The following is a 54,548-nucleotide window of genomic DNA, read 5'->3' as shown; positions in this document are numbered from 1 at the left end:
AATCCGTCACGGAAAGCCCCGCGCGACGCAGGCCAGGATGGCCGGCATAGCGCAAGGCCGTGGTCTGAATCCCGGAGAGAACATCGGCGCGGGGCAGGGGAGTCATGCGGGCAAGGGCCGCGACTTGGACGCCCTCTTGCTCGGCCTCTACCTCGCCGAAGATCGCGATCCCATCGGAAGCCGAACTCTGACCAATCCCGTCATAGTAGTTTCGAGCAAAGCTGCTTTGGGAGCGGGACGGGATCAGGGAGCCGTCGCTCTCCATGACCAGGACCATTTGCGCTGAGGCAGGTGCTGCGACCAGCCAGAGGCAGACGAGGTTAGTTGTCAGCGGCCTTGTCTGACGAGGCTTTGTCTGACGGGGCGAGTTTATGCGTGCGGCTTGTGCCCGCCTCAAGCGGCAGGTCGACATGCGCAAAGCCAAGGCCAATGAAGAAAGACACCACGCCGGAGATCGTCTTGAACTCGCGGATCTTGATATCGTTGTAGGTCGTCCGTGTGCGGGCGGTGACGAGGAGCTTTTCCACCCCATCATCAGAGACAACGCGCATGATCCAGACCCCGTAATAGCTGGGGCCTTTCTTATGTGCCGACTCCTGGCACAGGATTTCTGCGCTATAGCCGCTTTCCACGAGCTCGCGGAACCTGGCTTCCGTAACCACATTTGGTGCTTCGATGTCCCAGTTCATGGCCCGGCTCACGCTTTCTCCAATGGCGCGACCCCAGGCATTCCTACTTGAAGCCCAGAGTTACGATAGTATATTATCAACCGCAAGATGTAATATCGTGCTTTGGCTGTAGTTTGGTTACGCAAACACTAGTCACGGCCAGTGTCCGCGATCAAGGAGATAACAGGTTTGAGAAACCCAAGGTTGACATGCCTGCTCCCATTGCAAGCTATGGCCCTTCTGATCTGCGTTCCTGGGCCGGTTTTGGCGGAATCCTGCTTTGCGCCATCCCGTCCTTTCCTGCCAAGCGATTCGCAGGCCGCGCGGGACTATGCGGATATCATCCGCGGCGACTTCGAAGATTACATTCAGGATATCCAGAGCTACTTCCGTTGCCTCGACGGTGAACGGGCCCGCGCCTTCGAGGAAGCGCGCGAAGTCAGCGAGGAATATGGCCGGTTCCTGCAATTGGTAGGGGATTGATGGGCAACCTCGGGAGCATCAGACTTGCAGCCCATGGAAACCAGACGCCGATAACACCCTCATATATCTACTTTTTAGATAACAGATTTCATCCGCTAGCGACGTCACAAAAGGTATGTGACGCGTGGCAAAGACAATCAGAAGCAAGGGACAAGTGGCACTCTGTCAGGCGTTGGTCGACGCCCGTGTCAAAGCGGGCCTTGGTCAGAAAGACCTGGCAGACAGGCTCAGATGCCACCAGTCCCTTATTGCCCGCCTTGAGAGCGGCCAGCGCCGGGTCGACGTTGTCGAGCTGGTCGTCTTGGCGCGCGCCATCGGCTTTGACCCGTTCGAGGTTCTGGCGATCGTTGAAGCCGCCACGGAGCCCGACCACAGGATTTGAAGCCAATGAATTGTTGAGAACACGGGAACCCACTTTCCCGGTCTGATGATCATTTCCTCATCGAGGACCAGTTAGCCAACATCAAAGAAGCCCGGCGCGCGGTCGTAGTGAACGCTCTGCAACCCCACGCCGCAATTCGCAGCGCCGCAGTGCAGGAAGCCAGTAAACAGTGAACGAAGATAAGGGTGAGGGCGTCGCGATCGCCAATCTGATCGGGACCGATGGGTGCAGTGTTGTTGGTTGGGTTTATCGCTGGAGGACAGGCTCACATGCGGTGATGTGGGACGTCCAAGGGCCCCAGCCGGTATCGGAAACCCGGCCGGATATAAGTGACGAACAGAAGCAAGAAATCGACTTCGATGCGCTGACGAGGATCGGAAGAAGCGACGACGGGTGAACAGAGCGAACCCGCGGTGTTTGCCTAAACGCCAAACAGCATGTGGACCGCGAAGCGTATGCGGTGCGGTCGTGCAAGCCAAAGAAGCCGTCTTCCATGACAAATCTACGTAGCGGCAGGTCAGTAGTTCACCTGCTCGAACCCGTAGTTGCCGTCATAGTCACGCCAATCGACGAAGACGGATCGGTGATAAATGCCAGGGCAATGCTCGCCCCAACGTTCAAGTCCCACATGGGCCTCGGGCAGGGCAGTTATCGAAGATCGCTGCCATGAGAAATCGCCTTGGGTCCCGTAGGTGCCGAGGACCACGGTCGCGCTTCGGTTACAATCCCCATCGCGCCCGGACTCGTGCTGTCGTGCATACCGTACATCGAAGACGCGGATGGACCGCACGAAATTGAACTCTGGCCCGCTGATATCGATGTCCGCGCGGTCCTGAACGAGCCGCAGGGCGAGGTCGGTGGGAACGAGATTATCTACTGGCAAGGATTGAAGCGGTCGACGGCTGTCGGTTCGGTACAAGGCTTCAAAGATGCCGCCAGCGTTGTTTTGTAACCGATCGTTCTCGTAGGAGGCGCCCATGGGACAGCGCCAGATTTGCAGCGGTGGTTCGACCGGCCAAGGTGTAATCCGCCGGATAAATTCGGCGCGGGCTCGGGCGCAAGGGACGGAAGCAGGCCAGCCGCCAGACAGGCACAAGAGGATCGCGCAATCGATCGGGTATGTCTGCGCGCGGGCGGGTATTGGCAGCGAAGAACCTGTCACGGTCAAAGCGACTGCGACCGAGGGGAGGAGCTTCTTGAGTAAATGGCGCATGCTGTGGAGCCTCCGTGATAGGAGTTCAGCATACATACAATAATATACTATCGCAACGCTAAGTATAAAGTCGCATAATGAAGTTTATGTTATTTCTTCTCCGGCTAATGCCGACCTTCGCTTATGCTTGGTAAAGGTGCACATCGCGGGACAATGCCGTCATTCGTTTTTCATATTTCGCTGACGCAGCACGGCTTCGCGCATGCGGCAGGTTTGTCGCTGCGTTGCAGCTCAAGTTGCCAATGCGGTCATTCAATCTGGCTAAATGTCACAAAGTCCAAACTCCACCTTCGCTGTCTCTTCGCAGCATGTTTTCGAAAACAGTAAGGCGCACAACAACTTGAAGCACCTACAACAATCACACCAGTCCCGTAAATAATGACGGGATCTTTATCCATGGTTTACCGACGATCTTGAAGCGATTCCTCGACGGTCCAATTGTTGCGCTCTTGATCTAAAGATTTCACGATTTCGAAGCTCTAGTGACCAGATTGTTTGGCTACGAGATCCTCGCGCAGCGATAAACCTCCAAGGCTAGAATAATCCGTTTGCGGGGTTCTAAGAGTAGGACGGAATATTGACTTTCACCGCCATGGAACAGCCTTGAACCGACTTGTCGCTTTGGTCCTGAAGATTACCTTGCGGGAGACGGTATCGCTACTTCGACACCAACCACGGTTGTCCCCGCCAAGTTGCCCTGTGCAGACCCGGTCCACGCAACGACAACGCCAGCTGCTGATCGCGTAATCCTTGGAAATCCTACCGACTCTCGCCCACGATTGATGTGGAGTGCTTGTGGCGAAGTACACCCGCTCTCCGGCGACACCTGACACACGACTATTGCTTCACCGCCATTCGCATACTCCAACCAAAGAGCAAGTGCTTTGCCGTCACCCATCTGCAAGACATCTACGCGACCTGCGGGTGTGCCGAGATCGAGTTGCAACGGGTCTTCAAAGGATGCGCCCCCATCCCTGGAAAACGCAATTCGAGCCTTTGCCTCGCCATTGGCACCGGTGAACCACACGACTACCGCGTACGTTCCCAACGCATCGATGGCAGGTCCGTTGACAGGGCATCCTGCGATTTCCCAGCCGTCGCCGTAGATTGTTTCGGGGTCGGTCCATTCTTCTTCGACCAACCTGACAACCGAAATATCGCGGATTTCTTCGGCTGTTCGGTCCCTGTAAACCGCTATGATGTTACCTGCTTCCTTGCGGACGGCCGATGTTTGACAGCACGTACAAGCGCGTGGGTCGAGCAGGCTTTCCGGTCCCATTGAACCGTCCGGCGCAATGCGACGTGCGCGGACCTGCATGGCATTCTCATAGCTGTCGTCTGCGGCTTGATTATCGTATGCACGACCATCTAGCCAAAGAGCTGTCAAACCAGCGCTATCATCAGGGATTAGCGACACGAAACCATGTTCACGCTTTGATCGGTCATCGTGGGGTATGATTGGCGTTGTCCAGTTCAAACCCTCATCGAAGGAGAAAGCGATCTTTACGTCGTATTGATAGCTGCCCGGCCCATTCAATTCCAACCAATGCGCTGCAAGCGTCCCATCGCTAAGCCCAACGACTGACGGAAAGTCGGCCCAGTTCACAAACAGTGTCTCAGATTGATGAATTGTACGCGCCTCCGTCCAATAGGTGCCATCGAACAGGGCCATCCGAACGGCGTTGTTACCTTCGGTCCAACTCATCACGATCCGACCATCGGGCAGTGTTGAAAGCGAGGGTTCACGTGCGTGATCCCCAACCGGTGCAACCAGTGGTCTGACTGGAAACAGAGGGGCATCTTCAGCCGCTACAAAGGGCGCACCGAGCATAAAAAGAGCCGTGCAAACGAATAAAAATCTAATCGGCCTCAACCTCCGGTCCAACCGAAACGAGATAAGCCCAGACTGCCTTGGCATCCGTTTCTTTCTTCAATTTGAATGACATGCCAGATTTCGCCTTGCTGTCGTTCAGAAAAGTCGCGAGGAACTTCTTCGGATCTGCAATATAGGCTACGAAATCGCTCTCGTTCCAGACCAAGCCATTCTCGCCCGCTTCACGAATAGAGTCCCGAAATTTATTCCCAAACATTTCTTCGGTCCCTGCTGTTCGGTTGTACACACCATAAAGATTTGGCCCAACCGCGCCACCCTTTCGGATAACGTCACCATCCGTCCTGACGATTGAGTGGCAGGCCTTGCACTTGTTAAATACCTTGTCTCCGGCCGATGCGTCGCCGGTTGCATGTCCATCGGCGAGAACACCTGTTCCGGACAATGCCAATGCTAGCGTTGCGATAAATTTAGGTTTCATTCGTTTCTCTCCCCGTTGATGACAGTTATTATCTACTGGATGGCTGTTATGCTTTTGCCTCAGGTCGACAGGTCACTCAGTTAATTCCGTTTTCCCTTTGAAGAGCCCGTATATATGCCACGATATTCAATACTTCTGCTCGTGTTACGCCCTCGACAGCTGGCATGTTGCCAAACTTCCAATGGTGCGCCCGAACACCATTCTGTGCTGCGAGGACAAACGCCATGTCACCGTGGTGGCCCGGCTCATAAATCTTGTGCACCAGCGGTGGAGCAACGCCGTCCTGACCCTGCCCATTGACGCCGTGGCAGGTCGCGCAGGCCGCACCATAGGCACGCTTGCCGATTTGCTCTTGCTCGGTGAAACTTGGGGGCAGCCTGACAGTTGCAAGCGCACCTGCGGGAAGTGCCATTCTTTCGTCCGTCTGAGTACTCGTCTGGGAGTGGGTCGGCTGCAGGATGTACCATCCTGCCGCAGAAACGGCGATCAGAGCAAAAAATATTGCTGCCCATTTCATGCTATCAAACTCCTTCATTGTGAAGCGAGGTCTCCATGCCCCTCGAAAGGCAAAGTCGTTTTTCTGAGCGGCGATTGCTCGAATTGGCTGACCTTTTCCAGCGTACTGTCATCAGCCTGGGCCACTTCGGACGAGTGGCCTGACCCGGCAAAAAAAGCCGTGATTTCGTGATACCGGATTCGGGTGTCTTCCAAGGTCTGATAGTAGCGGAAAAGTTCCTTCAGCGGTGCCGAGAAGTCCTTGTGCGCTGCCAGGACGGCCACCAGCGCGCCGAGTGTGATCCGCCCTTCGATGACGAAATATCCACCCAGAGAGTAGAACAGGAATGGCGTCAGCGCGGTCAGAAAATTGTTGAGGGCCTTGATGAAGAACTTCAGACGGAAAATCTTCCTGCGCACGTGCTCAAGCTCTCTAAAACTTGCGCTTACTGGCAGCAGCCCGGCCGGATTGACCTGCCGTTCGCGCAATTGATCGCTGAGCTGCCTGCCAAGCTGTCGGACCTCCTTGATCCTGGTGCGTGAAAGCGCGTTGACCCGCCGTTGCAGCTTGGGCAGCAGCACGAGCTGAATTGGCAGTACCGTCAGTGCGGCGGCACCCAAGACAGGGTCCTGAACGAACATGAAAAACAGGATCGTCAGAAGCGTACCGCCTTGCAGGATTGGCAGCGTAAGGACATCTGCCGCGAAGCCACCGATGGGCTCGACTTCCTGTGCGAGAATAGGGACGATCTCGCTTTGGTTTCCGGAGTCTGGATCGCTGCGCCATTGCCGATAGACCAGCAGGCGGAAGCGCCGCAGAAAACGCTCGGCGACATACCCTTTGAAGACGTTAAGGCTATATTTGTTTAGCCCATTCAGGATAATAGCCAAAAGGTAGAGACCGCAAAGAAGCATGAGGAAAACGACCTGGTCGACGTCTCGTCCCAAAACGGCAACTGGGAAACGGCCAGAATCCAGAGCGTTGTTTACGATCTGTTTTGGCAGTTCCAAAGTCAGATAGAGTATAGGCATCGCGATGAGGCTAACCACGATCATCAACGCTTGCTGCCTTCTTGAATAGCGCAAGACGGTGCTGAAAAGACTTCCTTCGAGCCCTCGTATGGGCTCTGGGTGGATCGCAGGCGTGCTGCGGTACTTCCAAAGCTTCAGAATGCCGCGAATAGCAAGATATGAGCCAACACTGATCAGCAGCGCGGGGGCCAAGACCAGTATGAGATGAATGAACGGATGAACCCAGTCCGGCGTGGCATCGCTGTAGTCGTACCCAAGGGCGGCAGCTACGTCGTGTACAAGCAGGTGATACCTATCCAAGAGTGACATTGAAAATGTCTAATCCTTGGACTTCGGCGCAAGGTGATCGTGCACGATGATGACGCCCCACATGCCCGCTTCCCGGTGGCCGGGAATCAAGCATACGAACTCCAGGTTGGTCATATCGGAGAAATCCCAGATCAACTCGGCATTTTGCCCACTAGGGATCGAAACCGAGTTGGCGCTGTCATGCTGCATATCGGGATGTTCGCGCATCCATTGCTGATGTTTTGCGACCTCGTCAAAGGAACCGAGAAAGAACTCGTGATCCAATGCGCCGGTATTTCTGATTGAAAACTGGACAACCGAGCCGCTTTCAATCTGGATCGCGTCCGGCTCGAAAAGCATGTAGCCGCTTTCCGTCTCCCGTATGGATATTTCAATCGTCCTGTCGATCGAGGAGCCATCACCGGGTTTCCCGATCGGATCATGGCCAGGCACTTCGAAGGCTCGCGCGTGAGGCTGCTGGCCCTTGCCACTGGAAGCGCCCACTGAAAAAGCCGGAAGGACAAGCGCAAGGGCGATGGTGCAGGTTCTCAGGAAATTCTTCATGCTCGGCTACCTCCGTAGCGCTTGATTTTATGGGATCTTCTTGCTTGCTTGGGCTAAGCGATCAAGGCGATGGGGCCGGAGTGTTTACCCCCGGCCCCATTGTTAGTAGTTACTTCATCTGCGTGACGGTCAGTTTACCCTTGACCCGGTCGGCAACGAACTCGATGTCCTGACCTTCCGCCATCTTGGCCACCATCGCCTCGTCGGCGCGGAACACCATGGTCATTGCCGGCATATCCAGGTTGACGAGAGGGCCGTGGATAATTGTGACCTTGCCGGCCTTTGCGTCGATTTTCTTGATGGTGCCGCTTGTGTATTCCACGTCAGCCTGAGCCATCTGGTCACCGACTGCGACCTCACGGTGCATTCCCGATTCGTAGTGGCCCGGGATCAGGCACGCTGCTTCGAATGTGCCAGAATTTGCGAAAGTCCAGACAACTTCGCCCGAGGCGCCCGCATCGAGACGGATACGGTTCGGATCGTCATGTTCCATGTCCATCTTGGCCATTTCGATCTTGTGCTCGGCATTACGCTCTACCGTGTCGAGGACGAATTCATGCTCCAGCTCACCCTTGTTGGTGATGTTGAAGCGGATGGTTTCGCCCTCCTTGATATCCATCGGCTCACTCTCGATCAGCATCTGGCCCTCATCGTTTTCGAGCAAAGTGACGTCGATTGTGCGGTCAACCTTGGCGGCGTCACCCGGCATGCCGACCATCATTGCGGCTGGCTTGGTCTCCCCATGTCCGCCGTCGTGTGTACCTGCAGCAAAGGCCGGTGCTGATAGCGCGATCGCGAAGCTTGTCGTCAAAAGAAGATTTCTCATTTTATTGTCCTGTAGGTTGGTTCGGTTGGAGATGACGAAGGGCCGCTCAGCCCTTCGAGGTTGGTTTCGGTGTGAGAATGGTTTTGGGGCTGTTGTTGGAGGCAAAGTCGGGTAATTCGCCAGTCCATTCGTAGGCCATCTCGCCCGGAGGGTTCTCGTACCAGCCGGGATCGGAGTAATCGTCCGCGTCGATGCCGTCCCGCACCTTCACGACCGAAAACATGCCGCCCATCTCGATGGGTCCGTACGGGCCCCAACCCGTCATCATCGGGATGGTATTGTCGGGTAGCGGCATTTCCATTTTTGCCATGTCCCCCATGCCGGACATGCCCATCGGCATGTATTCCGGCTGGAATTGACGGATCTTCTGGGTCAGCGGCTTCTTGTTCACCCCGATGAACGTCGGCACGTCATGGCCCATGGCGTTCATCGTATGGTGCGATTTGTGGCAATGGATCGCCCAATCTCCCAGATGATCGGCGACGAATTCGTAGGCGCGCATCGCACCTACGGGAATGTCGATGCTGACCTCCGGCCACTGTGCTTCAGGCGGCACCCAGCCGCCATCCGTGCAGGTGACCTTGAAGTCATAGCCGTGCATATGGATCGGGTGGTTCGTCATCGTAAGGTTCCCAACCCGTACTCGCACCCGGTCGCCCTTGTTCACGACCAGCGGATCGATGTCGGGGAAGATCCGGCTGTTCCAGGTCCAAAGGTTGAAATCCGTCATCGTCATGATGCGGGGTACATAGGTACCCGGATCGATGTCGAAAGCATTCAGCATGATCAGGAAATCACGATCCACCGGCATGAATGTGGGATCCTTGGGGTGGACCACGAACATGCCCATCATCCCCATCGCCATCTGGGTCATTTCATCGCCGTGGGGGTGGTACATGAACGTTCCGGACTTCACCAAGTCGAATTCGTAGACGAAGGTTTTGCCCGGCGGGATGCTTGGATGGCTCAATCCGGAGACCCCATCCATGCCTGAAGGAAGAATGAGCCCGTGCCAGTGCACCGTTGTGCCTTCCGGCAGCTTATTGGTGACGTAGATGCGCACCCGGTCGCCTTCGACTGCTTCGATCGTCGGGCCGGTGGATTGGCCGTTGTAGCCCCACAAATGCGCGATCATGCCGTCGGCAAGCTCGCGTTCTACCGGTTCGGCCACGAGGTGAAATTCTTTCACCCCGTTGTTCATCCGGTGCGGCAGGGTCCACCCGTTCAATGTGACCACAGGTGTGTAGTCCGGCCCGGTACTAGGACGCGCCGTGATCGCCGTTGCTGCGCTATCCATTTGGGCAGCTTCGGGCAGGCCCATGTTCAGGGTTTGACCCCAGGCTTTCGAAGAGACCAGCGTTGCACCTGCCGCGCCGGCTCCGAGTAATTGACGTCTATTTAGCATGTCAGTTCCTTTCAGTGTCCTGCGCCGCCACCGGCGGCAAGTGTCGCGCCTTCTCCACCAGCACCGCCACCGCCTTCGCCGCCGCCATAGATCGCAGCGGTCAGATCAGCCTGTGCCATGTAGAATTCGCGTTTTGCGTTTGCCGCTTCCAGTGATGCGCCCAGTTTCTCGCGCACGTCTGTCAGCAGCTCGAAAGTGTTGGTGATCATGCCGTTATAAGACAGCAGCCCCTCTTCTTCGACGGTCGTGCGTAGCGGCACCAGAACGTCGCGATAGTGGCGGGCGATCTTATACGCGGCGTGATAGGAGGCTTCAGCACCACGCGCTTCGGACCGGACGTTGACGGCTCTTTCTGCCAGCACGTTGGCTGCTTGCAGGTACGACAATTCCGCCTTGCGCATCCGTGCCTTCCCGGTGTCGTAGATCGGGATTGCGAACTCCACCTCCACCTGAGGGGTGGTCACGGTCTCCGTTTCTCCGTCCTCAATTTCCCGCTCCGCTTCGAACCCGGCAATGAATTCGAGATCGCTGATAATGCGAGTCTGATCAGTCAGACCAAACGCCTTGGCCTGTGCTTCCAGGCCAAGTTTGGCAACGCGCAGATCAACCCGATTTCGCAATGCTTTCGCTTCGATGTCAGTCACACGGCCGACGGAACGCGGCAGCGCGGGAAGAGCATCGGGCACATAATAGTCGACTTCGGTGCCCCACAGCCCCATGAGCCTGGTCAGCTGCTCTTTGGACCGGGTAGCATTCAAGCGTGCCTGGGCAAGTTGTCCGGCGAGTTCGGCATTGAATGCCTGTTCACGGGCCTGCCCGGCTGTGTTAAGCGCGCCGGTCTCGCCCAGTCTCATCGCTAATTCCGATCCGGCGTCAGACGTCGCTTTCGCACGGCGGAGATAACTCACAGCCTCGAAGGCGGCTACGGCATCGACCCATGCCTTCCGCGTCTGATTGGCCAGTGCGAGTGTGTCGTTCACGGCGCTCAGTTGAGCCTGCCGGAAGTTTGCGTCTGCAATGGCCGTACGCTGCTTGCGAGTGGTGGCATCGAGCACGTTCGACCGGATCAGTCCCTCGATCGCCCTGTAGGCACCCAGTTCGGGCGCACCGATGCCCAGTATACCAATCGACACGATTGGGTTTTCCGGCATCGATTGCTGCCAGGCCTCTGCGGCAGACAGGCCGACGTTTGCATAGGACGCCTGCAACCCTTTGTTGTTCAGAAGCGCGACCTGAACGGCGGTGTCCGCCGAAATGGTCTTGCGGTGCACCATTGCGTGCACCTGCTTCTTCAAGGCCTCGTTTTCGGCCTGGGTTTCGGCGAAGGCTGTCCGTTTGCCGAGGGCTGGTGTGACCTGGCTGGAAATATTGGCGAAGCCAGCTTTTGGTTCCGTGTAGATGCCCGGCACAGCGGTAGCACAGGCACCCAGGATTAGCGGAAAGCCGAAAACCAGCGGAAACTTCGATACCCGCATCAGTTGCCCTCCGTCTGTTCTTGATTGACGGAACGCCAGTCGCGGGGACCTGTAGGGCCGCGATAGGTGTAGCCCGCCAAGGGGTCCTGATAGCTGATCGGCGATGAAACTGCCGTGTTGACGACGGCCTGTTGGGTCGCGACGGACGGCAACGGGGTGGGCTCATAGGCGCATGCGCCAAGCCCGAGGGCCGAAGCCCCCATAAGTAGATGAATTTTCATGAAAGTAACCTGATTGGTGAACGTTGTCTCACGCAGACTCTGCGCAAGGCTCACACCCGTTTTGGGCGTCGGTTCAGATCAGGAATCGAGGGGGCCGCAGGAACCCTGCTGTTTCCACCGAATACGTTTGACCGTCGAGAATGACATATTCACTTGTACCAACCGGCTCTGCTTCGATCTTGGTGTCTTCGAGGAAGACGACAGAAATACAGATACCGTTGCAACACTCTTGGGATTGTTGCTCTTTGCCATCCTTGTCGGACGCTGCGATGTCGCTTGCGACCCTAAGCTTCTCATGCGCGTGATGCGCATCGCTTCCGGTGTCATGAGTCATGGCGGCACCAACGACAACAATAGACTTGGCTTGATGTCCGTCATGCATGCCGGACGCCGCGTGAGCGGCAGAAGGTGGTGAAAATACCAAGGCTAACGCAAACGCAATGCATGTAAACGTCTTGAACCAGCATGATATGAAAACTCGAAAGCTCATGCTCTAGATATCGGATACCGAAGCAATCCAGTCAATCCGTCCTGCGCAGGAAGGTTTGTCGCTTTTTTGTGAAAAAGGCGAGATTCGGCCGCTGCCGTCAGAAAATGTTGCATATCAGAAACATATAAAGAGCCAATATTCCCCTCCGGTCAGCGGAGCGATGCTGACGCGTCTTGTGCTACCGAACTTCAGCCAGCTTCTCAGACCTGTAGCCCGCGTCGCTGATCGCTACCGCCAATGCAGTTTCATCCAGAGTGCTGTCGACGCCGACGATAGGTGCAGTCAGATCGCACGAAACTTTTGCATCTGGGTCGGCAGCCATGATGGGCTTTTGCATGGAAGCGGCACGATGGCCGCGATCTCCGCGCAGATTGCAATAGACCCTGAAAGGAGTCCGCCCACTCGGATAGGAATATTCCGTTCTGAAAATTACCGCCAGCGTAAGACATGCAGAAAAGCTACTTTCCAATGCTATCAACATTTCCGCAACTAGGTCCGGCAGTAACCTACCATTTGTTATGTCGCTCGGCCTGCAGTCGAGACATGGAACGCGGTTCAGGAGATTTCGAAACTTAAATTTCATTCGTCCCAAAGACCTGGAGCGAATGCTTGGTTCCCAAACGCAGGTTCAACATCCTCGATCTCAAGCCGTATATGTGCCAACGTTCTAACATGCAGAGGTTTTTCTCCGTCGACATGCCCGGTGTTCAATTTGTGAGCATTGTCTTGGCATTCAGCCTCGCAGCGTTACTGGCGGTCCTCTGCCTTTATATCTTGCTTTCGCCGGGCTTTGCAGCGGCTCTTGCCGCCGGCGGGCCATCGCTGGCCCGCTTTCTGAGGCAAGTTACGACCAACGGTCTGCCCGTAGTTTTTGCCATAAACTATGTCAGTTTTTTTCTTTTCGCGGTGATACAGAAACCAAAGGTCGCCCGCCGAGATACGGCGTTTTTCGTGCTGGTGGATATCTTGCTCAGAGCCATTCTCTTTCCAAGCCTCCACGCACTGATCTACGTTTTGTCTGCCGACTGGTTCGAGTCATTCGGGGGCAGTCGTGCAACCGCGTTGTCGGTCGTTGCCCCAACCCTTGCGCGTTCGGCGTTTTTTGAGAACATCTCCGGAGTTTATCTTTATGCGACAATGATCAGCGCGCTGCCGCTATATGTTTCAGCTTTCGGGCAGTCGGAATTTCTTGGACCGACCGTTCGTCGCTTGCCAATAAAAGCGGGCTTGATGCTGCTCGCCTTGTTTGCGTTTGCCCTGTCGGTCGGATTGATCGCAATCGGTGCACAAGGCATCGCATTCCTTCAGGGCTAAATGATGGCTGGCTATTCACCGTGGGAATGCGCGGCCTGAGGTGCCAACCATCGCGACAAGTAAACGCGCTCGAAAGCGAAGACAGCGATCATTCCGACAGCCGCATACAGAACGATCATCGGGTCGCTTTGAAGCTTCATCACGGTGAAAGCTGCCAGTACAACTACATCGAGCGCCAGGGCAGTCAAAAGCACGATACCTGAGGCGCCGACGTCTGCTCGACGATAGTGGAACACGCCCCAATGTATGATCATGTCCATGACGAGGTAAAAGAAGGCACCGAGGGATGCGATCCGGCCTAAATCAAAGAGCACGGCCAACGTCGCTGCGATGACGACAGTATAGACCAGGGTGTGGCGTTGGATGGGACCTGGCATACCGAAGTGGCTGTGCGGGATCATTTCCATGTCGGTCAGCATCGCCAGCATACGCGACACCGCGAAGACGCTGGCCAGAACGCCGGACGCCGTTGCGACAGCGGCCAGGATCACCGTGAGTATGAAGCCGGTTTGTCCAAGGGCGGGCTGCGCCGCCTGTGCCAGCGAATAGTCACGCGCTGAGATGATCTCCTCGATCGTGAGACTCGAACCGACCCCGTAGGCGACCAACAGGTAGACGACGACGCAGATTCCGATCGAGAACATGATCGCTCGGCCAACATTGCGATTTGGTTCAGTGATCTCGGCCCCGCTGTTGGTGATCGTGGTGAACCCCTTGAACGCGAGGATGGCCAGCGCCGTAGAGGCGATGAACCCCGTGAGCCCGTAGGATTGAGAGGTCTCGGACGCAGCGGCGAACGCAAAACCACTAGACCACAGGGCCGCGATGCCAAACAGAGCTATGCCTCCAATCTTGATCGCTGCCATGATCAGCGAGAACAGCCCGACCGAGCGATTTCCGGCGATGTTCACCAGAAAGGCGAAAACGATCACGGCCACGGCCAGGGCGGGGACCAGTGGGCCGCCTTCGATATCGAAAGGGCGCAAGACATAGGTGGCGAAGGTTCGCGCGACGAGGCTTTCCGCGATCACCATGCTGAGCGCCATCAGCAGCGCGGCACCGCCCGCGATGGCTCCGGGGCCATAGCACTTCTGCAGGATCATGGCGATGCCACCCGAGGACGGCCATTTGTTCGACATCCTGATGTAGCTGTAGGCGCTGAAGCTTGTGACGACCGCGCCGGCGATGAATGCAAGCGGGAAAAGCGGGCCGGCGAGCTGCGCGATTTGCCCCGTCAACGCAAAGATTCCGGCGCCGATCATCACGCCTGTTCCCATCGCAATGGCTCCGCCCAGACTGATGGAATCTTCGCGGTACGTTTCTTTTTCGCTCTGCATAAATGGTCCCCTTTTAATTTTGGTTCGTCCGAATGCTGTTGCGCGCTTCTAGATACGAACGCCGCGAAGGCGCAGCGAATTGAGCACCACCGAGATTGACGACGCGCTCATGGCGAAGGCAGCAAACATCGGACTGATGAGGATGCCAAAGAAGGGAAACAGAACTCCCGCCGCGACCGGCACGCCGGAGGCGTTGTAGATCAGCGCGAAGAACAGGTTCTGGCGGATGTTGCGCATAGTGGCCCGGGCGAGCCGCCGCGCACGCACGATACCGTCGAGGTTGCCCTTGACCAGCGTGATGCCCGCGCTTTCGATGGCCACATCGGCGCCAGTGCCCATGGCGATGCCGACATCGGCTTGTGCCAAGGCCGGCGCGTCGTTGACGCCATCCCCGGCCATCGCGACCCTGTGACCCGCCTCTTGCAATTCACGGATGATCCGCGCCTTGTCCTCCGGCAGCACGTCGGCCCGGATCTCATCGATGCCGAGCCGTGCGCCGATGGCGTTGGCAGTGCGTTCGTTGTCTCCGGTCGCCATGATGACGCGGAACCCCAGTTCATGCAGGTCCTTGATGGCCGCAGGTGTGCTCTTCTTCACCGGATCGGCGACAGCGACAAGACCTGCAATGTCGCCATCCAGCACCACGAACATTACCGTCTCACCTTCGTCGCGGCGGGCATTGGCCTTGGCGGTCAACGCGCCTGCCTCGAGCCCTAGTTCGCGGATCATCGCCAGATTGCCGAGCGCCACCGCTTTGCCGCCCACAACACCCTTGACGCCCTTGCCAGTGATCGCCTCGAAGTCCCGAGCATTGTCCATTTTGACATCTCGCTCCTCCGCACCCCTGACGATCGCTTCGGCCAAGGGGTGCTCCGATCCGCGCTCAAGCGATGCGGCGAGACGCAAGACCTCGGCTTCGTCGTGGCCGGGTTGCGGGAGTACGTCGACAAGCCGCGGCTTGCCTTCGGTCAACGTGCCGGTCTTGTCGACGATCAGGGTATCGACTTTCTCGAACCGCTCCAGCGCCTCGGCGTTCTTGATTAGGACCCCTGCCTGAGCGCCCCGTCCTGTCGCCGTCATGATCGACATCGGTGTCGCCAGGCCAAGCGCACAAGGACAAGCGATGATCAGAACCGCCACTGCCGAAATCAATGCGTAGGAAAGCGCAGGCGCGGGCCCCCAGATCGCCCAGGCGATGAAGGACAGGACCGCGATACCGATGACGGCCGGAACGAAATATCCCGCCACCTTGTCGGCATATTTCTGGATCGGGGCGCGCGAGCGCTGCGCGTTCGACACCATCTCGACAATTTGAGCCAGCATCGTGTCGGACCCGACACGCGTCGCCTCCATCACCAGACTGCCAGTGCCGTTGATCGTCGCACCAGTTACCGGGTCGCCTTCGGTCTTCTCGACCGGCACAGGTTCACCGGAGATCATGCTTTCGTCGATCGAGGACCGGCCGTCCAGAACCACGCCATCGACAGGAACCTTGTCACCGGGCCGTACGCGCAGCCGGTCGCCGACCTGTACGTCCTCCAGCGGGATCTCCTCTTCGGAGCCATCGTCCCGCATGACCCGCGCGGTCTTGGCGGCCATATCGAGTAGCGCACGGATCGCCTTGCCGGTTCCTTCACGTGCGCGCAATTCCATCACCTGACCGAGCAGCACGAGCGTCACGATCACCGCCGCCGCCTCGAAGTAGACGCCGACATGGCCTTCGGAGTCTCGGAACCCATCAGGGAATATGTCCGGTGCGAGAACGGCAACGACGCTGAAGAGCCAGGCGGCAAGAACGCCCATGCCGATCAGGGAGAACATGTTGAGGTTCAATGTGCGGAACGAAATCCATCCGCGTTCCAGAAACGGCCAGCCGCACCACAAGACCACTGGCGTTGCCAGGATCAATTCGATCCATTGTGTGGTGCCTTCGCCAAAAAAAGTCCGGACTGCGGGGAAACCGACGAATGGCCCCATCGTGAGGACAAGGAGCGGGATCGTCAGGACTGTGCCGACCCAGAACCGCCGTGTGAAATCCACCAGTTCGGGATTTGGACCTTCATCGCCCGGCACACCGGATTCCAGTTCCAACCCCATGCCACAGATCGGGCACGCGCCCGGATCAGGCTGCCGCACCTGAGGGTGCATCGGGCAAGTGTAAATGGGACCATCATGCCCTTGGGGAACCAGATCATATCGTCCATCCGCCGGCGCGGCACCTGCTTGGTGGTCGTGATGATCATGTGCTGAATGGACCTCGAGCTCCGATTCCGGCACGAGATGCATCCCGCATTTCGGACAATTGCCGGGCTCAACCTGCCGCACCTCAGGGTGCATTGGGCAAACGAATACCGAAGAAGCTGCTGTGGTTTCAGAACTGTCGGGGGTGCTCATTTTGCGGTCCTTTCCGAGAATGCTTCTCTTGCCTAAGGCTTCCATCCACAGGAGGGTCAAGAGAGATCAGTATGGTGATTACATTGCGGATCTGCGGGGTGGCGCTGTCCGGCCCCGTTCCCGTCGGGCGAGCACGATCAACGCCAGCCCGACCAACACCATCGGCATGGAGAGCAACTGGCCCATCGTCAAACCCCACTCACCAAAATGGAGCGCATGGCCAATCGGGTTGTCCGCCGTCACAAACTGTTGGTCCGGTTGCCGGAACATCTCGACGAAACTTCGGGCAAGACCATAGCCGGTCAGAAACACGCCAGCCAAGGCACCGGGCATTTTCAGCCAGCCCCGGCCCCAAGCGAGATAAATGAGCAGCATTCCAAGAATGAGCCCCTCCAATAGCGCCTCGTACAGCTGGGACGGGTGTCGGGCGCAGAGGCCGCTAATCCCTGGGCAGGCCTGCGCGACTTCGCCGGGAAAGATCACCGCCCAGGGAACGTCCGTCGGCCGCCCCCACAGCTCGTTGTTGGTGAAGTTCGCCAGCCTCCCAAGAAACAAGCCTGGTGGTGTTGTCAAAGCCAGCAAGTCGCCAGTGCTGAGCAATGACGCGTTTTGTCGAAGGCAGAACAACAAGGCCGCGATGACAACGCCCGCGAAGCCCCCGTGGAAAGACATGCCGCCTTGCCAGACCATCAGAATCTCCAAGGGATTGGCGAGATAATATGCGGGCTGGTAGAACAGTACAAAGCCCAGGCGACCACCAGCAATCACGCCGATGATGATCCACGTCAGAAGATCTTCGATCTGCGTCCGGTCAAGCGGCGGTCCAACTGATGTCCAGAGCGCGGGACGGCTTATGGCACTCAAACAAATGCGCCAGCCAATCAGGATACCGAAGATATAGGCTAGCGCGTACCAGCGGAGTGCGAATGTGACCCCCCCGATGTCGAAGGAGAAGAGGTCGGTTCCAATATCCGGAAATGGCAATCCCGCTGGCAGCACTGGGTCAGTTCCTCATCAGGAATTTACGTGGGGATTAGATGGCATTAATCGAGCACCGCCAATGGCGCTGGCTCTGCGACAGGGCATCCAACGCCCATCCCGCCATCACGCGGTGTCGAGGGCGTCCCGCAGGAGATCGCGGACTTCGCCGGCGACCGCGTCCAGGTCTTGGTTCTGCACCGCCTGCATCGAAGCGACAGGATCGACCGCGCTGACCTCGGTGTCGCCGTCCACTTGCCGCAGGATAACATTGCAGGGAAGCATCGCACCGATGCGAGGCTCGATCTCGATGGCTTTGTGCGCCATGCCCGGATTACAGGCCCCCAAGATGCGGTAAGGCGGCATGTCCGCATCAAGTTTCTTTTTCATCGTCGCTTTGACGTCAATCTCAGTCAAAACGCCGAAGCCCTTGTCTGCCAAAGCATCCCGAACACGCATCTCTGCGTCATCGATTTTGGTGTCTTTCAGGACGCGATCATAGGTATAGGCCATGGGAATTTTCCTTTCAGTGTCTCTATTTGTTGGCATACCGAGGCTAAACGGTTCAGGTCGCGGTTCGGTTCAATGTCCCGACCGCGAATGGTTTTGGCGTTGTGAGGACGGGTGCCGGAAAATAAACCGGCACCCATTGGCTCAGTTGTCCTGCATCATGGAGCCGTTGCCCATGCCCTGACCGTTGCCGGGCCGCGCAGGCGCATCTGCCATATTCGACCGCATCATCTGCATCCGCTCCATCCTATCGGCAGGAGCGGCCATCTCTTCCGGCGTCACCGCGCCGTCGCCATCGGCATCGAGGTGTTGGAAACGATCCACCATCATTTCGCGGATCATTGCGCTGTGGAGAGCTTCAAACTCGGTAATCGAGAGGTTTCCATCCCCATCGCTGTCAAACTCGGAAAGCTTGGCCTGAAGCCGCGTGCGCATTTCTTCCGGCGTGGTTGTGCCGTCTCCATCAGTGTCGAACATTTGCATCATGCCGGCACCCATGCCTGGGCCCATCATACCACTGCCCATGCCTGCGCCCATCATGCCGCCGCCCATCATGTTCCCGTGCATGCGCTTCATCATGTCCATCATTCCGCCCATGTTCGCCATCATGCCCGGACCACCGTTCTGCATCATGCCTGCCCCACCTTGGGCACCAAGCTGCCCACCGTGCCCATGGTTGGCATCCGCGAAGGCCGCGCCACCAAAGGCGGTTGCAGCCAGGGTCATTGCAGCGAGTAAAGTGTTGCGTTTCATTTCGATCACCTCGTGTCAGTGTTGCGATACCCACTATATGGGATGCACCTGCAGATGCGGAATAACACGCGAGCCGGTGTTTTGTATCGCGAGGTCACAAAGGCGGGGTCTGTTACAAACTGCGACAAATCAATTCGGGGCGAACGCTCCTCTTCATCTAAGACATGCGATATCCAGAGAAAAACCTGTCGAGGAGTCGTGTACCAACTGACACCGAAACCATGTTTCGGTGGAAGTGAAATTCGGAAGAGTTGGTGTCGAGAGTGGCAGAGGCCCTGATGTTCCCGAAAATTCAGTCATTCAACCCATGGCAGGAGGCTGCAAGTTGCTCTTTTTGAACCGCATTTTCTTGGTGCTTGCCTTGGTGATTTTGGCGGGGTGCGGTGCAGGAAACGACATGCGCCCTGATGCTTCAGCCGAAGTCATCAGTAGTGCATCCTACAGTCACGACGGACCGGCCGCGTTGACGCTGTACACTATGATCAATAACAGGTCCGGGGCGGGTGCGCATACCAGCGTCATGATCAATGGGTCGCAGCGCGTTATCTTCGATCCGGCAGGAACGGTCCGGCTGAGCGCGGTACCGGAACGGGGAGATGTGCTTTATGGCATTACTCCACAAGTGGCCGATTTTTACGCACGGGCTCATGCACGGGAGACCTACCATGTCGTCATACAAGAGATCGATGTGTCCCCCGAAGTCGCGGAGCGCGCCTTGCAACTTGCATTGGCAAACGGTCCGGCTGCTTCAGGCTTTTGTAGCGTCAGTACTTCTGCGATCCTAAGGCAATTACCAGGATTTGAATCCATTGGACGCACATTTTTTCCAAAGCGCCTGATGGCGGATTTTGGCAAGTTGCCGGGCGTGCGAACCACAAAGCTGTTCGAGAACGATGAGGACGACAAATCCGTAGCGATCGCACAGTTCGAAAATTCACTTGCGACGCGGCCTTGAGTGTTCGTCCAACAATTCGTTGCAAGTTGTCCCTGCACGACGCGGTACTCGGCGTGTGAGCCAAAGATTCTCTGTCCTACGAATAGGTCAGCTTCGAGCGGTAACGCTGTCTTCGGCCGAGTAAAGGAACGCCGTCGATCCGACAGCGACATTCGGATAGAGATCATTGATATGGGCCATCACCATGCGCACGCATCCCGAACTGGCCCGGCCGCCAATGCTGCGAGGGCTCGGCGTTCCGTGAATTCGAAGGTACGTATCCCGATCTCCGACGAATAGATACAAAGCCCTGCTGCCCAAGGCATTGTTGGGGCCGGGCTCCATACCGTCGGCAAACCGCTCGTAAGCCTCCGGATCGCGTTCGATCATTGACTGTGTTGGCGTCCAGTGCGGCCATTCGACCTTTCGGCGGATCGTATAGGTGCCGGGTTCATAGAGATCGCCCTTGGCAATCGCGACCCCGTAGCGCATCGCGGTGCCATCTTCCTCGATATGGTACAGATAGCGCGCGATCGCATCGACGTGAATGTCACCCGGGCGCAAACCGTCATTCGCCAAAACGCGTTGCGGCAGCAGCCTGGGATGCAGCCCCCATGGGTTGGTTGTTGCCGGGTCATAGTTGGCGGGCGTGACCTGCGCATCCCAAGCTGCTTTTTCGGCTGTTGTCGGCCAGGTCTTAGCGAATGCTGGCGAACTCAGAGAAGCTGAAAACAGCGAGCCGGAAAGTGCAAGGAAGTGTCGTCTTGTAACCATGAAGCGAAGCCCTTTGTTTGTTTTCGATGAATGCGAGACGATTCAAGAAACGTCCGCGACCCCATGCCATCGACCCTTTTGATGTCTTGCGATCGCGACCAACCAGAGGCAAGCAAGGACACCGCTTAGGATCGCGTTCCAACTCGCCATGGACAACGTCAGAAATTCCCAGACAACCTCATTGCACAGAACAAGAGTGGACGCATTTGAACTCGCAGAGGGCAGCAATTCCGATACCGACATTTGGGAAACATCGAGGCCGGATCCCGTGCAAGAAGTCGGTCCCTCCCACCAGCCGCGCTCGACACCGGTATGAAACATTCCCAACGCGGATGTGCTGAGTGCCGACAGGGCACCGATTATCAGGATTGGCAAAATCGGCAGAGCAAAGAGCAACAGAGCGCCCATTCCAATGGCGATTGCGTGTGGGTAGCGTTGCCAGATGCACATTGCGCACGGCGCGTACCCAAGAGCCTGGAAAACGAAGGCCCCTAACAGCAAGGCGGCTGATCCTGCCGCCGCAGTCATGCCGAGAGATTTTGGTGTCAGGGTCAATGAACGCTCCCGTTGGCAATCGATGGACCTGTTTCTCGCTTGTCAGGTTACGTAGACGGCAAAAGGCCTGTTATCATTCAGAGATTTGTAACGGTATGTATCCGTCTCGACCCTCAGCCGACTCTGATCCACGTTGCCATACCGTCGGCTTGGTGGCTCAACATGTGGCAATGCAGCATCCAGGATCCCGGATTGTCCAGGACGACGAGAATATCCCGCGTCTCGCCGATATCCAGGAAGGTCGAGTCCCGGTATGGACCGGCTTCCCCCGCCGCATCGAGTTCCCAGAAATGGTGGCCATGCAGATGCATGACGTGTGGAAACCCGGTTTCGTTGCGGATTGAAATGCGCACGGTCGTCCCCCGCGCGACGGATAGGAAAGGGGTTCGAGGCAGTCCAGATACGTCATTGAGCGCCCATGTTCCAGTGCCGTTATGGGACGCGCTTCCCGCACCTCCCTGGAGCACCAGCTCCGCGGTTTGGCCGGGGTCTTGCGGGGCGGGCATTCGGTTGGCGGGCAACGCGGTGATGGGCACTTTCGCAGGGTCACGAGAGCCGGAAACAGCGATTTCGCCAAGGCTCAACGTCCACTCTCCAAAGCTGTCGTCGAATCTAATAGGCCCGGTCGCATCACCAATCACATCGCATCTTTGCCCCGGAGCTAGGAGGATGGGTTCGAGTGTCTGTGGCTGCGCCAGGGGCATACCATCCAGTGCAACGATCTTGCCTGCCAGACCGTCCAGCCCGACACGGTAAACCCTGTCGATAGAGGGATTTATCAGGCGCAAACGCAGGCGGTCGCCTTGTCTCACATTCTTGCTGGTTCCATTGGAAACAAGCGCCGTGACCGTATTGCCGATACGGCCCTCGGTCGCGAAATGAGCCGGGTTGAACCCTTCGTCGTACTGTCCGGACTGATCCAACAAGACATCGAAGAACTGAACAACAATGTCATGGTCGACAGCCGGCGCATTTTGCTCCTCGACGATGAAGGCGCCGAAAAGGCCGCGGCTGACCTGATCGTAAGACAGGTAATGCGAGTGATACCAATACGTGCCGGCATCCGGGACGCCGAATTGATAACGATACGTGTCGCCCGGAATGACCACATCCTGAGTGAGAACGTTGACACCATCCATCCGATTTGGAACCCGCAACCCATGCCAGTGAACAAGAGCGCCCTCCTCCAATCGGTTATCGAGGGTAATGCGGGCGGTTTGTCCTTGTCGCATTCTGACTTCTGGGCCCGGCAGACCACCGTTGAAGCCCAACATCGACACGTCGTACCCAGCAAGGCGCGCCTTGATCGATTGGGGCGCGAGGATCAACTCGCGTGTCGCTGCTGGCAAGCGGGTACCAGCCAGCGCAACGGTCATCCCGCCAAGGAAAGACCTCCGGCTCAAAGACAATTCCGTCACCTCATGAATGATGGACTGGCTTTCGCCAACTGCCGCACTTGTGCCATTTCCGGAAGAGGAACTTCAAGGCGACAGAACGCTCCTCACGCCGTTGTCACTTTGGGATACAGGAAGACGCGGGCGCCAATTTCTACGCGATCATACAAATCTTTTACGTGTTCATTCGTCAACCGCGCGCATCCATTCGACACGGCCGATCCAATGGTTTCCGGAGCGTTGGTTCCATGAATACGAAGATAGGTATCGCGTCCCTCATCATCATAGAGATACAGCGCGCGGGCCCCGAGCGGGTTGTTTGGCCCGCCTTTCAGCCCATCCTTGTACTTCGCGTATTTGCGTGGCTCGCGCCGGATCATGGCGTTCGTTGGCCGCCACCATGGCCATTTGGCCTTGCGCGCTACCGTGAACTCTCCGGGTTCGTACAAACCTTTGCGCCCTACCCCGACCCCGTAGCGGATCGCCATCCCGTCCTCGAGCATGAAATAAAGGAAAAAATCGTCGGGAACGACGTGGACATCGTCTTTAACCCAGTCACCACGACGGGTGTTTACCAATTGCGGTTCGAACCGTTCGGGCAATTTGACTTTGTGGGCCCAGGCAATTGTGGGCAGAAAGCAACCCATCGCTCCGGCACAAATCAATTCTCGTCTCGTGAAATTCTGCATGGCGCGATCTCCTCGGACCCATGAAAATTCAGTGCGCGTCAGGGGCAAAGAAAAGAAGCCGTGAACCGGGGCAAACGACGCGCCTTTGTTGCCTTGAAACTACGAAAATTCGCGCTTTTGGAACTCTCCAGCGCTGGAATGTTGTTGTTTTACAGAGAACTGCAAGGAGGTGACTGGAAATGCACTACTCACGGTTCTTTATGATGATCGGAACATCGACCGTGGTCATGTTCGTTCTGATGTACCTGAACACCTATCTTTGGGGCCATATCTTCTTTTCGGAGACACGCCTTTACATGGCCATCCTGATGGGGGCGACCATGGCCGTGATCATGTTGGCGTACATGTTGTCCATGTATCAGAACACCAAAGCCAACATCGCGATCTTCGGGGGCGCCATACTTGTCTTTGCGGCAAGCCTCTGGCTGGTACGCGGGCAATTTACGGTGCAGGACAGGTCCTACATGCGCGCCATGATCCCGCACCACTCGATCGCCATCATGACGTCGACTCGTGCCGAGATCACCGACCCGCGCGTCCGGGGGCTCGCAGACGACATTATCTATGCGCAGGACAAGGAAATCGCCGAAATGCGCTACCTCATTGCTGACATTGGCGCAAACGGTGAGGCATCGGCCACGCCGACCGGAACGCCGGTACAGGTCGTGGATGCGCAACAGGCGCTTCAAACGGAGGTCGTGTCAAAAATCGATCCCGAGTTTCTGACGGAAGACGAAATCGCAGCGGTGTTCCCGAATGGTGGAGACTGCCGATTTGCCTACACCTCGGACAGTCCAGCCGTGCTGGTGACCGGTGAGACCGGCGAAGGGACTGGGGCCGCGATGAAGATCAGCGGTGACCTGGTGCGCCTGGATGCGCAGGGCGAAAATGCGTTTTCTCAAGGCCCGCTATCGGCCGAGATCGTAGAGACAGACGGTGACCTGACCGATCTGATCGTCAGCGCGGAACCGACTACGAAGCCGGGTTCCGTGGTCAATTCACCTGCGCCGGATAAGGAGGAAAGCATATGCCCCGGGACACAGACAGTAAATCCGCGCAGCTTTATCGCATGGTCATGCCGGGCCATGTCTGCCCCTACGGTCTGAAATCGAAAGACCTGCTGGAGCGGCAAGGCTTCGAGGTGGAAGACCATCCGCTTGAGACCCGTGAAGACACCGATGCTTTCATGGAGAAGCACGGGGTCGAGACGACGCCGCAGACCTTCATCGGCGGAGAACGGATCGGCGGCTACGATGATCTCAGGGTGTTCTTTGACATCGACCCACCCGAGGAAGAGCAAAGCGACACGACCTACCAGCCGGTCATCGCGATCTTTTCCGTCGCCGCGCTATTGGCACTGGGCCTGTCTTGGCACCAGTACGGGTCGGTCTTTACCTTGCGCGGGTTCGAATGGTTCATTTCGCTGTCCATGACCATTCTCGCGATCCAGAAATTGCAGGATGTCGAAGGGTTTTCGACGATGTTCCTCAACTACGATCTGCTGGCGCGCAAATGGGTACGATACGGCAAGCTTTATCCGTTCGGCGAAGCGTTGGCAGGTGTCCTGATGACTGCCGGCGCGCTGCTGTGGCTCTCGGCGCCTGTCGCCCTGTTTATCGGCACGGTCGGCGCTGTCAGCGTATTCAAGGCTGTCTACATTGACAAGCGGGAGTTGAAATGCGCCTGCGTCGGCGGTGACAGTTCCGTCCCGCTGGGGTTCATTTCGCTGACGGAAAACCTGATGATGATCTTCATGGGTATCTGGATGCCGGTCCGCGCAATTTGGTTCTGAAACGTGCCGAACCGGCATCGATTATTCGGACATTCGTACAGGTGAGAGATCTGCGAGGATCGGGCAATCCGGACGATGATCCCCGGCACATTTCTCCACAAGCTCGGTAAGCGTCGTTCTCATGGATTGCAGTTTCTCTATCTTCTCCTCGATCTGGCGAAGATGGTCTTCCGCAACCGTTTTCACCTGAACGCTTTCGCGGTTTTCATCCTCGTAGAGAGCCAGAAGCGTCCTGCAATCTTCGATGGTGAACCCCAAGGCCCGTGCTCGACCGAGAAACGCCAGCTTGTGAACGTGGTTCTCGGTGAATGCGCGATAGCCGTTCTCACTTCGGTTCGGGCGGATCAGCCCGATTTCCTCGTAGTAGCGGATTGTTTTTGGGGGCACACCCGATTGTCGGGAAACGTCTCCGATGTTCATGTCGAACCTCCGTTATTCTGCTGGAGCAGGAGTGACAGCTGCCAGCTCTGCCGGGATTGCGCGCTGCTCGTCCATCGCCGGCGCGATACCTCGCAGGCGCAGGGCATTGGTTAGAACGAACACCGAGGACAACGCCATCGCGCCCGCCGCGAGAATTGGTGACAGGAGCAGCCCAAAGGCCGGATAAAGCACCCCGGCGGCGACCGGAATCAGCGCGACATTGTAGGCAAAGGCCCAGAACAGGTTCTGCCGGATGTTTCGCATGGTTCGCCGCGACACTTCGAAGGCATTCACCACGCCGCGCAAATCGCCGGACATCAGGACGACATCCGCGGACTCGATGGCCACATCAGTGCCGGTGCCAATGGCGATACCCACATCGGCATGCGCCAGCGCCGGGGCGTCATTGATCCCGTCGCCGACAAAGGCGATGCGCTTGTTCCCTTCGCGCAAACCGTCAAGCGCCGCGACCTTGCCGTCTGGCAGAACGCCGGCAACGACATGGTCGATGCCGGTTTCGCGGGCGATGGCTTCGGCGGTTTCGCGTTTGTCCCCTGTGATCATCGCAACCGCAAGACCCTTCTCGTGCAGCGCTGCGATGGCTGCGCGGCTTGCCGGTTTGACCGGATCGGCGACGCCGATCACGGCGGCGACACGTCCATCTATGGCAGCGTAAAGCGCCGTGCGACCCTTGCTTGCGATCTTCGTTTCCTCTGGAGTCAATGCCGAGACGTCAATGCCTTCGCGCGCCATGTAGCGGTCGGCCCCAACCAACACCTCCACGTCTTCGACCACGGCGCGCACGCCGTAACCTGTGACCGATTGAAAGCCTTCGGCCCCCGCAAGAGGTGCGCCCTCGGCCCGCGCGGCACGGACGATGGCGTCCGCGACAGGATGCTCGGAGAGCGACTCCACGGCGGTGATCTTCGAGAGCGTTGTTGAACGATCGAACCCTTCGGCCAGCACCAGGTCAGTCAGTGCGGGTCGCCCCTCGGTCACCGTGCCTGTTTTGTCGAGGGCGACCACATCAACGGAATCAAGTTGCTGCAAGGCGTCGCCCTTGCGGAACAGGACACCCATTTCCGCAGCACGTCCCGTCCCGACCATGATCGAGGTCGGCGTCGCAAGCCCCATCGCGCAGGGGCACGCGATGATCAGCACCGACACACCGGCGATCAGCGCCATTGTCAGGGCCGGATCAGGCCCGAAAACCAGCCAGACCAGCACGGTCGCCGCCGCGATCGCCATGACGGCAGGTACGAACCAAAGCGTGATCCGGTCGACCAATCCCTGGATCGGCAGCTTGGCGCCCTGGGCCTCTTCGACCATGCGAATAATTTGCGCCAGGGTTGTGTCGGCGCCGACCCGGGTGGCGCGGAATTGCAGACTTCCGGCACCATTGACCGTCCCGCCGGTCACCGGATCTCCGGCACTTTTTTCAGCGGGAATCGGCTCGCCTGTCAGCATGCTTTCGTCGACGCGGCTGGTCCCCTCGATGACCTCGCCATCAACCGCGATGCGTTCACCAGGGCGCACGATGACGATGTCACCCTGAACTAGCGCATCGATCTCGATCTCTATGCTTTCACCGTCCCGCATCACGCGTGCGGTCCGCGCCTGAAGCCCCAGCAGCTTCTGGATGGCCGCGCCCGTTCTCCCCTTAGCGCGCGCTTCAAGAAAACGCCCCAGCAAGATGAGGACGACGATGACCGCTGCCGCCTCGAAGTAGACAGAGCGCAGCGTGTCAGGCAAGGCCGATGGTACGAATGTCGCAACTACGGAATAGAAGTAAGCCGCCCCGGTGCCGACCGCGACGAGGCTGTTCATGTCGGGCGCGCCCCGGAATAGGGCCGGGAAACCCTTGGTGTAAAACGTCCGGCCCGGGCCGAAGAGAACGATTGTCGTGAGAACGAATTGAAGAAGCCAACTCGTCTGCTGACCAATCGTGGTCTCGATAAGCATATGAACGGCCGGAATGACGTGGCCACCCATCTCGATCAAAAAGACCGGCAAGGCGAGGATGGCTGCAAAGGTGACCCGTTTGGCAAGCGCCAGAGCCTCTTCCTCCTTGCGCGCAACCCTGTCGTCACCGGCTTGGGCCGTTGCCACGGTGGCCGGATACCCTGCCGCGCCGCTTGCATCGATCAGATCGGATGTCGTGACAAGACCTTCGACGTAAACCACCGTCGCCGTCTCGGAGGCGAGGTTGACGTTCACCTCGACCACCCCGGGCACCGCGGCAAGCGCCTTGTCGACCCGCCCGACACAAGAGGCACAGGACATGGCCGCAATCGTGAGTTCGGCCCTGACCGTCCGCGCAGGGTAGCCCAGCTCGCGGAGAGTTTCGATGACTTCCGGAACGCGCTTGAGCGCGTCCACGCTCATACGCGCGGTTTCGGATGCAAGATTCACCGACACATCCTCTACGCCGTCGATTGCATTCAATGCGCGATCGACCCTGCCGACACAGGACGCGCATGACATGCCTTCGATCGGCAGGCTGATCTGTTTGGGTTCGGGCATATGTTTCACCTGTTTTTCCATTCGAGGTGGAATGTAGGGCTTCCAGTAACTGGAGGGTCAATGGGAGGGCGCCAAATAAATTTCTTCTCTTGACCTTCCAGCGCGGGGAAGCCCCATGTCACCGGCAGAAATCAGATCAAGGAGTGGTTCCGATGAAGTTCAGCGTTCCGGACATGAGCTGTGGGCATTGCACCGCAGCAATCGAAAGCGCAGTGAAAACCGCAGATCCGAATGCAGGCGTAGAATGTGACCTTTCTGCCCGACAAGTGCGTGTCGACAGCGTGTTACCAGCCGATCAGGTCCAAGCGATCATTCGGGATGCGGGCTATGACGTGGAACCTGCGGCCGCTTGATGCAGTGCCCGGACCACCCAGGGGCGGTCCGGGCAAGAACTTTCAGTCTTCGTCTTTGCGGGCTTCTTCGACCAAGTCGGCAAGCTGCGCCTTTTCGACAAAGCCAGGCACCAGCGCGTCACCGATCACGAAAGACGGCGTGCCGTTGAAGCCCAGAGCTTGGGTCAGTTGCATGGATGTCGCAATGTGCTCTTCGACCTCGGGGGCCTCCATGTCCTTGCGCAACTGCGCGATATCCAGGCCGATCTCCTCGGCAACGCGCAGCACGGAGGCCTCTTCCGCGCGGCCTTCCAGCCCCATCATCGCCCAGTGAAACTCTTCGTATTTGTCCTGCTTGCGCGCTGCCAAGGCCGCTTTCGCGGCGAACACCGATCCGTCTCCGAGAATGGGCCATTCACGATAGACGAGGCGAATGTTTGGATCCTCTTCGATCAAAGCCCGCACCTCGGGTTTGACCCGCCGACAATAGGGACAGTTGTAGTCGAAAAATTCCACAACGGTGACGTCCCCTTCCGGGTTGCCGAGAACCGGCGCATTCGGATCGTTCTCGATCAGATCGCGCTGGTCATTCAGAACTTGGGCCTGACTGAGCTCCTGCGCTTGCGCCTGCCTCTGTTCGAGGATCGCCACGGCCTCCATGACAATCTCCGGGTTCTCGCGGATTGCCTCGAGCACAAGTTCCTTGACCCGGGACTCTGACAGTTCGTCGGCGAGTACCGGTATCGGAAGCAAGGCAGCTATCGCGACAGTCGTGAAGGCTTGTCTGAAACGCATTTTAATTATCTCCCCGTTGTTCGTCGGCTTCTGTCCGCGCGGCCTGGACTTCGCGAACGCGGTCTGGCCAGGTGGACCGGATGAAGGCCAGGATGTTGTGAATTTGCTGGTCGGTCAGCACGTCTGCGAAACCCGGCATTCCGCTGTCGTATTCGACACCCTGACGCGCCAGAAGCGCCGCACCCCCCAGTTTTGTGTAATCGAAGAGCAGGCTGTCAGGATGATGCCAGGTGTGACCCGTCTCATCATGCGGTGGTGCTGGCAGGCGCCCATCCGCGCCGGGCGTTCGCCATTCCGGCTGGCCTTCCAGATTTGCGCCATGACAAGACGCGCAGTTGTCTGCGTAGAGCAACGCGCCTTCTTGGATGTCGGAGCTCTCCGCCTTGGACGCGCTGCCGACATCCGAGGATGCACTGGTCGAGAGCCAATAGGTGAAAGCGGCTGCGACAACAGTGATCGGAACGGACCAAACGAGATACCTCATGTGACCCGCATCCAGGTTGTCATGCCGGACGCGGCGTGGCTGAGCATGTGGCAATGGAACAGCCACTTGCCGGGATTGTCCGCCGTAAAGGCGATCTCGCGGGACTCGTTGCCAGCCAACAGGATCGTGTCGCGCATCGGTCCGAACGCGCCGTCGGGGCGCAGCTCACGGAAATGCATTCCGTGCAGGTGCATCGCATGTGGGAACACGGTCTGGTTCTCGATCTTCAAGCGCACCGGCTCGTTCAGGGATAGATCGGCCAATGGCGTGTCGGTCATTTCGGCGACATCATTCAGGGCCCAGAACTTGCCCGCCTGGGCAAGCTGACGAAACCCAAGGCGTTCCCCTCCGAGCATGGCAGACTGCATCCGCCCCATTGCTCCACCGGACATGACCAGTCGCAAATCACGCGCTTCGGCAAGGTCCGGCGCGTGTGCCGCGGGATTCGGCGGCAGCGGCAGCGGCTTGTCTCTCGGTACTGAACTGGTTGTGCCATCGACGGAAAAAGTCACCAGCGGGGTCAGTTGATCATCATCGCCGATGCGCAGCACCTCTGCGGTTCCGCCTTCGTCTGCGGTCACATCGACGATCAGGTCCACGCGCTGTGCGGGACCGAGGATCAATTCACCGTCAACCGGCTGGGGTTGGCCGATAGGCATCCCATCCAGGGCCATCGTCCAGCCACTCACCCCCGATAGCCTCAGCGGGAAAATCCGCGCGCTAGCTGCGTTGATGATGCGCAAGCGAATGCGTTCGTTACGCTTCGCGGGCAAGGTCAGGTCATAGCGCCCATTGGTCGTGATGAAGTTGCCGGTACGTCCACTATGGCTCATCATCATAGGCTGTTCGAAATTGTCGAACAGCTGCCCGCTCTCAGGGTCGAGCAACCAGTCCTCCAGAACGATGACTTCCTCGCTGTCGATGTCCGGCCCATCGGCCTCTTCGACGATCAAGGCACCGCGCAAACCACGCGCGACTTGCTCGTATGAGCGATTATGCGCGTGATACCAATAGGTGCCCGCGTCTGGTACGACGAAGTCGTAGTCAAAGGTTTCACCCGGTGCCACGGGCTCCTGGGTCAGCCCTGAAACGCCATCCATCGCGTTGTCGATCCGGATTCCGTGCCAGTGAACCGAACTGGGGTCAGGAACCTCGTTGCGGAACCTGCGGCGCACCCGATCGCCTTGAGCGACCCGAATTTCCGGAGCCGGAACGAGGCCGTCATAGCCCCAGATCTCTGTTCCCGGGTAGGTGTCCGGAAGAAGCTGTTGACGCGCAACCTTGGCAACCACGTCCTCGAACGGGGTTGCGGCATAAGCCGACCGCGGGATGGCCGCCGCGCAGGCCGCCAGTGTCGCATGGCGCAAGAAATCCCGACGTGTTTGTTTCATTTCGATCCTCGATAAAGCGAGGGCTTGTTGCCCCCGCGTGATGTTAGTTCGAAGCGGGGTTCTCCGCCTCGACCGTGTCCTTGTTCAGCAGGAAAAGCGCCATCGCTTCGCGATCGGCAGGTGTCAGAAACCGAGTTCCCTCGCGAACCACTTCCGCCATGCTGCCGCCGAAAGCATCGCCCGAAGGGGTGATGCCGGTCTGGAGCGCATAAGCGAGGTTTGAAACCGTCCAGTCGTTTTTGGCCAGGTCTTTTGGCCGTATCGCGGGTGCCTTGCTGCCACCGGGAAGCTGGGCGTTGCCTGCAAAGGAAGCACCGATATCGCGACCTCCTGCAAGATTGCGCGGCGTATGGCAGGCTCCGCAATGTGCCGCACCGCGCACCAATTCCCGTCCGCGGTTCCATGCGCCGCTTCGCCCTTCAACCGGTTCGGTATCCGGATCGTAGAAGAACGCCGCTCGCCAGAGCTTCAGCCCCCATCGTTGATCGAATGGGAAGCTGACATCGTTTTCTGGTGCAGGTTCGTCCACGGGCGGCACGGTTTGAAACGCCGCCCAGAGGTCAGCGATATCCTGGTCAGAAAAATCCGCATAGAACGTATATGGGAAAGATGGATAGTAGGGCGTTCCATCGGGGCCGATCCCCTGCCGCACGGCTTTTGCGAACTGTTCTGCCGTCCATTCGCCCATGCCATGTTTGGGGTCGGTCGTCAGGTTGGGCGGATAGAACGTTCCGAACGGGGTTTCGAGCGGCGCCCCTCCGGCAAGTGGTGCGCCGCCCGCTTCAAAATTGGTATGACAGGCAATGCACCCACTGGCGCGCGCCAAATATGCGCCCCGGTCGACATTGCCCTCTGTTGCAATCGGAGTCACTGCACTGCCGACAGGCCATGCAATAACAGCGCCGAGGCCGGCCGTGCCAAGCACGGCGACCCCGCTGACGAGTGTCAAAAACCGGCGCATGGTTAGTCTTCTTCCGCCCGGAAGCGTTCATGGCATGCGGAACAGACCTGGGTCGTCATCGCGAATGCCGCGTCGGCGGGCATTTCGGAAATGGCGGCGGCATCCATCATGCCGCCTCTGCCCATCATCGCGCTCCCGCCCATCATGGTTGTATCGCTTCCCATCATGGATCCGCCGCCCATCATCGAGGCGCCATCCGTGGAGGTATTGCCACCCATGCCGCCTAACCCATTGTCGGCTGCGCGTTCCAGGCCCTCAGAGTATTCCTCCAGCTGACTTGCCAATGCTGCGAAGCGGTCCCAATCGGTCCACACCTCGTCTTTGGCTTCCGAGGGCATGCCCCCCGTGCCCTCCGGGAACAGCTTTGTCATGCTCTCGCCGGCGTGCTGCTGGAACAGGCGCGCTGCATCGCCCACTGTTTCTGCGTCATAGGCCGTTTCACCCCGCATCATCGGGGCTACGGTTTTGACTGCCTTTCCCATGGCGGCCATGGCATCCATGCGTTCCTTTACGATGCCCGTGGCACCGCTATGCGCAAATGCCGCAACCGCGGTTCCTGCAATCAACACTGCCGCTGTGATAGTTGTCTTCTTCATGTCTTGGATCCTTCTTTGGGTCTGCTTTTCGAGCGATGTGAAATCAGACCCACCGTCGTGGCGGTGGAGGATCGCTGGTGGAGCGCAACTCTGTTAGTTGGGTCGCGGCGTCTTGCATGACAGCCGTCAGCAACTGAGGCTCGTAAACCACGTTTGGCTGGAGAAACACCACAGCCGTGACAGAACAATCGAGTCCCGGATGACAGTGGCCAGAGGCCTCGTTCGTCGATGACCCTACATCTTCGTGAGCGTGAAATTCTTGCGCCAAGGACGCTTCACCATGAAACGCTGGCGCCTCAGGCACTCCGAGAACCACTTGGAAAAGGCCGAAAACGATCGACAGAATCCATCGGTTTGTCTTCGACCAACGCATCAGTCAATCCCGTTGGCCCGCTGTAGTTCGCGGACATAGGCGGCAACCATCTTGACGTCTCCTTGTGTCAGTCCTTCGATCCTTGGCATATTACCGAATTTCCAGTGATGCGCACGCACGCCATTTTGAGCGGCCAGAACAAAGGCCATGTCTGAATGGTGGCTTGGCTCGTAAATCTTGTGCACAAGAGGCGGGGCAATCCCGTTTTGTCCCGCTGCGTTTGCTCCATGGCACTCGGAACACTTAGCCTCGAATATGGTTTTCCCAATCGTGGCTTGCTCCGAGAATTCTGCCGGCAGTTGGACCTGAACGATTGGGTCGCCTGCTTCTATCTTACTCGTGTCAGGAGGCGTCATGGAATGACCCATCGCTGTATCTTCCGCAGAAATGAACTGCCAAGTTGCAACTCCCCCGCCAGCTATAACTACGGCTGCGATAAGTGCGGTCAATTTATCCATGCTTGTGTCTTCCGTCTTGCCCGTTGTGTCAGATGAGTTTGACCTGAGTGCCGACAGGCATGCGCTCATAGACCTCCTCGATTTGTTTGTTGAACAAACCGATGCAGCCGTTTGACGACCGACGGCCGATCTTGCGCGTATCCTGTGTCCCGTGAATACGGTAGTACTGCCACGACAGGTACAGTGCACGAGTGCCCAAGGGGTTGTCCGGATCACCCCCCTCGACACGAGCCGGCCATTCCGGATTGCGTTCCCGCATGGAGGGCGTTGGCGCCCAACTGGGGTTTTTGCGTTTTTCCACCACTTCGGTGTAACCGCGTTTGGTGAGTTCGTCGGTCAGCGGAACGGAAGTTGGGTAGATCCGCATCTCGCCATCTGATGTCCAATGCTGGAGCGACTTCGTCACGGTATCGGAGATGATGATCCCCTTTCCGAGTGCGTCGAAGTGGTCTTGCCAGTCATGAACTCGGAAAGAAGAAATGTTGCGGCGAATGGTTTCGGCTCGAACCACGCTTGGTGCAGCCAAAGCGACAGCCGCATACCCCAATAGGCTTCGTCGATTGATCTTTTTGTTTCGCAATGTCGTCATGACACACTCCTAGCCTCGGGTTTGTTGCATCTCTTTTACGGGAGACCCGGCATCAGGCAACCTGACAAGGCCGCGAGAAGTGTATCCATTTGTATCCTTGACCTTACCCTGCTGGAGGGTCGCAAATGGCGCGAAGAACGAGACAATGAGGGTGTCATGGACCACCAAAACCACAGAAAAAAGCCGATCACGGACAGGCTCATGCATTACGGAATGATGGCGTGTTGCGTCGTCATGCTGCTGCCCATTGCGGGATTTTTTCTTGCCGGCGGCACATTGGCGGGCATGTGGGGCAATGCAGCGGCTTTCGCCCCACTCCTGCTTTGCGTCGGTGCGCATCTCGTGATGCACAAATTTATGGGAAAGTCGTGCCATTCGAACGAAGAGAAAGGCAGTATCGAAGAAACACCCGTGTCCGTGCCTTCTGCGATTCCCGTGGTTGCACGCAACAGGCGATAATTTGCGCGGGAAAATGCGAGCAAGCGCATGGTTGCTGACGATTACAACGCTTGGCGGATGCGCCGCAAGTCTTGAAGACTGTCCCGAGCGGGAGGTCATCGTTTCCACCAAGCAGGCATCGATCATCCTCCCCGACGGGTGTCGGTTGATATCCTCGTCCTCTGTCGACGTAGCGCGTGTTGTTTGTTCTGATGGTCGACAAGGCTTTGCCGTCGGCGGTCTTTGAGACAAAGTTCCGGGTGCAGATTCAACCCGAGCCGGCTTTAAGGGAAGGAAGCGGATCCTTGGCGAAAACCCTGTCGACACTGCGCCGGGTTCTGATTTTGCCCGCACTGATCCTGGCGCTTTCCTCTGGCAGTGGCTCGGCGGAGACATCAGCCGCGTATCAAAGCTCTCCGCTGAAGGCGCATCTCATCACGGCACAGGACGGTGTTTCCAAGAACACGCAGACTCTTTCCGCCGGACTTCATCTCCAACTGAACGAAAACTGGAAGACCTATTGGCGGTCGCCAGGAGAGGTGGGAATACCGCCTTCGGTCGAATGGAGCGGTTCCGAAAACGTCGCAGATGTCGAATTCATGTGGCCTTCCCCGACACGCTTCACCGCCTTCGGCATCGAAAATTTTGGTTATGCGGGTGAAGTCGTCTTTCCGCTGCGCATAACGCTCAAAGATCCCGGCGCACCTGTGACTCTTTCCGCGCAAGTCAAACTGCTGGTGTGCTCCAATGTCTGTGTCCCGGAAGAGTTTGACCTGTCACTTCGCCTCGGACGCGGCAACGACATCGACAGCACTGCGGCTGGGCTGATTGGCACGTTTTCCGAGCGCGTCCCCGAAGGAGCCGAGGCGGGTGGCGTCAGCGAGGCAAATGCCTTCATCGACGAAGACCTCACGGAGTTGATCGTCAATCTGCGCGTCGATGAACCACTCCAGTCGCCGGATGTGTTTCCCGAACTGGGTATCGGTGTTGCGCTTGGCAAACCCGATATACGTTTGGGAGAAGAGGATCATTTGCTTTGGGCGCGCTTGCCGATCCTCTCGTCGAATACGGATGTGACGGTGGCGCCGTCGATTACCGTCACCGATGGCGAGAACCGGGCCTTCACCGTGATTGCGGATCGCGTGGCGCGACGTACGGCACCGCCCTTCGAACTGGCCGCCACGACACCGGACATGATGGAACTGCTCTGGATTGCCGTGATCGCGCTGCTGGGTGGATTGATCCTGAACGTGATGCCCTGCGTGCTGCCGGTGCTGTCCATCAAGGTGTCGTCTGTGCTCAAACACACAGATCACGACACAACCCGTGTCCGGTTCGGTTTCGTCGCAGCCGCCGCTGGCATCATGACGTTCATGTGGGGTCTGGCGCTCATCCTTTGGGCGCTCCAGACGGCAGGGCTCAGCGTCGGGTGGGGGCTGCAATTTCAAAGTCCGCTATTTCTTGCGGTGATGATCGCAGCCCTGCTCGTCTTTTCGGCAAATCTGTTCGGAGCGTTCGAGTTCGCCCTTCCACAAGGCATGCAGACAAGGCTTGCAGATACCGGAGGGCGGAGCGGATATTCCGCCGACTTTTTCACCGGCATGTTCGGTGCCGTCATGGCGACGCCTTGTTCGGCACCGTTCCTCGGCACCGCGGTGGCCTTTGCTTTGGCCGGGCGTGGCGTGGACATTCTCATCGTCTTTACGAGCCTCGGGCTCGGCCTCGCCCTGCCCTATCTCGTCATCGCCGCGTTCCCGCGTCTGGTCGCGTTCATGCCCAAACCTGGCCGGTGGATGCTGATCGTCAAGAGCTTGATGGGGATCTTGCTGCTTGCAACCGCCGTTTGGCTGTTCTGGGTGCTCGACGGTGTCGCCGGGCTGGCCTCCGTCATCGCGGTCGCGGCGTCTTCCGGTCTCGCCGTTCTGATCTTGTCCCTCCCGAATGTGCAGTCCCAATTCAGATGGTCTATTGCCACGGCCAGTCTTGTTCTGGCTCTTGCCGCGGGTCCTCTCCTGCAGCAATCAGCGCCTGCCCGTGCAGGGTCGCAATCGGCGTTGGCTTGGGTCGCATTTGACCGTTCGGACATAGCGAAACGCGTGTCCGCAGGAGAGGTCGTCTTTGTCGATGTAACAGCTGACTGGTGCCTGACTTGCAAAGCGAACAAGACACTTGTCATCGACCGGGAGCCGGTCCGCAGTACGCTGGACGCGCCAGGCGTCACGCCGATGCAGGCAGATTGGACACGCCCGGACGCGCGCATTTCCCGTTACCTTGAGAGTTTCGGCAGATATGGCATCCCTTTCAATGCCGTCTATGGACCGTCGGCACCAAACGGCATTGTGCTGTCCGAATTGCTTACGACCGAAGACGTGATGGACGCCTTGGCGCAAGCCAGCGGTCGAGATGTTTCCGCAAAGGTTGCCGGACAGGAGTGATCTGCCCGGGCGGGACACCGACCAGCAGTCAGCCGCCGAGCCGCTCGAGCGCAGCGCGGACCGCCGCACGCCGAGGATCATTGGCGGGCTGCTGCTCCAACAGCGCTTCAGCCTTACGGTAGGCCTCAATGGCGCGATCCTGCTCCTGAAGGACGGTATAGGCGTTTGCCAGCCGCATCCAACCATCCAGATCTTCCGGTTCATCCTCAAGACGCCCAGCCAGCCGCGAGACCATCGAGCGGATGAACTCCGCGCGGTCCGCGTCATTCATCTCTGACGCCGCCGCAACATCTGCCGCACTCGGGCCGGGTTGTGATGTCGGCCCGCTGGGTAGATCGACGACCGGGAGGTCGGCGGCCGCTGCAATCCGGTTGATCTGCAAAACGTATGTTTCCATCCAGGGCACGAACGTCTTTTCCTGGTTCAGCCGGGAAACGAGCAGATCGTAGGCCTTACGCGTCTCTTCTTTTTGAAGATGGTAGAGAGACTCGAAATAGGTTGCCGCAGGATTGGATGGGTCAAGTTCCAAAGCGCGATCAATGGCCAATTTCGCCCGTGGAATAACAACGCCATCATTGGCAACCGCGACAGCCTCCGCCAGCATAGAGAATGTCGCGGAGGTGGCATCCTCCCGTTTGGCGACAACTTCAAATGCTTCGACAGCATCAACTGTTCTGCCCATGCGCTGATAGGTCTGGCCCAACAGCATCCACCCTTCGCTGGGGCCGCCGGTCGGATCGGATACAAGCCTTTCGCGAAGTTGTATTGCAAGCGCCATCACTTCATCAGTCTGTGCGCGCTCCTCTGCACGGGCAGCGAAGGCCATTGAAGGCACCTCAGGCGATCCCATTGTCAGATAGTAGCCCGCGGCAATAACCGGCGCGAGGACCGCCGCGACAACGAGAGTGACTCTGCCGCCATTGCGGGATGATCCGGTTTTTTCTCCCGAATTGCGGGTCGTCGCGAGGATCCGTTTCTTGATTTCGAGTCTGGCTGCTTGAGCTTCCTGTTCAGAAATCAAACCGCGGTCCATGTCTCGTTGAATTTCCCGCATCTGATCGGCAAGGATCGCCGGTACCGCATCTCCTCTGGTGAGAGTGTTCGATTTGGACAGCAGCAGCGGGTAGAGGACAATTCCGACTGCGAGCAGCGTCAGAAGACCGAAAATACCCCAGATCATGACGCATCCCCCGCTTCGTTTCGTCTGAGAATTTCGGACACGGTGTTTTCATCCTCCGAGCCCAAATCTTCAAATGCCTCTTGCTTTCGCCGACTCATCAGTACCCCACCACCAACGAAAACCCCGATGAGGACGAAAGCGATCGGCGCAAACCAAAGCGCGTAGGTCGCAGGCTCCAGAGGCGGCTTCAGCAGCACGTAATCCCCGTACCGCGCCCGAATGTATTCGATCACCTCGGTGTCAGCGTCTCCGGTGACCAGTCGCTCGCGTACGAGCAGACGCAAGTCCCGCGCCACACCCGCGTTCGAGCTGTCGATGTCCTGGTTTTGACAGACGACGCATCGTAGATCCTTGGAAATCTCCCGCGCACGCTGTTCCAATACCGGGTCGCTCAGCATTTCGTCCGGTTCGACCGCATTGGCGGCAAAGGGAAAGAGCCCGATGCAAAACGCGAAAATCAACTGTCTCATAATGCTGCTCCATTTGGCAGTGCGCCTGCTTGCTTCAGGGCTTGCGTGAACCGTTCGACGGCGTCCGGACCGACGACCGGCCCGACATAGCGAAACAAAACGGTACCACCGCCATCGACGATGAAGGTTTCCGGCACGCCTGACAGGCCCCATTCGATCCCGGTGCGGCCCGACAGGTCGGACCCGATCCGCTCGTAGGGATTGCCGAGGTCATTGAGCCACTTCACGGCATCCTCTGGTTTGTCTTTGTAGTTGATGCCGAACAACCGCATGCCCCCGCGTTCGACAAAGCGTGTCAACACGGCATGTTCCGCGCGGCAGGGCACGCACCAGGACGCAAAGACATTGACCACGACCGGTCGTTCGTTGCCGACAAGATCGCTTCGGGCCAGGCCGGGTGTCTCCAACCCCGGCACGGGATCGAGATCGAACGCCGGGGCCGGTTGCGAGATCAGGACGGAAGGGATCTCATTGGGATCCCGGTCGGGATTGAGCCCCCAGAGAAAAAACCCCCCGAATATGACCGCCGCAATAAACGGCAGCCCGGCAGTGAGACGTTTCATCTTCTCTCCTACTCCGCAGGAACAGCATCGCTGGCTGGCTGTTTGGCGCGGCGCGGCGCCCCGACCCTCAAACGGCGATCCGACAAGGACAAACAGCCACCGATCACCAGCAAGATCGAGCCGATCCAGATCAGGTTGACGAGCGGTTCATAGAGGATCCGAAGGGTCCAGGCTCCGGCGTTGTTCACTTGATCGGAGGCCGGCGTTGCAATCGACGTATAGAGATCACCCGCCAATGTGGACCGGATGGCCGACTCCGTCGTCTGACTTTCCGCGACCGGGTAATACCGCCGTTCCGGGAACAGCTTCGTGACCAGTTCGCCATCCCGACGCACCACAAGGGTGCCGCGATCCGCGATGTAGTTCGGCCCTTGAACCTTTGCGGCCCCTTCGAAGGTGATGTCGAACCCGGCGATCGTGACTTCGGTCCCGGGGCCGGCAAAGACGATCTCCTCACTTTTCCATCCGGTCGAGCCGATCATCCCCATCATCAAAACGGCGACCCCGGCATGGGCAAGCGTCATGCCGTGTGACGCACGTGGGAGGTTGCGCGCGCGTCTCGCGCTCTCCGCAAGGGGAACCTCGAACAGGCGGATGCGTAGCGCCCATTCCCGTAGGGTTGCAAAAAGCAGCCACGCTGCACCGAGGATGGCAAGATAGGCCATGATCGGCCCACCGTTCAGAAGATACCATGCGGCCAAAGCTGCGATGACCGCCAGCACGGCCACGAACCGAATGCGATCGAGCAAACCGGCGATATCAGCCCGCTTCCACGACAGGAATGGACCAAGACCCATGAACACGACCAGCGCCAGCATCATCGGAATGAAGGCCGCGTTGAAGAAAGGTGGACCCACCGAGATCTTGTCCCCGGTGACAGCTTCGAGGATCAGCGGATAAAGCGTCCCGAACAGGACCGTTCCCGTAGCGGCGGCCAGAATGAGGTTGTTCACGAGCAGCCCGGCTTCGCGGCTGATCGGGCGAAACAGACCACCCGGCTCCATTTCGGGCGCCCGCCAGGCGTAGAGCGCCAGCGACCCACCGATGGACACGGCCAGCAGACCCAGAATGTAAAGCCCGCGCTCTGGATCGACGGCGAAGGCATGCACGGAGGTAAGCAGGCCGGATCGGACAATGAACGTGCCGAGAAGTGAAAGCGAGAAAGTCAGGATGGCAAGCAGGATGGTCCAGCTTTTGAACGCGTCGCGCTTTTCGGTGACGATGGCGGAATGCAGCAGCGCCGTGCCCAGAAGCCAGGGCATGAAGCTCACGTTCTCGACCGGGTCCCAGAACCACCAGCCGCCCCAGCCCAGTTCATAATAGGCCCACCAAGATCCAAGAGCGATACCTGCCGTAAGGCTGACCCACGCGGCCAATGTCCACGGGCGGACCCATCTGGCCCAGGCTGGATCGACGCGCCCTTCCAGAAGAGCCGCAACGGCAAAGGAAAATACGATGGAGTAGCCGACATACCCGAAATACAAAAGCGGCGGGTGCATGGCGAGACCCATGTCCTGAAGCAACGGGTTGAGGTCATTGCCGTCGAGCGGCGGCGGAAACACCCGCTCGAAGGGGTTCGACGTCAGCAGCAGGAAGGACAGGAAGCCGACGCTGATCCACGCCTGCACCGACAAGGTGCGCGCCTTGGTCTCGGCGGGGATGTTCGATCCGAACCAGGCGACGCCCGCGCCGAACACCGCGAGTATCAGGATCCAGAGCAGCAGCGAACCCTCATGGCTGCCCCAGGTCCCGGCCACCTTGTAGAGCATCGGCTTGAGCGAATGGGAATTCTCGACGACGTTCCTGACGGTGAAGTCGCTGGCGATGAAGGCCTGCATCAGCGCTGCGAAGGCTATGGCCACAAACAGCACTTGTCCTATTGCCGTCGCCTGGGCGGATTTCATCCAGACGGCGTTTCCACGCGATGCACCTGCAATCGGCAGAACGCTTTGAACAAGTGCGAGGGCCAGCGCGAGGGCCAGTGCGAAGTGACCAATTTCCGGGAACATGGCGTTCTTTCCTATCCAGTGTCGGTGGGCGTCGCGTCGGACGGCTTTGGCGTCCGCGGCGGGGTCTATTCGTCGAGCGTTGCTTTGCGGTGACGGAACTCTTCTTCGTCGATTTCCCCATTCGCAAAGCGGCGCCGGAGCGCTTCCTGCGCGTCCGAGTCCGGGGGACGGGTGCCATTGTCCCGCAGCCTGAGTACCAGAAACACGATCAATGCGATCACGGCGCCCCAGAAGGCGAGCATCATGAAGCCGCCCATAAAGCCATAGCCTCCGCCCCATATGTGACCTGTCCAGGAGCCTGGACCATCAGCTCGCGCCATGCTGGCGGGCAAGCTGGCCAGCAACGTTGGAATGAGCGTTTTCAGTTTCATCTGTTTCTCCTTCGATTAGTTCGCTTTCATCCAGTGGGATGGTGACAACAGCGCGCAAACCCGCGCTGTTATGGTTGACCAGCTGGATATCGCCGCCATGGGATTGGACGATTGTCCTCGCGATTGAGAGCCCAAGCCCATAACCGCCCGTTTCCAGAGACCTCGATTGCTCGAGGCGATAGAAGGGATCGAAGACCTTTTCCAACTGGTCGACGGGAATGCCGGGCCCATTGTCATCGATGTTGAGTACGAGGTTCGAACCGTGGGTCGCCCAGCTGACTTTTGCGGCACCACCGTAGCGAACGGCGTTCTCAAGCAAGTTCCTCAGTGCCCTTCGGAACGCGTTGGGTCGAAGCCGCACGGCAACATCATCACTCGGGGCAAAGGTGCAGTGTGCCGCCATATCGCTGCACAAGCTGTCCAGAAAATTGCGCAGATCGACCACTTCGGAGCCTTCTGATCCGGTAAGGCCCCGTGCAAAGGTGAGCGTCGCTTCGACCATACTCTGCATCTCTTCGACCGATGCGATGAGGCTGTCCCGCGTCTCTTCTTCGTCAACCAGCTCCGCGCGGACACGCATAGCAGTCAACGGCGAGCGTAAATCGTGACCAAGCGCTGCGAGCATCCGTGTCCGATCACTGACAAACCGGGTCAGCCGTCGTTGCATGCGGTTGAAGGCGACGGTCAGATCCCTGACCTCGGTCGGCCCTGCGACGGTCAATTCAGGCACATCCTCGCCCCGGCCAAGATGGTCCGAGGCCTTCGACAGGTGCCGCAAAGGACGCGTCAGGCGCGTCATGACAAACCAGAAAATCGCCACCAAAAGCAGTCCGGCGGAAATTCCAAAGGTCAGCATCGAATAGAAAGGCCATTGGATTGGTGGACGCTCGAACCGCGTTCCGACATTCAGCCAACGCGCTCCCTTAATGGCGATCGACAGGTTCATTTCAACCGCTGTCAACTCTCCGCGCATCATCGCGAGATGCATTTCCGTCATTTCGTCAGAAAGATTGGGCAAGGGCCTCAATTCGCCCTCGATCTCGTGCAGTTCAACGCGAATATCGCGGCTGTAGCTATCGTCCATTAGCGCACGGATACGCCCTTCAACAAGGTCGCCATGCGAATGACTGGTGTGTTCCACACTCGGAGCGTCTGACAGATCAAACCGGATAAGTGGTGAATTTGCCGCGCGAAGGATGGAATTCTGCAGGTCCAACGGGGCCTCTTCGATCAACCGCGCCACATTCGCTGCGCGTCCAGCAGCCTCGAACCCCAAAGCAGCACGGATGGCCAGGCTGCGCTCGTCAGCGAACAGGAACAGGCTGATCGCCTGGGCCACGACAAGTGCCGCGACCACAAGCAGGATCAACTGGCCGCTCAGAGATCTCATCGCACGGCGCATCACGGCGCATCCTCGACATCGGCAGCCAGGCAGTATCCGCCGTTCCGCACAGTCTTGATGACACTCGGTCGCAATACATCCGGCTCGATTTTGCGACGGAGGCGGCTGATCTGATTGTCGATGGTGCGATCCATCGGGCCTGCCGTCCGACCAGCGGTCAGGTCAAGCAACTGGTCACGGCTGAGCACCATCCTCGCGCGTTCCAGCAGGACCGCCAGCAATTTGAACTCGGAGGTCGTCAATGGCGTTTCGGTTGCGGCCTCGTCAATCAGCACCTGCCGGTCGGTATCCAGTATCCAGTGCGCAAAACAAATCTTCCTCCCAGCCAGGGTTCCGGCCACGGGTTCGTCGCGGTTGCTTCTCCGAAGAACCGACTTGATGCGGGCGAGCAGTTCTCGTGGATTGAATGGCTTGGCGAGATAATCGTCCGCACCGATTTCCAGCCCCACGATCCGATCCGTTTCCTCACCAAGCGCCGTTAGCATGATGATCGGAAGATCACCTTCTGGCGCAAGTCTGCGGCAAACCGACAAACCGTCCTCGCCCGGCATCATGACATCGAGCACGAGCAGGTCGAAGTGACCGGTGGCCAGCTTGGCATCCATCTCCACGGCATCCCTGGCGACGGTCGTGCGCATTCCGTTCTTCTCCAGAAAGCGCGCGACGCTTTCACGTATCTGTGCGTGGTCATCCACGATAAGGATATGAGGTGGCGGTCCCATGGTGTCTTTCCTAAATCATCGTTGCATCGTGTTTCATGGGCAGAATTGTAGCCATTTGTATCAGGTCAGTCCCTTGCTACAGATGGATACAAATCTGTGCCTGCACCGTGTCGTGCTCCCGGGTAGCGTTGCTGGCATGTTATGTGACCTTTGGGATCGCAACCGATCAAAGGATGAGGTTTTCGAATATGGCTCTTGATTTGAACCGGCGCCGTTTCATTCTGGGTGCTCATATGACGGTGCTGACCGTCACGGCGTCACCGCTGCTGGCGCAGAGCCGATCTGTCTGGTCGGCAGAGAATGCCTTTGACGCGCTTCTATCGGATACGGCGCGGATCATCGATGTCAGAACGCGCGAAGAGTGGCAAGAAACCGGCGTAGGTGCTGGTGTATGGCCGATAAGCATGCACGCGTCCGGTTTTCCGGACCGATTGTTCAGGGCGAAGGAACTGAGCGGTGATCGCACCGTTGGACTGATCTGCGCCACTGGCGGACGCTCCGCATCGCTGCTTCGAGCGTTAAGACAAGCTGGTTATTCGGGCTACGCCGATATCTCGGAAGGGATGTTGGGATCAGGCGAAGGGCCTGGCTGGATCGCATCGAACTTGCCGACCGTTCCGGTGGATGTCGCCCTGAACGGGTTGCCCCCCGCGTTGGCCTGACCTGTGAAGAATCAATCGGTCCAGTTGTGCTAAAAAGCCTGATGTATGGTCAGATTGACCTGTTTGAATAGGAAGACGGGTTTGGGGGTATGACCGAGTTGATGGCCATGTTTGTCGGAATATGCGCGGCGATCCTGATGGGAATTGTCCATCATTATGCGTTGTCGGGCATTCTGAAGTTTTCCCCGCAGCGGTCGGATGGCTCCGGCTTTCGGATCATCCTGACGTTTTCCGCGTTGCTGTTGCTGCACGTATTGGAACTTGTGACGCTCGCCGTGTTCAACACGATGGTGGTGGCAAGCGTTCTGCCGCAATCGTTCAGCAACAGCCCGCCGATGTTTCAGGATGTTCTCTATGTTACGGGCATCTCGTTCTCGACCCTTGGCTATTCGTCCATAGAGGTGGTCGGGCCCTTTCGACTGTTGCTGATGCTGCAATCGCTTTTGGGCTTCATGTTGCTGACCTGGTCAGCGACGTTTCTTTACTCAGCCTGCCAGCAAGTCTGGCAGAAGGCGAAAGATGACTGAAAATCGCCACGCGCGTCGGACATGAACCGGGCGTCAGCGTCAAATGCGTCCTGATATCGGTCCTTTGGCCTCCCCGTGGAACGGTTGAGTGAGCGCCGCGTTGCGCGCGTGGATGAATAACCCTTGACCTTCCAGTTGCTGGAATCCCTAGGTACCAAGCCATGGCACAGATTTTCAAAAAGACAGGCGATCACTTATCGCACCATCGACACGGGGATATCTTGAAATTTCCCGTATGGGTTGGCGTGTTGATTGTCTTGCTCTCAATGCCGGCTCACTTGTTTTTGGATGAAAAGAGCTCGATAGCTCTTGCTTCGATCACGCTTGCTTTGATTGGCGGTGCCTATATCGGCTTTGGCGCCGCGGACGGCAGAGCGCGCGTGTTCTGGGCAGAGCTCGCCGTGGCCCTTTTGTTCGGCTCGGCAGCCTTCCTGGGGCTGATATGGCATTGGGCCTTCCTCCCCTTGGGCTTGGCCCTGCACGCCCTTTGGGACATGTCACACCACAATTCTTATCGTCTCGCCCGGATTCCGAACTGGTATATTCCATTCTGCGTGGCCTTTGACCTTTTGGCTGCGACGTTCTTCGTTCTGCTCTATGCCGTGTTTTGATCCATGATGATGCGCGTTCTTCTTATTGCGGTGTTCCTGATGGGAGTCGTCGCATTGGCCTTCCCGGACGTCCTTGGCGTTGACATTCGCCTGCCGGATCGCGCGGAAATTGACCGCTGGATCGAGGCGGCAGGTCTTGCCGGACCAATTGTCATCGTGGCGCTTATGACAATCGCTATCGTGGCAAGCCCCCTGCCCTCGGCGCCGATCGCACTCGCCGCCGGAGCGGCTTATGGACACACGTACGGGACGCTCTTCGTCGTTCTAGGTGCGGAACTCGGTGCGCTTGCCGCCTTTGGTCTGGCCCGCGGCCTGGGTCGTCCCTTCGTTGAGCGTCATCTCGGTCAGAAGATTAACGCAGGCCTGTTCGGGTCCCAGAACACTCTGACCTTCCTGGTCTTCGGCAGTCGCCTGCTGCCGTTTCTGTCCTTCGATATGATCAGTTACGCCGCAGGTCTGAGCAAGCTGCATCTTTGGAGGTTCGCGCTGGCCACGATGGCCGGGATTATTCCCGCAAGTTTTTTGCTCGCTCACATGGGCAGCCAGGCGATGAACGGAGATGCCCGCACCGCCACATGGACCGCGCTTGCGCTCGGTGGCTTTACGGGCCTGTCGGTTCTCTTTGCCGCGACGCGAAAGACCGGTACGCAACGGGAGGAGAGCTGATATGGCCAATCATTCTCACGCTGGACACATGCCGAGTTCCGGCAAGGCCCTTGTGATTTCTGCCTGGCTCACCGGCGTCTATTTCATGATTGAACTCGCCGTCGGGCTCTGGACCGGCTCGATCGCCGTCCTGTCGGATGCGTTTCACACCCTGTCGGCGGTTGGCGGTGTTCTCGTGGCCATCATCGCGAAGCGGATTGCGCGCCGTCCAGCGGATTCGGCGCGCAGTTTCGGATGGTACCGCGCCGAGATCATCGGCGCGCTGGTGAATGGCAGCTTTCTTCTCGGCATGGCGCTTCTGGTGATCTGGATGGGCGCGATTCGGCTCGGAAATCCGATCCACCTGGCCACGGGCCCAATGCTTTGGGTCGCCTTCGGTGGCCTGGTCACAGAGGTCATCTCGCTGGGGCTGATGTGGCAATCGAGCAAAGACGATCTGAATGCCCGCGGCGCGCTCTGGCACATCATCCAGACCTTTGTCGGCAGCCTCCTGATCATCGTGACCGCTCTCGTGATCGAGTTCACCGGCTTTCTCGCGATCGACCCGATCCTCGGCATGGCGTTCGGGGTGGTTCTCCTCTGGGCCTCCGTCGGCGTAATCAAAGAAGCGGTCCACATTCTCATGGAAGGCACGCCCGAGGGAACGGATCTCGACGCTGTGATGGCGGATCTGAACCACCAGGACGGGGTTGTGGATGTTCACCACGTGCATGCTTGGACGCTGACCAGCGGCAAACACGCGTTTTCCGCCCATATCCGCCATAGGGCACCCGCCGAGGCCGCGCACTTGCTGAACAGGGCCTATCGACGGCTGACGGAGCAGCATGGGTTTCACATGGTCACGCTGCAGCTCGAAACCGAGTGTCTCGACGAGCGCCACGCGCTGGATGTTGATATAGTCCAGATAGCGGCTGCAAAGGCTGCGCAAGAAAAGACTGATGTGCGAGATGCGCATCCGCACCCAAGCCCTAACACAGAAGGGCCATAGACTGTGATGGACACGATACTTGCCGCAGAGCCGGAGATTCGTCTGACGGCGTTTTTGAGTGTGCTGGCCGCCATGGCGCTTTGGGAACTCGCCGCCCCGCGTCGGCGGCGTGACATTCCGCGTGTCATCCGTTGGTCGAACAATCTGGCTCTTGTCGTGATCGATACGGCGATCCTGCGGTTGTCTTTCCCAATCCTGGCCGTTGGTCTGGCGGTCATGGGCGAGGAGCGGGGTTGGGGTTTATTCAACACTATCGGCGCGCCGTATTGGTTGGCCGTTGTCCTGTCCATGCTGCTTCTCGATCTGGCCATCTATTTGCAACACGTCATGTTCCATGCCGTCCCTACGTTGTGGCGTCTGCACCGGATGCACCACGCGGACCTCGAGTTCGACGCCACAACGGGATTGCGCTTTCACCCGATTGAGATCCTTATCTCGATGGCGATCAAGCTAAGCTTGGTCGCAGCGCTTGGTCCGCCCGCCGTCGCGGTTTTGTTGTTCGAGATCATCCTCAACGCCACGGCACTCTTCAACCATGCCAACATCAACCTGCCGAGACCAGTCGACCGGTGGCTCAGATGGATCGTCGTCACACCCGACATGCACCGCGTGCATCATTCTGTCGATCCGCGCGAAACCAACTCAAACTACGGCTTCAACCTGCCGTGGTGGGACCGCCTCATGGGTACTTACGTTGCCCAGCCCGCGAAGGGCCACGAGGGAATGACGATCGGCATCGAGCAGTTTCGCACGACGCGCGACCTCTGGGTCGACAAGATGTTGATCCAGCCCCTTCGCGGGCCGGCAAGCGGGCACGCCCTGGATGCACCCGCCCTCTCGCCGACAGAGCAGGAACAGCCTCTGGACTCTCAAACACACAGTTCTACGGTCTCGGATACTTCAAAAAGGAACACATGATGAAAAGACGCACATTTTTGCTGGCCGGAGCGGCTGCCACACTCCCCCTGCGAGCACTGGCCAACACAGAACCGGTCATTAAAGTCCTGAAAACCCCCACCTGCGGGTGCTGTACCGCCTGGGTCGATCATGTCCGGCAAGCGGGCTTCACGGTCGAGGCGCAGGATGTCGATCAGGATGCGCTTTATGCGTTCAAAGACCGGCTACAAATCGCTCCGGAACTTGCTGGATGTCACACGGCGATCATAAGTGACTATTTTATCGAGGGCCACGTGCCTGCCGCGGACATCACGCGGCTGCTGGCAGAACAACCGGTGGCGCGCGGGTTGACGGTTCCCGGCATGCCGATGAGTTCGCCCGGCATGGGCGGTCCCGGGGCTGGTGACACTTTTGATACCTTGCTTGTCGGCTCCGACGGGGTGACCTCGGTCTTCGCGAGCCACAGCTGATCGGGTCATGGGCGCAGGTGATAAATCCCGCGGGCGGGGTTTTTGACCCGCCCGTCCTGCACAAGCTTTCGCAAGGCCCTGTAGGTCGCCTCATGGCTCAGCTGTAATCGGGCGGCGAACTCGATCACGGAGCCGTCGAGCAGGCCCGCGACCAACCCCGCCAACACCCGGTCTTCTGCACGCCGGATACCCACGATCTCAAGCATCTGTCTTTGTGCCTGTATCTGCTGAGCCGCCTGGCGACCAAAAGCGCGCGCAAACTCAGGGTCGGCGAAGGCGTCCAAAACGGCATCCTTTTCGATCCGGATCAGCGTCCCTGCCTGAACGAAAACAGCATCGCAATGATAGACCTCTGAAAACACGGAAGCTTCGGCAAAGCTTGTTCCGGCTTGGGCACGGTGAATGATGAACCGCTCGCCATCTGGGCCGACCCGCTCGAGATACACGCGCCCGGTTTGCACGACATAGAGACCGTGGGTGGGACCGCCTTGGTGAAACATGATGTCGCCAACCGCGCCGGAAAAAGGGCGCAGGGCTGAACTCGGGATAAGATCATAGGGGGCTGGCAACATATGATTGCAATCATATTGCGATACGCCCGCCCCTGCTAGCGTAAACATGACAGCATCCCATTGAAGGACCCGTCCATGCGTCTCATTTCCCTCCTCCTTGCCATACTGATGGCCGCACCCGTGGCCGCTCAGCACGCCCATTCCGCGACTGGCCATGACATGGGTGGACCGCAGGAAACCGGGCAATCGGCCTTTGCCGCCCTGGCGGAGATCGTTGCGATCCTGCAGGCCGATCCCGAGACAGATTGGGAGCGGGTCGATATCGACGGATTGCGCCGCCATCTGGTCGATATGGATCTTCTGACCCAAGAGGCCGTGGTCACCCGCACCCTGCGGCCGGAAGGGGCCCGGTTCGAGATTCGGGGCACCCCCCGTGTTCTCGAAGCCATCCGCGCCATGGTGCCCGCCCATGCGCCCTTTCTTGCGGCTGAAACCGGCTGGGACGTTGTCACGGAGGAACTCGAAGATGGCGTGGCGCTCAGTGTCGATGGCGATGCCGCTCAGATTCAGGGACTTGGTTTCTTTGGCCTGATGACCATCGGGGCGCATCACCAGGAGCACCACCTCATGATGGCAAAAGGCGCAGCCCCGCACCATTGACGCGCCGACACGGCTTGTTTGTTGATCCGTAGAGAGGTGCACTGACAAAACGTTACATCTCGCGTGTTGACCTTCCCGCGCGGGAGACATGGACACATGTCCCGTGATGGAAGCGTCAGAGGATACCGCGCGCAGGGATTTCCTGTATTACGCAACGGCCGGGGCGGGGGTCGTGGCCGCAGGGGCCGCGCTCTGGCCACTGGTGAACCAGATGAACCCTTCCGCCGATGTCCGCGCCTTGGCACAGATCACTGTCGACATTTCCGATCTCGCGCCTGGAACGCAATTGACCGTCAACTGGCGCGGAAAACCTGTCTTTATCCGTCATCGCACAGAGGCAGAAATGGCTCAGGCTCGGGCAGAGGCGGTCTCTGACCAGCCTGACGGCAAGGCGCGCAACCCCAATCTGCCCGCCGATGCGCTGGCGTCGCGTAGCCCTTAATTGGGCTCTGCCTCACTTTGTGTGGCGCAACTATCCTGAAACAGGAAAATTCAGGAGGGATGGTTGTGAGCTCGAAGAAGCATTGGTCGCCCGGGGCCGAAGTTTCGGTTCAATGCGTTGAGCGAAGTGATTTCGGCGGGTGGATCGTATCGGGCAGTCTGACACCAAGCGGCATCTGCCCAGACTGTGGATTGCATTCACGCCGACGTCACGGCTGGCGGCGTCGGCGGTTGCAGGATTATCCCGCCCATGGAGAGGAGGTAACGGTTGATCTCGCGATTTGCCGTTGGCGATGTTTGGCACCCGCTTGCCCACGCCGGACTTTCGCAGACCAACTCACCTCGATTGCGCATCCGTTTGCACGTAGCACTTCGCGTGTCGGGGAGATTGTCAGTCATCTTGGGCATGCAACCGGCGGACGGCCTGCCGAACGGCTCTTGCACCGTTTGGGCCTTGGGGTCAGCGATTACACGGTGCTCAGGCAGTTGAAAAAGCGTGCTCAGGGCACCGCCAAGCCGCCGACGGTCATCGGGATTGACGACTGGAGCTGGCGGAAGTCGCAAACCTACGGCACGATCATTGTGGATCTGGAGCGTCGCGTGGTGATCGACATTCTTGAGGATCGAGATGTCGTCACCTGCACCAACTGGCTCAAGCGACACCCCGAGGTGAAAGTGATTAGCAGAGATCGGTGTGGTCTCTACGCCTAGACTGCACGGCAAGGGGCACCGCAGGCGAAGCAGGTCGCTGATCGGTTCCATATCGTGCAAAACCTGCGGCAGGCCATTGAGGAGCAAATGAACCTCCACGGCCCTGAGACCGGCAGAGCGCTGCTGGCCGACGCCGACAATATCACCGCAGCCGGCAGCCTTCTGAAGTCACGCCTTGCGCACAGGACATCTCGGGAAGAGATTTTCACCACCATCCATGCGCTCCGAAATCAGGGGCTTAACTGTAGCGAGATCGGGCGACGAACAGGGTTCCCGCGCCGCAGCATCGCGAAATGGCTGCAGTTCGAGACGCCACCGGACCGCAAACAGGCCGCTTTGAAACCGACTTCGCCGTGGTACTTTGAAGAATTCCTGAGCCAAAGCTGGAAGGACGGCATTCGAACAGGCAGCGCCCTGTACCGTATGATCCAAGAGCGTGGTTACGAGGGGAGTCAGTCGCATTAAAAGCGGCTGGGGGCGGGCGGGCGCAGAGCCGAAAAGCAAACGAAGGGCCCCGCCGTGGAGCACCAGATCCTGGAGCCGGTCCGGGGCCCGGAAACGGGGCATGCGATCTCTCCGGTCATTGCGGCCGCGCTGTGCATCAAACCCAGCGGAAAGCTCACCTCGGATCAGGCGCGGAAAGTCGACACGCTCAAAGCCGGTTCTCCCGCCTTCACAACGATGCGCAGCCTCGCCATGCGTTTCAACGGTATCATGCGTGGCCGCCAAGCGGGTCCGCTCCCTGCATGGATCGACGACGCCATCGAAACCGGCCTGACGCCCATTGTGCGCTTCGCCCGCACCTTGAACCGGGACTTCAATGTGGTCAAAAAGGCGATCGAGATGCCCTGTAACAACGGCCAGGCGGAAGGTCAGATCAACCGCCTGAAAACCCTCAAGCGCGCCATGTACGGCCGAGCCGGTCCAGAATTGTTGCGGGCGAGAATGCTACCGTTCCGCCACACAGATTGAGGCAGAGCCCAATTAAAGGCTACGCGACACAACCGTTTGATGACTGGCGCCCGATCTTGCGTGTGTCCCCGGTCCCGTGCACCCGGTAATACAGCCACGACAAATAAAGCACGTGGGTTCCAAGCGGGTTGTCAGGACCCGGCGGCCAATAGTCAGGCCATTCGGGGTTGCGCTCTTTCATTGATGGAGTGGGCCGCCAACTGGGCCTCTCCACCTTCCTTATAACCTCTGTATATCCTCGGCGGGTCAGCTCTTCCGAGGCGGGGACACTTGAAGGGTAGAGTTTGTAAACACTTTCGTCTTCCGACCAGTACTGGACTGCACGCGAGTCAATGTCGCACATAATTGCACCGTGCTGAAGGTTATCGAAGTGGTCTTGCCAGGGATCCGCACTGAAGGACAGAAATATTTCTGCGTACCGCCGAGGGCTCCTGCTCCTGAGCACGGAGAAGGGAAGGTGTTCCCAGAAGTCCGATCATAGTTGTCGAGACGAACTGGCACCGTGTTTTCTTTGAATCAGTAATATACTTTGCCTCGCCCTTTTGTTGATGAACGGATACGACCTCTAGCTGCTAGAGCTTCAACCGAAAATTGATGACGTTCTCGTGAGGCGGCGAGACTAGAGATATCTACGTGTTTCAGCGCAATAGTTGCGATACTTGGTGCCGTATTGTTCGCACAGCCATGGCTCTTCTGCGAGCGGGGCAAGGGCCAGCGCGGCAACTCCAACGATGACGACAGGCCAAACCCAAGGTGAGGCGAAGAGAAGACCCAAACCTATTAGGATGGCCATGTCGGCAAGATACTGCGGATTCCGAGAGAAACGGTAGAGACCCGAAGTGATCAGCTCGTCTCTCACCCCACTGGTGGCTTTCAGTCCAATGATGAATGCCCCCCACCAGGCGATCAGATTTCCGATTGCGATCAAGAACGGCCCGACTGCCCAACGGAGCGCGTTGGGCATAGAAGCGGATTTCCAATCCACGATGCCCAAACCGATCACCGCCCCAAACACGGCCAATGTGAGGCCCCATGCAATGATTGGTATGACTGAATGCTCTCTGTTTGGAGGCCAGATGCGCTTGGACGGGCGGACGATCGACCAAAGGAGCGCACCAATCAAAACCAGACCGGACAGCAGGCCTACGACCACTAGTATGCCTTGGGCAATCGTCATGAGCGGTGTCCGAACACCTGCGCCTCCTGATGCGCATTGTCGGTCGCTTCGAATTCAAGCGTGGAATGCTCGATTGAGAAACGTTCATGCAGCACCGATTTGACGTTTTCTTTAATTTTGTCGGCCTCACCCATCCGGTCGCGTTCGACAACAATATGGCAGTCCAATGCCGCAGCGTTCTCCTGCATTTGCCACAGGTGGACATGATGCACGTCCACAACGCCATCGACAATCTGGATCGCTCTGACCACGTCATTTCCATCAATATCTGGTGGGCTCCCAAGCATCAGGGTTCGAATTGGGGCCCCTATTTCGGTGAAGGACAGATACAGGATGTAGAGCGCGATGCCGATGGTGATGGCCGGATCCACCCAACGCATATCATAAAGTATAATGAGCGTCCCGCCGACTATGACGGCCACTGAAGCCAACGCGTCCGAAAGGTTGTGGAGAAACAGCGCGCGGATGTTCACGCTCCCCTTCTGCATCGAATAGGTCAGCATTGCGGTCAGCGTGTCGACCACAAGCGCAATTCCACCGAGAATGACGACGGTCCACCCCATGACTTCGGGTGGATCAATCATGCGCATGCCACCTTCGTAGATCAGGTAGAAGCCGATCACGATCAGGGTGGTGTAGTTGATCAGGGCAGCGACGATTTCGACCCGGCCATAGCCGAAAGTCATGCGCTCATCGGCCGGGCGGCGCGCGATCTTGCGCGCGGCGAAGGCAATGACAAGCGAGGCCATATCGGAAAAGTTGTGCAGCGCATCGGCGATAAGTGCTAGACTGCCCGACAATATGCCCCCGACGATTTGCGCAACAGTAAGTAGCCCATTCGCCCAGATCGCGATCGCAACCCGTCGATCCCCAGAATTCGGATCGATATTCGCGTGCCCGTGATCATGCGGCATTGGCAGGCTCCTCATGCGCGTGTGTCGCGCGTCGGTCAGTCTTCAGGCGGCCGCTGCGGAAACCACGTACGCGCGCATTCATCCAGTGGCGTATTATATGACGGTAAAGGGCACCACGCAGCCTTCCAAAGGATTGCTCATGGGACAAATAGAAGGCGTCGGGCGTATCGTACACGCCGAAATCTTGCACGATGCCGGTTTTCTGAATGTAGGTATCTTCTCCGTTCCAGGCGACGGGAGGCGCGCCAAGGCAATCCGTGCCCGCGCCATAACCGCAGAGACTGTCCGTGTCCGAGAACGATCTTTGCAGGACTTCGAAGAAAGCGTCATCCAGGATGAAGCCTTCAAGGTTGATCCAGGCCCCTTGAAATTCGATCTCTACCCACGAGTGGAGAATTTCCTCTGGAGCAAGCGGATACACCAACTCTGGGACAACACCGCGCTGCAAGCCTTTGTGGATCGTAAACCCATGCAACCGGCAACGAACGCCAACACCACGCAGCAGCGCCATTAAGAGCGTGCCTTTCGTATTGCACTGCCCGTAGCCGTC

At 58.3% G+C, this 54,548-nt stretch carries 59 protein-coding genes and 3 pseudogenes (1 of these 62 running past the window's edge); 19 read left to right on the top strand and 43 right to left on the bottom strand.

Annotated elements, in window-relative coordinates:
• Positions 1-277: the beginning of a lytic transglycosylase domain-containing protein gene (locus tag ACN2XU_RS19010; protein WP_027238603.1), read on the bottom strand. Its footprint begins 338 nt before the window's first position; only the first 277 of its 615 coding nucleotides appear in the window; it begins with the start codon at positions 275-277; its stop codon lies beyond the left edge, outside the window.
• Between the two features lie 43 nt (positions 278-320).
• Positions 321-689: a hypothetical protein gene (locus tag ACN2XU_RS19005; protein WP_027238602.1), complete on the bottom strand. Its 369-nt coding sequence runs from the start codon at positions 687-689 to the stop codon at positions 321-323.
• Positions 690-899: 210 nt separating this feature from the next.
• On the opposite strand from ACN2XU_RS19005, the gene ACN2XU_RS19000 reads away from it, so the two are divergent.
• Together ACN2XU_RS19000 and ACN2XU_RS18995 are read left to right on the top strand one after the other, a co-directional pair.
• Entirely contained in the window at positions 900-1,151 is a 252-nt protein-coding gene (locus ACN2XU_RS19000) for a hypothetical protein (RefSeq protein WP_008327366.1), read from the top strand.
• A 124-nt stretch (positions 1,152-1,275) separates the two neighbouring features.
• Positions 1,276-1,533 carry a helix-turn-helix domain-containing protein gene (locus tag ACN2XU_RS18995; RefSeq protein ID WP_017470289.1) on the top strand — a complete coding sequence of 86 codons (258 nt, stop codon included), beginning with the start codon at positions 1,276-1,278 and terminating at the stop codon, positions 1,531-1,533.
• A gap of 517 nt (positions 1,534-2,050) precedes the next feature.
• On the opposite strand, the gene ACN2XU_RS18985 is transcribed toward ACN2XU_RS18995, so the two are convergent.
• The 11 genes from ACN2XU_RS18985 to ACN2XU_RS18935 form a co-directional block, all read right to left on the bottom strand.
• Positions 2,051-2,746, bottom strand: a complete 696-nt coding sequence (locus ACN2XU_RS18985; protein ID WP_173674657.1) for a hypothetical protein — start codon at positions 2,744-2,746, stop codon at positions 2,051-2,053.
• A gap of 634 nt (positions 2,747-3,380) precedes the next feature.
• Positions 3,381-4,451, bottom strand: a complete 1,071-nt coding sequence (locus tag ACN2XU_RS18980) for a sialidase family protein (protein ID WP_096708181.1) — start codon at positions 4,449-4,451, stop codon at positions 3,381-3,383.
• A 154-nt stretch (positions 4,452-4,605) separates the two neighbouring features.
• Complete coding sequence (locus tag ACN2XU_RS18975; RefSeq protein WP_027238598.1) at positions 4,606-5,058, bottom strand: c-type cytochrome; 453 nt, start codon at positions 5,056-5,058, stop codon at positions 4,606-4,608.
• A 76-nt stretch (positions 5,059-5,134) separates the two neighbouring features.
• Complete coding sequence (locus ACN2XU_RS18970) at positions 5,135-5,575, bottom strand: c-type cytochrome (RefSeq protein ID WP_027238597.1); 441 nt, start codon at positions 5,573-5,575, stop codon at positions 5,135-5,137.
• A 14-nt stretch (positions 5,576-5,589) separates the two neighbouring features.
• Positions 5,590-6,894 (bottom strand): ABC transporter transmembrane domain-containing protein, encoded by a 1,305-nt coding sequence (locus ACN2XU_RS18965; RefSeq protein ID WP_027238596.1) that lies wholly within the window; start codon positions 6,892-6,894, stop codon positions 5,590-5,592.
• 9 nt (positions 6,895-6,903) lie between these two features.
• A complete protein-coding gene (locus ACN2XU_RS18960; RefSeq protein ID WP_027238595.1) occupies positions 6,904-7,437 on the bottom strand; it encodes a cupredoxin domain-containing protein in 534 nt (177 codons plus the stop codon).
• Between the two features lie 109 nt (positions 7,438-7,546).
• Positions 7,547-8,263: a copper-binding protein gene (locus ACN2XU_RS18955; RefSeq protein WP_027238594.1), complete on the bottom strand. Its 717-nt coding sequence runs from the start codon at positions 8,261-8,263 to the stop codon at positions 7,547-7,549.
• Between the two features lie 46 nt (positions 8,264-8,309).
• Entirely contained in the window at positions 8,310-9,668 is a 1,359-nt protein-coding gene (locus tag ACN2XU_RS18950) for a multicopper oxidase family protein (RefSeq protein WP_027238593.1), read from the bottom strand.
• An 11-nt stretch (positions 9,669-9,679) separates the two neighbouring features.
• Positions 9,680-11,143, bottom strand: coding sequence for a TolC family protein (locus tag ACN2XU_RS18945; RefSeq protein WP_027238592.1), 1,464 nt, complete (start codon positions 11,141-11,143; stop codon positions 9,680-9,682).
• Positions 11,143-11,364, bottom strand: coding sequence for a putative periplasmic lipoprotein (locus ACN2XU_RS18940; RefSeq protein ID WP_226892491.1), 222 nt, complete (start codon positions 11,362-11,364; stop codon positions 11,143-11,145). The genes ACN2XU_RS18945 and ACN2XU_RS18940 overlap by 1 nt, the downstream gene beginning before the upstream one ends.
• A 73-nt stretch (positions 11,365-11,437) precedes the next feature.
• Complete coding sequence (locus tag ACN2XU_RS18935; RefSeq protein ID WP_232367722.1) at positions 11,438-11,746, bottom strand: hypothetical protein; 309 nt, start codon at positions 11,744-11,746, stop codon at positions 11,438-11,440.
• A 717-nt stretch (positions 11,747-12,463) separates the two neighbouring features.
• Here ACN2XU_RS18935 and ACN2XU_RS18930 point away from each other — a divergent pair.
• A complete protein-coding gene (locus tag ACN2XU_RS18930; protein ID WP_237455014.1) occupies positions 12,464-13,168 on the top strand; it encodes a hypothetical protein in 705 nt (234 codons plus the stop codon).
• An 11-nt stretch (positions 13,169-13,179) separates the two neighbouring features.
• Here ACN2XU_RS18930 and ACN2XU_RS18925 read toward each other — a convergent pair whose 3' ends face one another.
• The 5 genes from ACN2XU_RS18925 to ACN2XU_RS18905 form a co-directional block, all read right to left on the bottom strand.
• Positions 13,180-14,505 (bottom strand): APC family permease, encoded by a 1,326-nt coding sequence (locus ACN2XU_RS18925; RefSeq protein ID WP_096873520.1) that lies wholly within the window; start codon positions 14,503-14,505, stop codon positions 13,180-13,182.
• Between the two features lie 48 nt (positions 14,506-14,553).
• Complete coding sequence (locus ACN2XU_RS18920; protein ID WP_394379490.1) at positions 14,554-16,842, bottom strand: copper-transporting P-type ATPase; 2,289 nt, start codon at positions 16,840-16,842, stop codon at positions 14,554-14,556.
• A 135-nt stretch (positions 16,843-16,977) separates the two neighbouring features.
• Positions 16,978-17,898, bottom strand: a complete 921-nt coding sequence (gene lgt / locus ACN2XU_RS18915) for a prolipoprotein diacylglyceryl transferase (protein WP_058123688.1) — start codon at positions 17,896-17,898, stop codon at positions 16,978-16,980.
• Positions 17,899-18,003: 105 nt separating this feature from the next.
• A complete protein-coding gene (locus ACN2XU_RS18910; RefSeq protein WP_046212135.1) occupies positions 18,004-18,390 on the bottom strand; it encodes a DUF302 domain-containing protein in 387 nt (128 codons plus the stop codon).
• 141 nt (positions 18,391-18,531) lie between these two features.
• Positions 18,532-19,140, bottom strand: a complete 609-nt coding sequence (locus tag ACN2XU_RS18905; protein ID WP_237455013.1) for an EF-hand domain-containing protein — start codon at positions 19,138-19,140, stop codon at positions 18,532-18,534.
• Positions 19,141-19,537: 397 nt separating this feature from the next.
• Here ACN2XU_RS18905 and ACN2XU_RS18900 point away from each other — a divergent pair, with 397 nt between their 5' ends.
• Positions 19,538-20,095 (top strand): hypothetical protein, encoded by a 558-nt coding sequence (locus tag ACN2XU_RS18900; RefSeq protein ID WP_233486466.1) that lies wholly within the window; start codon positions 19,538-19,540, stop codon positions 20,093-20,095.
• Between the two features lie 87 nt (positions 20,096-20,182).
• On the opposite strand, the gene ACN2XU_RS18895 is transcribed toward ACN2XU_RS18900, so the two are convergent.
• From ACN2XU_RS18895 to ACN2XU_RS18880, 4 genes are all read right to left on the bottom strand, one after another.
• On the bottom strand, positions 20,183-20,848 hold the full coding sequence (locus ACN2XU_RS18895) for a L,D-transpeptidase (RefSeq protein WP_024099381.1): 666 nt from the start codon (positions 20,846-20,848) through the stop codon (positions 20,183-20,185).
• A gap of 42 nt (positions 20,849-20,890) precedes the next feature.
• On the bottom strand, positions 20,891-21,376 hold the full coding sequence (locus ACN2XU_RS18890) for a disulfide bond formation protein B (protein WP_040104428.1): 486 nt from the start codon (positions 21,374-21,376) through the stop codon (positions 20,891-20,893).
• A 140-nt stretch (positions 21,377-21,516) separates the two neighbouring features.
• Positions 21,517-22,779 carry a multicopper oxidase family protein gene (locus tag ACN2XU_RS18885; protein ID WP_092465203.1) on the bottom strand — a complete coding sequence of 421 codons (1,263 nt, stop codon included), beginning with the start codon at positions 22,777-22,779 and terminating at the stop codon, positions 21,517-21,519.
• Between the two features lie 125 nt (positions 22,780-22,904).
• Positions 22,905-23,486: a L,D-transpeptidase gene (locus ACN2XU_RS18880; RefSeq protein ID WP_082645005.1), complete on the bottom strand. Its 582-nt coding sequence runs from the start codon at positions 23,484-23,486 to the stop codon at positions 22,905-22,907.
• Positions 23,487-23,665: 179 nt separating this feature from the next.
• Between ACN2XU_RS18880 and ACN2XU_RS18875 the strand changes: the two genes are divergently transcribed.
• Together ACN2XU_RS18875 and ACN2XU_RS18870 are read left to right on the top strand one after the other, a co-directional pair.
• Positions 23,666-24,592 carry a DUF305 domain-containing protein gene (locus tag ACN2XU_RS18875; RefSeq protein ID WP_306434225.1) on the top strand — a complete coding sequence of 309 codons (927 nt, stop codon included), beginning with the start codon at positions 23,666-23,668 and terminating at the stop codon, positions 24,590-24,592.
• Positions 24,514-25,278, top strand: coding sequence for a MauE/DoxX family redox-associated membrane protein (locus tag ACN2XU_RS18870; RefSeq protein WP_170863239.1), 765 nt, complete (start codon positions 24,514-24,516; stop codon positions 25,276-25,278). The genes ACN2XU_RS18875 and ACN2XU_RS18870 overlap by 79 nt, the downstream gene beginning before the upstream one ends.
• 21 nt (positions 25,279-25,299) lie before the next feature.
• Here ACN2XU_RS18870 and cueR read toward each other — a convergent pair whose 3' ends face one another.
• Both cueR and ACN2XU_RS18860 read right to left on the bottom strand, forming a co-directional pair.
• Positions 25,300-25,698 carry a Cu(I)-responsive transcriptional regulator gene (gene cueR / locus ACN2XU_RS18865; RefSeq protein ID WP_058123691.1) on the bottom strand — a complete coding sequence of 133 codons (399 nt, stop codon included), beginning with the start codon at positions 25,696-25,698 and terminating at the stop codon, positions 25,300-25,302.
• A gap of 12 nt (positions 25,699-25,710) precedes the next feature.
• A complete protein-coding gene (locus tag ACN2XU_RS18860) occupies positions 25,711-28,221 on the bottom strand; it encodes a heavy metal translocating P-type ATPase (protein WP_058123748.1) in 2,511 nt (836 codons plus the stop codon).
• 152 nt (positions 28,222-28,373) lie between these two features.
• Between ACN2XU_RS18860 and ACN2XU_RS18855 the strand changes: the two genes are divergently transcribed.
• Positions 28,374-28,574: a heavy-metal-associated domain-containing protein gene (locus tag ACN2XU_RS18855; RefSeq protein WP_024099389.1), complete on the top strand. Its 201-nt coding sequence runs from the start codon at positions 28,374-28,376 to the stop codon at positions 28,572-28,574.
• Positions 28,575-28,616: 42 nt separating this feature from the next.
• On the opposite strand, the gene ACN2XU_RS18850 is transcribed toward ACN2XU_RS18855, so the two are convergent.
• The 7 genes from ACN2XU_RS18850 to ACN2XU_RS18820 form a co-directional block, all read right to left on the bottom strand.
• Complete coding sequence (locus tag ACN2XU_RS18850; RefSeq protein ID WP_058123692.1) at positions 28,617-29,348, bottom strand: DsbA family protein; 732 nt, start codon at positions 29,346-29,348, stop codon at positions 28,617-28,619.
• A gap of 1 nt (position 29,349) precedes the next feature.
• Complete coding sequence (locus ACN2XU_RS18845) at positions 29,350-29,832, bottom strand: c-type cytochrome (protein ID WP_058123693.1); 483 nt, start codon at positions 29,830-29,832, stop codon at positions 29,350-29,352.
• Positions 29,829-31,223, bottom strand: coding sequence for a multicopper oxidase family protein (locus ACN2XU_RS18840; protein WP_096873521.1), 1,395 nt, complete (start codon positions 31,221-31,223; stop codon positions 29,829-29,831). The genes ACN2XU_RS18845 and ACN2XU_RS18840 overlap by 4 nt, the downstream gene beginning before the upstream one ends.
• Positions 31,224-31,266: 43 nt before the next feature.
• Complete coding sequence (locus ACN2XU_RS18835; protein WP_058123695.1) at positions 31,267-32,184, bottom strand: c-type cytochrome; 918 nt, start codon at positions 32,182-32,184, stop codon at positions 31,267-31,269.
• 2 nt (positions 32,185-32,186) lie between these two features.
• Positions 32,187-32,780, bottom strand: coding sequence for a c-type cytochrome (locus tag ACN2XU_RS18830; protein ID WP_058123696.1), 594 nt, complete (start codon positions 32,778-32,780; stop codon positions 32,187-32,189).
• Between the two features lie 372 nt (positions 32,781-33,152).
• Positions 33,153-33,611 (bottom strand): c-type cytochrome, encoded by a 459-nt coding sequence (locus ACN2XU_RS18825; RefSeq protein WP_058123698.1) that lies wholly within the window; start codon positions 33,609-33,611, stop codon positions 33,153-33,155.
• 28 nt (positions 33,612-33,639) lie between these two features.
• On the bottom strand, positions 33,640-34,200 hold the full coding sequence (locus ACN2XU_RS18820) for a L,D-transpeptidase (protein WP_058123699.1): 561 nt from the start codon (positions 34,198-34,200) through the stop codon (positions 33,640-33,642).
• A gap of 156 nt (positions 34,201-34,356) precedes the next feature.
• Here ACN2XU_RS18820 and ACN2XU_RS18815 point away from each other — a divergent pair, with 156 nt between their 5' ends.
• Positions 34,357-34,659 (top strand): DUF2933 domain-containing protein, encoded by a 303-nt coding sequence (locus ACN2XU_RS18815; protein WP_058123700.1) that lies wholly within the window; start codon positions 34,357-34,359, stop codon positions 34,657-34,659.
• A 284-nt stretch (positions 34,660-34,943) separates the two neighbouring features.
• On the top strand, positions 34,944-37,073 hold the full coding sequence (locus tag ACN2XU_RS18810) for a protein-disulfide reductase DsbD family protein (RefSeq protein ID WP_096873525.1): 2,130 nt from the start codon (positions 34,944-34,946) through the stop codon (positions 37,071-37,073).
• Between the two features lie 28 nt (positions 37,074-37,101).
• On the opposite strand, the gene ccmI is transcribed toward ACN2XU_RS18810, so the two are convergent.
• The 7 genes from ccmI to ACN2XU_RS18775 all read right to left on the bottom strand — a co-directional run bounded on the left by ccmI (position 37,102) and on the right by ACN2XU_RS18775 (position 43,790).
• On the bottom strand, positions 37,102-38,253 hold the full coding sequence (gene ccmI, locus ACN2XU_RS18805; RefSeq protein WP_096873522.1) for a c-type cytochrome biogenesis protein CcmI: 1,152 nt from the start codon (positions 38,251-38,253) through the stop codon (positions 37,102-37,104).
• Positions 38,250-38,723: a cytochrome c-type biogenesis protein gene (locus ACN2XU_RS18800; RefSeq protein WP_024099400.1), complete on the bottom strand. Its 474-nt coding sequence runs from the start codon at positions 38,721-38,723 to the stop codon at positions 38,250-38,252. The genes ccmI and ACN2XU_RS18800 overlap by 4 nt, the downstream gene beginning before the upstream one ends.
• Positions 38,720-39,286, bottom strand: a complete 567-nt coding sequence (locus tag ACN2XU_RS18795; protein WP_024099401.1) for a DsbE family thiol:disulfide interchange protein — start codon at positions 39,284-39,286, stop codon at positions 38,720-38,722. Before ACN2XU_RS18795 ends, ACN2XU_RS18800 begins: the two co-directional genes overlap by 4 nt.
• 8 nt (positions 39,287-39,294) lie before the next feature.
• Positions 39,295-41,295, bottom strand: a complete 2,001-nt coding sequence (locus ACN2XU_RS18790; protein WP_096873523.1) for a heme lyase CcmF/NrfE family subunit — start codon at positions 41,293-41,295, stop codon at positions 39,295-39,297.
• Between the two features lie 65 nt (positions 41,296-41,360).
• Positions 41,361-41,666, bottom strand: coding sequence for an SHOCT domain-containing protein (locus tag ACN2XU_RS18785; RefSeq protein WP_233486461.1), 306 nt, complete (start codon positions 41,664-41,666; stop codon positions 41,361-41,363).
• On the bottom strand, positions 41,602-43,068 hold the full coding sequence (locus ACN2XU_RS18780) for an ATP-binding protein (protein WP_024099404.1): 1,467 nt from the start codon (positions 43,066-43,068) through the stop codon (positions 41,602-41,604). The genes ACN2XU_RS18785 and ACN2XU_RS18780 overlap by 65 nt, the downstream gene beginning before the upstream one ends.
• Entirely contained in the window at positions 43,068-43,790 is a 723-nt protein-coding gene (locus ACN2XU_RS18775) for a response regulator (RefSeq protein ID WP_058123704.1), read from the bottom strand. The genes ACN2XU_RS18780 and ACN2XU_RS18775 overlap by 1 nt, the downstream gene beginning before the upstream one ends.
• 188 nt (positions 43,791-43,978) lie before the next feature.
• Here ACN2XU_RS18775 and ACN2XU_RS18770 point away from each other — a divergent pair, with 188 nt between their 5' ends.
• The 7 genes from ACN2XU_RS18770 to ACN2XU_RS18740 all read left to right on the top strand — a co-directional run bounded on the left by ACN2XU_RS18770 (position 43,979) and on the right by ACN2XU_RS18740 (position 48,611).
• Positions 43,979-44,452 carry a rhodanese-like domain-containing protein gene (locus ACN2XU_RS18770; protein ID WP_024099405.1) on the top strand — a complete coding sequence of 158 codons (474 nt, stop codon included), beginning with the start codon at positions 43,979-43,981 and terminating at the stop codon, positions 44,450-44,452.
• An 89-nt stretch (positions 44,453-44,541) separates the two neighbouring features.
• Entirely contained in the window at positions 44,542-44,979 is a 438-nt protein-coding gene (locus tag ACN2XU_RS18765) for an ion channel (RefSeq protein ID WP_040104431.1), read from the top strand.
• A 161-nt stretch (positions 44,980-45,140) separates the two neighbouring features.
• A complete protein-coding gene (locus ACN2XU_RS18760) occupies positions 45,141-45,590 on the top strand; it encodes a DUF6010 family protein (RefSeq protein ID WP_024099407.1) in 450 nt (149 codons plus the stop codon).
• Between the two features lie 3 nt (positions 45,591-45,593).
• Positions 45,594-46,256 (top strand): TVP38/TMEM64 family protein, encoded by a 663-nt coding sequence (locus ACN2XU_RS18755; protein ID WP_038008367.1) that lies wholly within the window; start codon positions 45,594-45,596, stop codon positions 46,254-46,256.
• Position 46,257: 1 nt separating this feature from the next.
• Positions 46,258-47,244: a cation diffusion facilitator family transporter gene (locus tag ACN2XU_RS18750; RefSeq protein WP_038008366.1), complete on the top strand. Its 987-nt coding sequence runs from the start codon at positions 46,258-46,260 to the stop codon at positions 47,242-47,244.
• Between the two features lie 6 nt (positions 47,245-47,250).
• Entirely contained in the window at positions 47,251-48,162 is a 912-nt protein-coding gene (locus ACN2XU_RS18745) for a sterol desaturase family protein (RefSeq protein ID WP_009807996.1), read from the top strand.
• The gene (locus ACN2XU_RS18740) at positions 48,159-48,611 is read left to right on the top strand and encodes a DUF411 domain-containing protein (RefSeq protein WP_009807995.1); all 453 of its coding nucleotides are present in this window, start codon (positions 48,159-48,161) and stop codon (positions 48,609-48,611) included. The genes ACN2XU_RS18745 and ACN2XU_RS18740 overlap by 4 nt, the downstream gene beginning before the upstream one ends.
• Positions 48,612-48,616: 5 nt before the next feature.
• On the opposite strand, the gene ACN2XU_RS18735 is transcribed toward ACN2XU_RS18740, so the two are convergent.
• Positions 48,617-49,231, bottom strand: a complete 615-nt coding sequence (locus ACN2XU_RS18735; RefSeq protein ID WP_052068523.1) for a Crp/Fnr family transcriptional regulator — start codon at positions 49,229-49,231, stop codon at positions 48,617-48,619.
• 27 nt (positions 49,232-49,258) lie between these two features.
• On the opposite strand from ACN2XU_RS18735, the gene ACN2XU_RS18730 reads away from it, so the two are divergent.
• From ACN2XU_RS18730 to ACN2XU_RS18720, 3 genes and pseudogenes are all read left to right on the top strand, one after another.
• The gene (locus tag ACN2XU_RS18730; RefSeq protein WP_038008363.1) at positions 49,259-49,783 is read left to right on the top strand and encodes a hypothetical protein; all 525 of its coding nucleotides are present in this window, start codon (positions 49,259-49,261) and stop codon (positions 49,781-49,783) included.
• A gap of 106 nt (positions 49,784-49,889) precedes the next feature.
• A pseudogene (gene petA, locus ACN2XU_RS18725) lies at positions 49,890-50,213 on the top strand (ubiquinol-cytochrome c reductase iron-sulfur subunit); the annotation flags it as partial.
• A 77-nt stretch (positions 50,214-50,290) separates the two neighbouring features.
• Positions 50,291-51,907: pseudogene (locus ACN2XU_RS18720) on the top strand (ISL3 family transposase).
• Positions 51,908-51,932: 25 nt separating this feature from the next.
• On the opposite strand, the pseudogene ACN2XU_RS18715 reads toward ACN2XU_RS18720, so the two are convergent.
• From ACN2XU_RS18715 to ACN2XU_RS18700, 4 genes and pseudogenes are all read right to left on the bottom strand, one after another.
• Positions 51,933-52,386, bottom strand: a pseudogene (locus ACN2XU_RS18715) (L,D-transpeptidase); the annotation flags it as partial.
• 140 nt (positions 52,387-52,526) lie between these two features.
• A complete protein-coding gene (locus ACN2XU_RS18710; RefSeq protein ID WP_009807988.1) occupies positions 52,527-53,084 on the bottom strand; it encodes a methyltransferase family protein in 558 nt (185 codons plus the stop codon).
• Positions 53,081-53,998, bottom strand: a complete 918-nt coding sequence (locus ACN2XU_RS18705; protein WP_009807987.1) for a cation diffusion facilitator family transporter — start codon at positions 53,996-53,998, stop codon at positions 53,081-53,083. Before ACN2XU_RS18705 ends, ACN2XU_RS18710 begins: the two co-directional genes overlap by 4 nt.
• On the bottom strand, positions 53,988-54,548 hold a 561-nt coding region (locus tag ACN2XU_RS18700; protein ID WP_419411988.1), incomplete at its 5' end, for a transglutaminase domain-containing protein. The genes ACN2XU_RS18700 and ACN2XU_RS18705, both read right to left, overlap by 11 nt.

Source organism: Pacificoceanicola niger (genome assembly GCF_048553275.1).
GTDB lineage: Bacteria > Pseudomonadota > Alphaproteobacteria > Rhodobacterales > Rhodobacteraceae > Pacificoceanicola.
The sequence above is the reverse complement of the archived record's forward strand: the minus strand, read 5'-3'. Positions and strand labels throughout refer to the sequence as shown.

What these genes read in the sequence shown, in the direction of transcription:
- ACN2XU_RS19005 (WP_027238602.1), bottom strand. Translation starts at nt 689, where the DNA reads ATGAACTGGGACATCGAAGCACCAAATGTGGTTACGGAAGCCAGGTTC.
- ACN2XU_RS19000 (WP_008327366.1), top strand. Translation starts at nt 900, where the DNA reads ATGGCCCTTCTGATCTGCGTTCCTGGGCCGGTTTTGGCGGAATCCTGC.
- ACN2XU_RS18985 (WP_173674657.1), bottom strand. Translation starts at nt 2,746, where the DNA reads ATGCGCCATTTACTCAAGAAGCTCCTCCCCTCGGTCGCAGTCGCTTTG.
- ACN2XU_RS18980 (WP_096708181.1), bottom strand. Translation starts at nt 4,451, where the DNA reads ATGAGTTGGACCGAAGGTAACAACGCCGTTCGGATGGCCCTGTTCGAT.
- ACN2XU_RS18975 (WP_027238598.1), bottom strand. Translation starts at nt 5,058, where the DNA reads ATGAAACCTAAATTTATCGCAACGCTAGCATTGGCATTGTCCGGAACA.
- ACN2XU_RS18970 (WP_027238597.1), bottom strand. Translation starts at nt 5,575, where the DNA reads ATGAAATGGGCAGCAATATTTTTTGCTCTGATCGCCGTTTCTGCGGCA.
- ACN2XU_RS18965 (WP_027238596.1), bottom strand. Translation starts at nt 6,894, where the DNA reads ATGTCACTCTTGGATAGGTATCACCTGCTTGTACACGACGTAGCTGCC.
- ACN2XU_RS18960 (WP_027238595.1), bottom strand. Translation starts at nt 7,437, where the DNA reads ATGAAGAATTTCCTGAGAACCTGCACCATCGCCCTTGCGCTTGTCCTT.
- ACN2XU_RS18955 (WP_027238594.1), bottom strand. Translation starts at nt 8,263, where the DNA reads ATGAGAAATCTTCTTTTGACGACAAGCTTCGCGATCGCGCTATCAGCA.
- ACN2XU_RS18950 (WP_027238593.1), bottom strand. Translation starts at nt 9,668, where the DNA reads ATGCTAAATAGACGTCAATTACTCGGAGCCGGCGCGGCAGGTGCAACG.
- ACN2XU_RS18945 (WP_027238592.1), bottom strand. Translation starts at nt 11,143, where the DNA reads ATGCGGGTATCGAAGTTTCCGCTGGTTTTCGGCTTTCCGCTAATCCTG.
- ACN2XU_RS18940 (WP_226892491.1), bottom strand. Translation starts at nt 11,364, where the DNA reads ATGAAAATTCATCTACTTATGGGGGCTTCGGCCCTCGGGCTTGGCGCA.
- ACN2XU_RS18935 (WP_232367722.1), bottom strand. Translation starts at nt 11,746, where the DNA reads ATGCATGACGGACATCAAGCCAAGTCTATTGTTGTCGTTGGTGCCGCC.
- ACN2XU_RS18925 (WP_096873520.1), bottom strand. Translation starts at nt 14,505, where the DNA reads ATGCAGAGCGAAAAAGAAACGTACCGCGAAGATTCCATCAGTCTGGGC.
- ACN2XU_RS18920 (WP_394379490.1), bottom strand. Translation starts at nt 16,842, where the DNA reads ATGCACCCTGAGGTGCGGCAGGTTGAGCCCGGCAATTGTCCGAAATGC.
- ACN2XU_RS18910 (WP_046212135.1), bottom strand. Translation starts at nt 18,390, where the DNA reads ATGGCCTATACCTATGATCGCGTCCTGAAAGACACCAAAATCGATGAC.
- ACN2XU_RS18905 (WP_237455013.1), bottom strand. Translation starts at nt 19,140, where the DNA reads ATGAAACGCAACACTTTACTCGCTGCAATGACCCTGGCTGCAACCGCC.
- ACN2XU_RS18900 (WP_233486466.1), top strand. Translation starts at nt 19,538, where the DNA reads ATGCGCCCTGATGCTTCAGCCGAAGTCATCAGTAGTGCATCCTACAGT.
- ACN2XU_RS18895 (WP_024099381.1), bottom strand. Translation starts at nt 20,848, where the DNA reads ATGGTTACAAGACGACACTTCCTTGCACTTTCCGGCTCGCTGTTTTCA.
- ACN2XU_RS18890 (WP_040104428.1), bottom strand. Translation starts at nt 21,376, where the DNA reads ATGACTGCGGCGGCAGGATCAGCCGCCTTGCTGTTAGGGGCCTTCGTT.
- ACN2XU_RS18885 (WP_092465203.1), bottom strand. Translation starts at nt 22,779, where the DNA reads ATGACCGTTGCGCTGGCTGGTACCCGCTTGCCAGCAGCGACACGCGAG.
- ACN2XU_RS18880 (WP_082645005.1), bottom strand. Translation starts at nt 23,486, where the DNA reads ATGCAGAATTTCACGAGACGAGAATTGATTTGTGCCGGAGCGATGGGT.
- ACN2XU_RS18875 (WP_306434225.1), top strand. Translation starts at nt 23,666, where the DNA reads ATGCACTACTCACGGTTCTTTATGATGATCGGAACATCGACCGTGGTC.
- ACN2XU_RS18870 (WP_170863239.1), top strand. Translation starts at nt 24,514, where the DNA reads ATGCCCCGGGACACAGACAGTAAATCCGCGCAGCTTTATCGCATGGTC.
- cueR (WP_058123691.1), bottom strand. Translation starts at nt 25,698, where the DNA reads ATGAACATCGGAGACGTTTCCCGACAATCGGGTGTGCCCCCAAAAACA.
- ACN2XU_RS18860 (WP_058123748.1), bottom strand. Translation starts at nt 28,221, where the DNA reads ATGCCCGAACCCAAACAGATCAGCCTGCCGATCGAAGGCATGTCATGC.
- ACN2XU_RS18855 (WP_024099389.1), top strand. Translation starts at nt 28,374, where the DNA reads ATGAAGTTCAGCGTTCCGGACATGAGCTGTGGGCATTGCACCGCAGCA.
- ACN2XU_RS18850 (WP_058123692.1), bottom strand. Translation starts at nt 29,348, where the DNA reads ATGCGTTTCAGACAAGCCTTCACGACTGTCGCGATAGCTGCCTTGCTT.
- ACN2XU_RS18845 (WP_058123693.1), bottom strand. Translation starts at nt 29,832, where the DNA reads ATGAGGTATCTCGTTTGGTCCGTTCCGATCACTGTTGTCGCAGCCGCT.
- ACN2XU_RS18840 (WP_096873521.1), bottom strand. Translation starts at nt 31,223, where the DNA reads ATGAAACAAACACGTCGGGATTTCTTGCGCCATGCGACACTGGCGGCC.
- ACN2XU_RS18835 (WP_058123695.1), bottom strand. Translation starts at nt 32,184, where the DNA reads ATGCGCCGGTTTTTGACACTCGTCAGCGGGGTCGCCGTGCTTGGCACG.
- ACN2XU_RS18830 (WP_058123696.1), bottom strand. Translation starts at nt 32,780, where the DNA reads ATGAAGAAGACAACTATCACAGCGGCAGTGTTGATTGCAGGAACCGCG.
- ACN2XU_RS18825 (WP_058123698.1), bottom strand. Translation starts at nt 33,611, where the DNA reads ATGGATAAATTGACCGCACTTATCGCAGCCGTAGTTATAGCTGGCGGG.
- ACN2XU_RS18820 (WP_058123699.1), bottom strand. Translation starts at nt 34,200, where the DNA reads ATGACGACATTGCGAAACAAAAAGATCAATCGACGAAGCCTATTGGGG.
- ACN2XU_RS18815 (WP_058123700.1), top strand. Translation starts at nt 34,357, where the DNA reads ATGGACCACCAAAACCACAGAAAAAAGCCGATCACGGACAGGCTCATG.
- ccmI (WP_096873522.1), bottom strand. Translation starts at nt 38,253, where the DNA reads ATGATCTGGGGTATTTTCGGTCTTCTGACGCTGCTCGCAGTCGGAATT.
- ACN2XU_RS18800 (WP_024099400.1), bottom strand. Translation starts at nt 38,723, where the DNA reads ATGAGACAGTTGATTTTCGCGTTTTGCATCGGGCTCTTTCCCTTTGCC.
- ACN2XU_RS18795 (WP_024099401.1), bottom strand. Translation starts at nt 39,286, where the DNA reads ATGAAACGTCTCACTGCCGGGCTGCCGTTTATTGCGGCGGTCATATTC.
- ACN2XU_RS18790 (WP_096873523.1), bottom strand. Translation starts at nt 41,295, where the DNA reads ATGTTCCCGGAAATTGGTCACTTCGCACTGGCCCTCGCGCTGGCCCTC.
- ACN2XU_RS18785 (WP_233486461.1), bottom strand. Translation starts at nt 41,666, where the DNA reads ATGAAACTGAAAACGCTCATTCCAACGTTGCTGGCCAGCTTGCCCGCC.
- ACN2XU_RS18780 (WP_024099404.1), bottom strand. Translation starts at nt 43,068, where the DNA reads ATGCGCCGTGCGATGAGATCTCTGAGCGGCCAGTTGATCCTGCTTGTG.
- ACN2XU_RS18775 (WP_058123704.1), bottom strand. Translation starts at nt 43,790, where the DNA reads ATGGGACCGCCACCTCATATCCTTATCGTGGATGACCACGCACAGATA.
- ACN2XU_RS18770 (WP_024099405.1), top strand. Translation starts at nt 43,979, where the DNA reads ATGGCTCTTGATTTGAACCGGCGCCGTTTCATTCTGGGTGCTCATATG.
- ACN2XU_RS18765 (WP_040104431.1), top strand. Translation starts at nt 44,542, where the DNA reads ATGACCGAGTTGATGGCCATGTTTGTCGGAATATGCGCGGCGATCCTG.
- ACN2XU_RS18760 (WP_024099407.1), top strand. Translation starts at nt 45,141, where the DNA reads ATGGCACAGATTTTCAAAAAGACAGGCGATCACTTATCGCACCATCGA.
- ACN2XU_RS18755 (WP_038008367.1), top strand. Translation starts at nt 45,594, where the DNA reads ATGATGATGCGCGTTCTTCTTATTGCGGTGTTCCTGATGGGAGTCGTC.
- ACN2XU_RS18750 (WP_038008366.1), top strand. Translation starts at nt 46,258, where the DNA reads ATGGCCAATCATTCTCACGCTGGACACATGCCGAGTTCCGGCAAGGCC.
- ACN2XU_RS18745 (WP_009807996.1), top strand. Translation starts at nt 47,251, where the DNA reads ATGGACACGATACTTGCCGCAGAGCCGGAGATTCGTCTGACGGCGTTT.
- ACN2XU_RS18740 (WP_009807995.1), top strand. Translation starts at nt 48,159, where the DNA reads ATGATGAAAAGACGCACATTTTTGCTGGCCGGAGCGGCTGCCACACTC.
- ACN2XU_RS18735 (WP_052068523.1), bottom strand. Translation starts at nt 49,231, where the DNA reads ATGTTTACGCTAGCAGGGGCGGGCGTATCGCAATATGATTGCAATCAT.
- ACN2XU_RS18730 (WP_038008363.1), top strand. Translation starts at nt 49,259, where the DNA reads ATGCGTCTCATTTCCCTCCTCCTTGCCATACTGATGGCCGCACCCGTG.
- ACN2XU_RS18710 (WP_009807988.1), bottom strand. Translation starts at nt 53,084, where the DNA reads ATGACGATTGCCCAAGGCATACTAGTGGTCGTAGGCCTGCTGTCCGGT.
- ACN2XU_RS18705 (WP_009807987.1), bottom strand. Translation starts at nt 53,998, where the DNA reads ATGCCGCATGATCACGGGCACGCGAATATCGATCCGAATTCTGGGGAT.